Origin of the sequence: Paenibacillus humicola (assembly GCF_028826105.1) — a bacterium.
Taxonomy (GTDB): Bacteria; Bacillota; Bacilli; order Paenibacillales; family Paenibacillaceae; genus Paenibacillus_Z; species Paenibacillus_Z humicola.
The window spans coordinates 1,636,298-1,692,464 of the sequence record NZ_JAQGPL010000001.1 but is presented as its reverse complement, the minus strand read 5'-3'; the positions used below and the strand labels follow the sequence as shown (position 1 = coordinate 1,692,464).

Annotated in this window: 57 protein-coding genes (2 of these 57 cut by a window edge); 14 read left to right on the top strand and 43 right to left on the bottom strand. The window is 58.7% G+C overall.

Features of this window, described 5'->3' with window-relative positions; translation table 11 throughout:
* The 5 genes from PD282_RS07915 to PD282_RS07895 all read right to left on the bottom strand — a co-directional run.
* Nucleotides 1-845 carry the 5' end (the start) of a methyl-accepting chemotaxis protein gene (locus PD282_RS07915; RefSeq protein WP_274649881.1) on the bottom strand. 874 nt of this gene lie to the left of the window's left edge, so 845 of the gene's 1,719 nt are visible here — the first part of the coding sequence; it begins with the start codon at nt 843-845; its stop codon lies off the left edge, out of view.
* Between the two features lie 15 nt (nt 846-860).
* A complete protein-coding gene (locus tag PD282_RS07910; RefSeq protein ID WP_274649879.1) occupies nt 861-2,516 on the bottom strand; it encodes a pyridoxal phosphate-dependent decarboxylase family protein in 1,656 nt (551 codons plus the stop codon).
* Between the two features lie 437 nt (nt 2,517-2,953).
* Nucleotides 2,954-3,604 (bottom strand): RdgB/HAM1 family non-canonical purine NTP pyrophosphatase, encoded by a 651-nt coding sequence (rdgB, locus tag PD282_RS07905; RefSeq protein WP_274649877.1) that lies wholly within the window; start codon nt 3,602-3,604, stop codon nt 2,954-2,956.
* A complete protein-coding gene (rph, locus tag PD282_RS07900; protein WP_274649875.1) occupies nt 3,601-4,347 on the bottom strand; it encodes a ribonuclease PH in 747 nt (248 codons plus the stop codon). Before rph ends, rdgB begins: the two co-directional genes overlap by 4 nt.
* Before the next feature lie 225 nt (nt 4,348-4,572).
* A complete protein-coding gene (locus tag PD282_RS07895; RefSeq protein WP_274649873.1) occupies nt 4,573-5,943 on the bottom strand; it encodes a GerMN domain-containing protein in 1,371 nt (456 codons plus the stop codon).
* A gap of 145 nt (nt 5,944-6,088) precedes the next feature.
* Here PD282_RS07895 and PD282_RS07890 point away from each other — a divergent pair, with 145 nt between their 5' ends.
* Nucleotides 6,089-6,628 (top strand): phosphatidylglycerophosphatase A family protein, encoded by a 540-nt coding sequence (locus tag PD282_RS07890; RefSeq protein WP_274649871.1) that lies wholly within the window; start codon nt 6,089-6,091, stop codon nt 6,626-6,628.
* Between the two features lie 94 nt (nt 6,629-6,722).
* Here PD282_RS07890 and hemG read toward each other — a convergent pair whose 3' ends face one another.
* The 3 genes from hemG to hemE are packed head-to-tail and all read right to left on the bottom strand — an operon-like array spanning nt 6,723 to nt 10,334.
* The gene (hemG, locus tag PD282_RS07885) at nt 6,723-8,318 is read right to left on the bottom strand and encodes a protoporphyrinogen oxidase (RefSeq protein ID WP_274649869.1); all 1,596 of its coding nucleotides are present in this window, start codon (nt 8,316-8,318) and stop codon (nt 6,723-6,725) included.
* A 29-nt stretch (nt 8,319-8,347) separates the two neighbouring features.
* On the bottom strand, nt 8,348-9,271 hold the full coding sequence (gene hemH / locus PD282_RS07880; protein WP_274649867.1) for a ferrochelatase: 924 nt from the start codon (nt 9,269-9,271) through the stop codon (nt 8,348-8,350).
* Entirely contained in the window at nt 9,264-10,334 is a 1,071-nt protein-coding gene (hemE, locus tag PD282_RS07875) for a uroporphyrinogen decarboxylase (RefSeq protein WP_274649865.1), read from the bottom strand. Before hemE ends, hemH begins: the two co-directional genes overlap by 8 nt.
* 199 nt (nt 10,335-10,533) lie before the next feature.
* Here hemE and PD282_RS07870 point away from each other — a divergent pair, with 199 nt between their 5' ends.
* A complete protein-coding gene (locus tag PD282_RS07870) occupies nt 10,534-11,172 on the top strand; it encodes a histidine phosphatase family protein (RefSeq protein WP_274649863.1) in 639 nt (212 codons plus the stop codon).
* A gap of 120 nt (nt 11,173-11,292) precedes the next feature.
* Here PD282_RS07870 and PD282_RS07865 read toward each other — a convergent pair whose 3' ends face one another.
* On the bottom strand, nt 11,293-11,925 hold the full coding sequence (locus tag PD282_RS07865) for an O-methyltransferase (RefSeq protein WP_274649861.1): 633 nt from the start codon (nt 11,923-11,925) through the stop codon (nt 11,293-11,295).
* A gap of 144 nt (nt 11,926-12,069) precedes the next feature.
* Here PD282_RS07865 and PD282_RS07860 point away from each other — a divergent pair, with 144 nt between their 5' ends.
* The gene (locus PD282_RS07860; RefSeq protein ID WP_274649859.1) at nt 12,070-13,233 is read left to right on the top strand and encodes a THUMP domain-containing class I SAM-dependent RNA methyltransferase; all 1,164 of its coding nucleotides are present in this window, start codon (nt 12,070-12,072) and stop codon (nt 13,231-13,233) included.
* A 159-nt stretch (nt 13,234-13,392) separates the two neighbouring features.
* Here the strand turns inward: PD282_RS07860 and PD282_RS07855 are convergent, their stop codons facing one another.
* The 6 genes from PD282_RS07855 to melA all read right to left on the bottom strand — a co-directional run bounded on the left by PD282_RS07855 (nt 13,393) and on the right by melA (nt 18,456).
* The gene (locus PD282_RS07855; protein ID WP_274649857.1) at nt 13,393-13,614 is read right to left on the bottom strand and encodes a YuzB family protein; all 222 of its coding nucleotides are present in this window, start codon (nt 13,612-13,614) and stop codon (nt 13,393-13,395) included.
* Nucleotides 13,615-13,671: 57 nt separating this feature from the next.
* Nucleotides 13,672-13,977 (bottom strand): HesB/IscA family protein, encoded by a 306-nt coding sequence (locus tag PD282_RS07850; protein WP_274649855.1) that lies wholly within the window; start codon nt 13,975-13,977, stop codon nt 13,672-13,674.
* Between the two features lie 99 nt (nt 13,978-14,076).
* On the bottom strand, nt 14,077-14,319 hold the full coding sequence (locus tag PD282_RS07845) for a hypothetical protein (protein WP_274649853.1): 243 nt from the start codon (nt 14,317-14,319) through the stop codon (nt 14,077-14,079).
* Between the two features lie 322 nt (nt 14,320-14,641).
* On the bottom strand, nt 14,642-15,859 hold the full coding sequence (locus PD282_RS07840) for a M14 family metallopeptidase (RefSeq protein WP_274649851.1): 1,218 nt from the start codon (nt 15,857-15,859) through the stop codon (nt 14,642-14,644).
* A gap of 306 nt (nt 15,860-16,165) precedes the next feature.
* Nucleotides 16,166-16,975, bottom strand: coding sequence for a glutamate racemase (gene racE, locus PD282_RS07835; protein WP_274649849.1), 810 nt, complete (start codon nt 16,973-16,975; stop codon nt 16,166-16,168).
* A gap of 182 nt (nt 16,976-17,157) precedes the next feature.
* A complete protein-coding gene (melA, locus tag PD282_RS07830) occupies nt 17,158-18,456 on the bottom strand; it encodes an alpha-glucosidase/alpha-galactosidase (RefSeq protein ID WP_274649847.1) in 1,299 nt (432 codons plus the stop codon).
* A 187-nt stretch (nt 18,457-18,643) separates the two neighbouring features.
* Between melA and PD282_RS07825 the strand changes: the two genes are divergently transcribed.
* Nucleotides 18,644-19,510, top strand: a complete 867-nt coding sequence (locus tag PD282_RS07825) for an AraC family transcriptional regulator (protein WP_274649845.1) — start codon at nt 18,644-18,646, stop codon at nt 19,508-19,510.
* Nucleotides 19,511-19,641: 131 nt separating this feature from the next.
* Here PD282_RS07825 and PD282_RS07820 read toward each other — a convergent pair whose 3' ends face one another.
* The 5 genes from PD282_RS07820 to PD282_RS07800 form a co-directional block, all read right to left on the bottom strand.
* A complete protein-coding gene (locus tag PD282_RS07820) occupies nt 19,642-20,043 on the bottom strand; it encodes a YtxH domain-containing protein (protein WP_274649843.1) in 402 nt (133 codons plus the stop codon).
* A gap of 27 nt (nt 20,044-20,070) precedes the next feature.
* The gene (locus PD282_RS07815) at nt 20,071-20,559 is read right to left on the bottom strand and encodes a hypothetical protein (RefSeq protein ID WP_274649842.1); all 489 of its coding nucleotides are present in this window, start codon (nt 20,557-20,559) and stop codon (nt 20,071-20,073) included.
* Between the two features lie 152 nt (nt 20,560-20,711).
* Nucleotides 20,712-21,380: a helix-turn-helix transcriptional regulator gene (locus PD282_RS07810; protein ID WP_274649840.1), complete on the bottom strand. Its 669-nt coding sequence runs from the start codon at nt 21,378-21,380 to the stop codon at nt 20,712-20,714.
* A gap of 158 nt (nt 21,381-21,538) precedes the next feature.
* Nucleotides 21,539-21,967 carry a DUF86 domain-containing protein gene (locus tag PD282_RS07805; protein WP_274649838.1) on the bottom strand — a complete coding sequence of 143 codons (429 nt, stop codon included), beginning with the start codon at nt 21,965-21,967 and terminating at the stop codon, nt 21,539-21,541.
* 35 nt (nt 21,968-22,002) lie between these two features.
* Nucleotides 22,003-22,290: a Dabb family protein gene (locus tag PD282_RS07800; RefSeq protein WP_274649837.1), complete on the bottom strand. Its 288-nt coding sequence runs from the start codon at nt 22,288-22,290 to the stop codon at nt 22,003-22,005.
* A gap of 127 nt (nt 22,291-22,417) precedes the next feature.
* On the opposite strand from PD282_RS07800, the gene PD282_RS07795 reads away from it, so the two are divergent.
* Complete coding sequence (locus PD282_RS07795) at nt 22,418-22,672, top strand: hypothetical protein (RefSeq protein ID WP_274649835.1); 255 nt, start codon at nt 22,418-22,420, stop codon at nt 22,670-22,672.
* Nucleotides 22,673-22,763: 91 nt separating this feature from the next.
* Here PD282_RS07795 and PD282_RS07790 read toward each other — a convergent pair whose 3' ends face one another.
* The 4 genes from PD282_RS07790 to PD282_RS07775 form a co-directional block, all read right to left on the bottom strand.
* Complete coding sequence (locus PD282_RS07790; RefSeq protein ID WP_274649833.1) at nt 22,764-23,147, bottom strand: cupredoxin domain-containing protein; 384 nt, start codon at nt 23,145-23,147, stop codon at nt 22,764-22,766.
* A gap of 171 nt (nt 23,148-23,318) precedes the next feature.
* On the bottom strand, nt 23,319-23,696 hold the full coding sequence (locus tag PD282_RS07785; protein WP_274649831.1) for a YhjD family protein: 378 nt from the start codon (nt 23,694-23,696) through the stop codon (nt 23,319-23,321).
* Between the two features lie 287 nt (nt 23,697-23,983).
* Nucleotides 23,984-24,382, bottom strand: coding sequence for a phage holin family protein (locus tag PD282_RS07780; RefSeq protein WP_274649829.1), 399 nt, complete (start codon nt 24,380-24,382; stop codon nt 23,984-23,986).
* A gap of 122 nt (nt 24,383-24,504) precedes the next feature.
* Entirely contained in the window at nt 24,505-26,694 is a 2,190-nt protein-coding gene (locus PD282_RS07775) for an alpha-galactosidase (RefSeq protein ID WP_274649827.1), read from the bottom strand.
* 226 nt (nt 26,695-26,920) lie between these two features.
* Between PD282_RS07775 and PD282_RS07770 the strand changes: the two genes are divergently transcribed.
* The 4 genes from PD282_RS07770 to PD282_RS07755 are packed head-to-tail and all read left to right on the top strand — an operon-like array spanning nt 26,921 to nt 31,070.
* Nucleotides 26,921-28,402, top strand: a complete 1,482-nt coding sequence (locus PD282_RS07770) for a spore germination protein (protein WP_274649825.1) — start codon at nt 26,921-26,923, stop codon at nt 28,400-28,402.
* A 49-nt stretch (nt 28,403-28,451) separates the two neighbouring features.
* On the top strand, nt 28,452-29,672 hold the full coding sequence (locus tag PD282_RS07765) for a Ger(x)C family spore germination protein (protein WP_274649823.1): 1,221 nt from the start codon (nt 28,452-28,454) through the stop codon (nt 29,670-29,672).
* Nucleotides 29,673-29,679: 7 nt separating this feature from the next.
* A complete protein-coding gene (locus PD282_RS07760) occupies nt 29,680-29,934 on the top strand; it encodes a hypothetical protein (protein ID WP_274649821.1) in 255 nt (84 codons plus the stop codon).
* Nucleotides 29,931-31,070, top strand: coding sequence for a GerAB/ArcD/ProY family transporter (locus PD282_RS07755; protein WP_274649820.1), 1,140 nt, complete (start codon nt 29,931-29,933; stop codon nt 31,068-31,070). Before PD282_RS07760 ends, PD282_RS07755 begins: the two co-directional genes overlap by 4 nt.
* Before the next feature lie 28 nt (nt 31,071-31,098).
* Here PD282_RS07755 and PD282_RS07750 read toward each other — a convergent pair whose 3' ends face one another.
* Nucleotides 31,099-31,893, bottom strand: a complete 795-nt coding sequence (locus tag PD282_RS07750; protein WP_274649818.1) for an SDR family NAD(P)-dependent oxidoreductase — start codon at nt 31,891-31,893, stop codon at nt 31,099-31,101.
* Nucleotides 31,894-32,132: 239 nt separating this feature from the next.
* Here PD282_RS07750 and PD282_RS07745 point away from each other — a divergent pair, with 239 nt between their 5' ends.
* The gene (locus PD282_RS07745) at nt 32,133-33,158 is read left to right on the top strand and encodes a LacI family DNA-binding transcriptional regulator (protein ID WP_274649816.1); all 1,026 of its coding nucleotides are present in this window, start codon (nt 32,133-32,135) and stop codon (nt 33,156-33,158) included.
* A gap of 38 nt (nt 33,159-33,196) precedes the next feature.
* On the opposite strand, the gene PD282_RS07740 is transcribed toward PD282_RS07745, so the two are convergent.
* The 3 genes from PD282_RS07740 to PD282_RS07730 form a co-directional block, all read right to left on the bottom strand.
* Nucleotides 33,197-35,476, bottom strand: a complete 2,280-nt coding sequence (locus PD282_RS07740) for an alpha/beta hydrolase family protein (protein WP_274649814.1) — start codon at nt 35,474-35,476, stop codon at nt 33,197-33,199.
* Nucleotides 35,477-35,657: 181 nt separating this feature from the next.
* Nucleotides 35,658-36,827 carry a metallophosphoesterase gene (locus PD282_RS07735; RefSeq protein WP_274649812.1) on the bottom strand — a complete coding sequence of 390 codons (1,170 nt, stop codon included), beginning with the start codon at nt 36,825-36,827 and terminating at the stop codon, nt 35,658-35,660.
* Nucleotides 36,828-37,238: 411 nt separating this feature from the next.
* Entirely contained in the window at nt 37,239-37,958 is a 720-nt protein-coding gene (locus PD282_RS07730; protein WP_274649810.1) for a DsbA family oxidoreductase, read from the bottom strand.
* A gap of 328 nt (nt 37,959-38,286) precedes the next feature.
* Between PD282_RS07730 and PD282_RS07725 the strand changes: the two genes are divergently transcribed.
* Nucleotides 38,287-39,201: a DMT family transporter gene (locus PD282_RS07725; RefSeq protein ID WP_274649808.1), complete on the top strand. Its 915-nt coding sequence runs from the start codon at nt 38,287-38,289 to the stop codon at nt 39,199-39,201.
* 214 nt (nt 39,202-39,415) lie between these two features.
* Here PD282_RS07725 and PD282_RS07720 read toward each other — a convergent pair whose 3' ends face one another.
* Nucleotides 39,416-40,426: a LysR family transcriptional regulator gene (locus PD282_RS07720; protein ID WP_338045166.1), complete on the bottom strand. Its 1,011-nt coding sequence runs from the start codon at nt 40,424-40,426 to the stop codon at nt 39,416-39,418.
* A 24-nt stretch (nt 40,427-40,450) separates the two neighbouring features.
* Nucleotides 40,451-40,882 (bottom strand): MerR family transcriptional regulator, encoded by a 432-nt coding sequence (locus tag PD282_RS07715; protein ID WP_274649806.1) that lies wholly within the window; start codon nt 40,880-40,882, stop codon nt 40,451-40,453.
* Nucleotides 40,883-41,094: 212 nt separating this feature from the next.
* Between PD282_RS07715 and PD282_RS07710 the strand changes: the two genes are divergently transcribed.
* Nucleotides 41,095-42,126, top strand: coding sequence for an aldo/keto reductase (locus PD282_RS07710; protein WP_274649804.1), 1,032 nt, complete (start codon nt 41,095-41,097; stop codon nt 42,124-42,126).
* Nucleotides 42,127-42,357: 231 nt separating this feature from the next.
* Here the strand turns inward: PD282_RS07710 and PD282_RS07705 are convergent, their stop codons facing one another.
* Entirely contained in the window at nt 42,358-42,921 is a 564-nt protein-coding gene (locus PD282_RS07705) for an FAD-dependent oxidoreductase (protein ID WP_274649802.1), read from the bottom strand.
* 89 nt (nt 42,922-43,010) lie between these two features.
* Nucleotides 43,011-44,030 carry an NADH:flavin oxidoreductase/NADH oxidase gene (locus PD282_RS07700; protein ID WP_274649800.1) on the bottom strand — a complete coding sequence of 340 codons (1,020 nt, stop codon included), beginning with the start codon at nt 44,028-44,030 and terminating at the stop codon, nt 43,011-43,013.
* Nucleotides 44,031-44,206: 176 nt separating this feature from the next.
* On the opposite strand from PD282_RS07700, the gene PD282_RS07695 reads away from it, so the two are divergent.
* Nucleotides 44,207-44,593: a hypothetical protein gene (locus tag PD282_RS07695; protein WP_274649798.1), complete on the top strand. Its 387-nt coding sequence runs from the start codon at nt 44,207-44,209 to the stop codon at nt 44,591-44,593.
* Between the two features lie 179 nt (nt 44,594-44,772).
* Here the strand turns inward: PD282_RS07695 and PD282_RS07690 are convergent, their stop codons facing one another.
* From PD282_RS07690 to PD282_RS07640, 11 genes are all read right to left on the bottom strand, one after another.
* Complete coding sequence (locus PD282_RS07690; protein ID WP_274649796.1) at nt 44,773-46,239, bottom strand: MFS transporter; 1,467 nt, start codon at nt 46,237-46,239, stop codon at nt 44,773-44,775.
* Nucleotides 46,240-46,248: 9 nt separating this feature from the next.
* Entirely contained in the window at nt 46,249-46,698 is a 450-nt protein-coding gene (locus PD282_RS07685; RefSeq protein ID WP_274649794.1) for a MerR family transcriptional regulator, read from the bottom strand.
* A 196-nt stretch (nt 46,699-46,894) separates the two neighbouring features.
* Nucleotides 46,895-47,212, bottom strand: coding sequence for a hypothetical protein (locus PD282_RS07680; protein ID WP_274649792.1), 318 nt, complete (start codon nt 47,210-47,212; stop codon nt 46,895-46,897).
* A gap of 367 nt (nt 47,213-47,579) precedes the next feature.
* Nucleotides 47,580-47,888 carry a hypothetical protein gene (locus PD282_RS07675; RefSeq protein WP_274649790.1) on the bottom strand — a complete coding sequence of 103 codons (309 nt, stop codon included), beginning with the start codon at nt 47,886-47,888 and terminating at the stop codon, nt 47,580-47,582.
* A 72-nt stretch (nt 47,889-47,960) separates the two neighbouring features.
* Complete coding sequence (locus tag PD282_RS07670; protein ID WP_274649788.1) at nt 47,961-48,416, bottom strand: DUF2663 family protein; 456 nt, start codon at nt 48,414-48,416, stop codon at nt 47,961-47,963.
* Nucleotides 48,417-48,459: 43 nt separating this feature from the next.
* On the bottom strand, nt 48,460-48,663 hold the full coding sequence (locus PD282_RS07665) for a hypothetical protein (RefSeq protein WP_274649786.1): 204 nt from the start codon (nt 48,661-48,663) through the stop codon (nt 48,460-48,462).
* 171 nt (nt 48,664-48,834) lie between these two features.
* On the bottom strand, nt 48,835-50,247 hold the full coding sequence (locus PD282_RS07660; protein ID WP_274649784.1) for a HEAT repeat domain-containing protein: 1,413 nt from the start codon (nt 50,245-50,247) through the stop codon (nt 48,835-48,837).
* 118 nt (nt 50,248-50,365) lie between these two features.
* On the bottom strand, nt 50,366-51,055 hold the full coding sequence (locus tag PD282_RS07655) for a metal-dependent hydrolase (protein WP_274649782.1): 690 nt from the start codon (nt 51,053-51,055) through the stop codon (nt 50,366-50,368).
* A gap of 111 nt (nt 51,056-51,166) precedes the next feature.
* The gene (locus PD282_RS07650; protein ID WP_274649780.1) at nt 51,167-51,463 is read right to left on the bottom strand and encodes a hypothetical protein; all 297 of its coding nucleotides are present in this window, start codon (nt 51,461-51,463) and stop codon (nt 51,167-51,169) included.
* A 332-nt stretch (nt 51,464-51,795) separates the two neighbouring features.
* A complete protein-coding gene (locus tag PD282_RS07645) occupies nt 51,796-52,809 on the bottom strand; it encodes an aldo/keto reductase (RefSeq protein ID WP_274649778.1) in 1,014 nt (337 codons plus the stop codon).
* 164 nt (nt 52,810-52,973) lie between these two features.
* Nucleotides 52,974-55,511, bottom strand: coding sequence for a WG repeat-containing protein (locus PD282_RS07640; RefSeq protein WP_274649776.1), 2,538 nt, complete (start codon nt 55,509-55,511; stop codon nt 52,974-52,976).
* 167 nt (nt 55,512-55,678) lie between these two features.
* On the opposite strand from PD282_RS07640, the gene PD282_RS07635 reads away from it, so the two are divergent.
* Nucleotides 55,679-56,167, top strand: partial view of a sensor domain-containing diguanylate cyclase gene (locus PD282_RS07635; protein WP_274649774.1) — the 5' portion only. The gene runs 1,122 nt beyond the window's last position; 489 of the gene's 1,611 nt are visible here — the first part of the coding sequence; its start codon is at nt 55,679-55,681; the stop codon falls past the right edge of the window.

The following is a 56,167-nucleotide window of genomic DNA, read 5'->3' as shown; positions in this document are numbered from 1 at the left end:
TTCAGGTCGCGCGTCATGTCCGTGATATGCTCGGCCGATGACGTAATTTGCCGGATCAGCTGCCGCAGGCTGGCGCTCATTTCGCCGAAGGATGCGGCCAGCTTGCCGACCTCGTCGCGGCGCGTCATGACGGTCTGCTCCCGCAGATCGCCCTCGGCCACCTTGGCGGTTGCCGCCATCAGCTTCCGAACCGGGCGCGTAACGAGCCTGCTGATCAGCATCGCGACGGCGAAGCCGATCACCAATACGCCGGCCGTAATCGTAAAGATCGACCAGAACACCTGGGACATCGTTTTCGGCACGACCGACGCGTCCAGATCGATGCCGAGCAGCGTCGTCTTATTGCCGTCGTTCAAAGGCACAAAAATCGATTTATGGACGCCGTATTCGTCTTTGTAAATGCTGCTGGTGACCACTTTGTTCGCCGTCAGCGTTTCGTTCATATCGGACGTAAACGGATAGTCCGTGCCGAAATCGTCCTTCACGTCCGCCAAAATCACGATATGGTCGCGGCCTCCGCTTTTGGAGAGCAGATACACATTCTCCAGGTTGTTTTTCTTTTTCATTTCCTCAAGCCTGGATTTGATTTCGATATAAAGCGGTTCGCTCGCCGACTTGATCTCTTCGTCGTAGCCGGGGACGGACTTCACGATATCCGATGCGATGCCGATTTCCGATTCCAGCCTCAGGTCGAGCTGCTGCACAACCTTGTTCGACAGCTCGTGGCTGATATAATACGAAACGCCGGCAAAAGCAAAGCACGTGAACAGCTGCAGGATCAGAATACTGGCCGTCATTTTGAAGGATAACCGGGTTTTGAACGGGCTGAAAAGGTTTAGAATCACGTTTGCTTCCTCCTGTTAGTGGATCGGGGTATATTCGTTTCCGTAAACGTGAGCCGCTTGCGTTTTCAAATACCGGACGATTTCGGGCACGTGCTCGATCCGGGTATACGGCGAGATAACAAACAGCTTGCTGGCGTAAAGCGCAATCCGGTCGCCTTCCACCGTCGGCACCAACAGATGCTTCTTCGTATCGCCGAAAAACATCCGGTCACGCTGCCGTCCGAGCTGCTCAAAAAAGCGTTCGTTAAGCGCATTGGTCCGTTCAATCTGCTCGCGGCTGCAAACGCCGGCCAGCTCCTGCTCGAAGCCCGGCATCCCTTCGCCATAAAGCCGGAACAGCGTAATGATTCCCGGATTGCCGGGATTGACGATGGTCAGCTCCGGTACCTCCGCCGCCAGCTGCCTGCGGAACGCGTGATTGACGGATACGAATTGGGCGAGGAGCCGCCGGTAGCCGTCTTTGCCGAAGGCGAGCAGCGCGCTGTACATGCTGATCGAGCTGGCCATGCGCGAGCATTCGAGCGTATAGCCGGTATGGTACTGGCCGTAGCCGCGGTGTCCGACGTAAGGCGTCTCCGAGGCGTCCAAATCGAGCAGCTGCAAATCCGCAGAATCCTTGACGAGAAACAGGCTGGTGCAGTACGGCGTCTGACCGAGCTTCTGAAAATCGAAGCAGAGCGAATCGGCCAGCTGCAGCGCCTCCAACCTACCCGCGATCGATGCAAGCGCAGCGGACGTCTCGTCGTCCAGGCCAAGCGGGTTGGCATCAAAATCGTAATCGTTATAGAAAGCGAAAAATCCGCCCAGCGCGGAATCGGCGTGGATGTGCGGCCTGGGGAGCCCTGCTGCTGCGGAAGCCTCTTCCGCCGCATGCGCGATCGCCCGCAAGTCGTCGATGCCCATCGCATCCGTCGTGCCCGTCGTCGCCACGATATAGGCGGGGATGCCGCCGCCCGCAATCACATCCCCCATCCGTCTGCGCAAATCTTCCGGATCCATCGCGCTGTCGGCAAGCGTCCGGATTTTGATCAGCCGGTCGCTTCCGAGCCCGGTCGCTTCCATGGACTTGAACAGGCTGTAATGCGCCGCCTCCGAGCAAAACGCATAAAGCGGCCTGGTGACGCCGCTGCGCGGGGCATCCCGGTCAAATTTGGCGATCGCGAGCCTGAGGCCGGTAAAAATCGCGCCCTGCCCGCCCCAGGTCGTGTACCCGCCGCTGCGGGCGTGATCGTATCCGACCAGCTGCGACATCATGGAAATGACCCGCACCTCCGCCTCTGCGCCGGCCGGTCCGTAAACATCCCACAGGTTGTTGCCGTTGGCCAGCATCGCCGCCACCATGCCGATCATGCCGGGAACGGACGCCATCGGCAAAATGTTGGTCAGAAAATATTTTGTGTGGTACGGGTGGTCGTGCATCAGTTCAAGCAGCTTGTCCGTTACGTCTTCGAGCGGTACGCCGCCCTCCGGGATCCGGCTGCTCTGCGCCAGTTGGCCGTAAAAATGACCGCTGCGGTCCTTGCCGCCTTTTAAATTGACGCGGTCCGCGTCTTTCAGACGGTCAAAGCCGCTGAGCAGCTGATTCAAAAGCCCCAATAATTGCTCCCTCTGCGCCTCATTGCCGTCCTCGCTCGGAAACAAATGCACTGCTGCGTCCATTGCCCTGCTCATAATCTCCCTCTCTCCTAATCTTGTCGTCTATGTATATGAACGGCTCCGAGGGGGAAAAACTTTACAGCTGCTCCGGCCGTTCGATAAAAAAGAGCAGCGTCCCCGGTGCGGCCGTCGCCGCCGTGCCGGTGCCCCGGTCCGGCGGCGACGGCCGCAGGTCGTAAGACTAACGTTGCAGGTTAACTTCCGGTCGAATCGCGCCCTCATACACATGAACCGGGACTTATCGGACATCGACTTACAAATTAATAGCAGATTTCAAGGAATATATTACTATCATTTTCGACGATCGACAATGATTTTTGACATCATTTTCATATTTTTGACACGGATTCGACCTTTATTGCGATTTAATACGGGTCTTTAGTCCTTTATCCGTGGTCAAATAAAAAAACGGAACGCCCCATGGGACGTCCCGCCTTAGTCGTGTGTCTATATTACGCCGTTTCGCGATCGAGCCGTTCCAGCAGCGCACGAAGCGCCGCCCCCCGGTGACCGATCGACTGCTTGACGTCCTTCGTCAACTCTGCCATCGACTTGCCGAGCTCCGGCAGCCAGAAGAGCGGATCGTAGCCGAAGCCTTCCGAGCCGCGCGGGCGATCCGCAATACGTCCCGGCACCTCGCCTTCCGCCTCGGTGAACGTGCCGGTTTCAGGATCGTACAGCGCCAGCGCGCAGACGAACCGGGCGTCGCTGAGCAGCGCCGTACCGTCCGGAAGGCGCTCCGGCTCATCCTGCCGGCCTTCCGTCAGCTGCTTCAATTCGCTCAGCAGCTTCGCATTGTTCCGTTCGTCGGTGGCGTCAGGACCGGAATACCGGGCGGAATAGATGCCCGGCCGGCCGGCCAGCGCGGCTACTTCAAGCCCGGAATCGTCGGCCAGCGCCGGCAGCCCGAGCGCCTCGGCGGCGGTGCGCGCCTTTTTGCGGGCGTTCTCCATGAACGTCTCGCCGTCCTCTATAATATCCGGCACGTCCGGGTAATCGAACATGCTGACGACGTTCACGCCGAGCTTGCTCAGCGCATGGGCGAATTCGCGCACCTTGCCGGTATTTTTCGTTGCGACGACAATCGTATCGCCCGCCTTCATACGCGCGCCGTCCCGATTCGCTCCGCGATGCCGCCGAGTACCTCGCGCTGTTTGGCGACAAGCGAGCGGATGCCCTGCTCGGCCAGGCCAAGCAGCTCGTCCAGCTCCCGCCGCGAAAACGGGGATTCTTCCCCCGTCCCCTGCACCTCGACAAAGCTGCCGGCGCCGGTCATGACGACGTTCATGTCCACCTTCGCCTTCGAGTCTTCGTCGTAATTGAGATCGAGCAGCGTCTGCTGCTGGATGACGCCTACGCTGACCGATGCAAGAAAATCGGTAATCGGATATTTGCCGAATTCATTCGTCCGGGAGAGCTTGTGCACGGCAAGCGCCAGCGCGACGAAAGCGCCCGTAATCGACGTCGTGCGCGTTCCGCCGTCCGCCTGAAGGACGTCGCAGTCGAGCGTAACCGTCCGTTCGCCGAGCGCCTGGAGATTGACGACGGAGCGAAGCGCCCGGCCGATCAGACGCTGGATTTCCATCGTGCGGCCGGTCAGCTTGCCCTTAGCCGATTCACGCTGATTTCGCGTTTGGGTAGCGCGCGGAAGCATGGCGTATTCCGCCGTAATCCACCCTTTTCCCTGCCCCTTCATAAACGGCGGCACACGCTCTTCCACCGTGGCGGTGCAGATTACTTTCGTGTCGCCGAACTCGATCAACACCGAGCCCTCGGCGTACTTGTTCGGGTTTAATGTAATGGCGACCGGCCGTAGCTCGTCCCACTGTCGTCCGTCTGTTCTCATCTTGGTTTGCTATCCTCCATTTATCTGCTGCATGCTGCCAAGCCAATCGCTTCCATTTTATCAAAGTCGGGGGCGAAAATCATCTTTCGCCCGGAGTGAAGGCGGTTTTCCGGCATTCGGTCCCGAACAAAGCGAAAGAGGCCTCCCGGCGGGAAGCCTCTTTGCGGATCGCTGAGATTGGCGTATTTCGTTTCCGGCCGTGTGCTGCCAGGGCCGCCGGACCCGTTACGACTTGAAGGGATTCATATGCTCCGGACGGCTGACCGGCTGGCTGTAGGACTGGTTGTTCGTGTCGGTTACGTCCGTTTTGCCGTTGAGCACGATTTGCACCTTGTCGGCGCCCGTGTTTTCGGTCAGCGACAGCACGATCGCCTCCATCATTTCCGCGGGCTCCTGCATGCCGTCCTGATAACCGTTGTCCTGCAGGTTGACGGTAACGACATCGCTTTTTTTGGTAACGTCCTTGACGGTCACGTCCGGCGTGATGACAGGCGTAAGACGATGGGTGTCGAGCGGCCCGTCGATCAGCTGCTGCACGGCCGCCTTGGCGCGGTTGTCCGAGCGGTCGACGAGACGGGTAACCGGGACGTAATACGTTTCATCGTTTGGCGTGACGGCCGAGAAGTAGAGCGTCACCGGAGTCGAGCGCGTAATATCGACGCCGTCCGCTTCCTCCAGATTGATGCCCACCGCCCGGGTAATCGGCTCGTCGATCGGCATCCCGGCCACCGGCATTTCGGTCAGCGTCTGACCTTCGACCTGAAGCTGCACCTTGTCGACGCCATCCATGCCGGTCAGCGTCCAGGTTACCGCTTCGACCAGCTGCCGCTCATCCGCCGCGTTATAATCGGTAAACGATTTCGAGAAATCGACGACGGCCATTTTCTGGTCTTTGACGATATCGAAGCTTTTCACCTGCGTTCCCTTCGGCAGCACGGCCTGGAAGCCATCGGGCAGCTCTTTCGCGTACGGACCGCCGTCCACCATCATTTCGAGCGCCTTCTGGCCCGCCTTTTCCTGCGCTCCGAGCGCGGCGCTGATCGTGACCGGAGCGAGCAGGCCGTCGTCGTTTTTCAAATACACGGTCATTTGCGACGAGTCGGTATCTTCAGCGGCTTGTCCGCCGACCTGGGAAGCTGCGCTGCCGGACGAGGCGGAGTTGCCTGCTGCGGCTGTTCCGTTTGCCGCTTTGCCGTTATCGGCTGCGGTGCTGCTTGCCGCCGTACCGTTATCGGCTGCGGTGCCGCTTGCCGCCGTGCCGTCGTCGGCTGCGGTGCCGCTTGCCGCCGTGCCGTCGTCGGCTGCGGTGCCGCTTGCCGCCGTGCCGTCATCGGCTGCGGTACCGCTTGCCGCCGTGCCGTCGTCGGCTGCGGTGCCGCTTGCCGCCGTGCCGTCAACGGCTGCGGTGCCGCTTGCCGCCGTGCCGTCAACGGCTGCGCTGCTGCCGACCGCGGCATTGCCCGCTGCGGCGCTGTTTTGCGGCGGGTCGATTGACTGGCTTGTCTGCTGGGAAAACAATCCGCATCCGGTCGTCAAAATGGGCAGCGCCAGCGCTCCGGCGAGCGCGGCCCGGCGAAGCAGGCGATAATGAGTCATGTCGATAATTCCTCCCCGATTGGAATTCAACCGTCAGCTTCTTCATCCGGTTGGTACAAGTTCCTGTTTTGTAGTACTATGTATACGAGCTCTCGAAAAAATTAGACCAGTTTTGTCCAACAAAATGAGGCAAGAGGTGCAGTCGATGTCTAAATCGAAATTGTACAGCCTGAACAGCCGGAAGGTCGCCGATGCGACGAAGGAATGGCTTGCCAAACGGGGAGTCACGATTACCCAGATCGCCGAGCTGGTTATGTTTCTGCAAAAGGATTATTACCCCGGGTTGACGATCGAGGAATGCGAGCTTTATGTGGAGGCGGTGCTGTCGAAGCGCGAGGTGCAGAACGCGGTGCTGACGGGGATCCAGCTCGACCTGCTGGCCGAGGAAGGCAAGCTGCTGCCGCCGCTGCAGGAAATGATCGAGAACGACGAAGGGCTTTACGGCTGCGACGAAGTGCTCGCGCTGTCGATCGTGAATGTATACGGCAGCATCGGCTTCACGAATTTCGGGTACGTCGACAAGCTGAAGCCGGGCGTCCTGAAACGGCTGAACGATAAAGAGGATGACGAATGTCATACGTTCCTGGACGATATCGTCGGTGCGATCGCCGCCTCGGCGAGCAGCCGGATCGCCCATCGCAAGCAGGCGGAGCGGGAAGGCACCATCGAGCCGCCGATCGATTGATGCGGCTGCTTTCGTCTTCATGAGCAGCAAGAGCGCTGGAACCGGGCATATTAATCGCCCTAACGGTTCCAGCGCTCTTTTGTTGTTCGGCCGGTCAAGACGAGGTCTCTTGACCGAGCGTTTCGTAAATCTTCGCCGCAGCCTGCCGGCCCTGGCGGATGCAGTCCGGCAAACCGACGCCGTCGAACGCGGCCCCCGTCGCCCAGACACCCGGGAGCTTGGCGGCGAGTTCCCTGCGCAGAGCGCTTGTCTGCTGCACATGTCCGACAGGATACTGCGGCATGGACCGGGGCAGGCGCGTAACCTCGACAAACAGCGGCTCTGCGGTAATGCCCATCGTGCTGCGGATATCGCCGCGCACGGCGGCGATCAGCTGATCGTCCGGAAGGTCGACGGCCGCTTCGTCGCCCGCCCGTCCGACATAGCAGCGAATCAGCACCTTGTCGTCCGGGCTCGTATGCAGCCATTTGACCGACGTCCACGTGCACGCCGTAATCGTCGTGCCTTCCGAACGAGGGATCACGAAGCCCGAGCCGCCGAACCGTGCGGCCAGCGTTGATTGGTGGAACGCAAGCACCACGTTCGCGACCGAGACATAACGAACCGCCCGCAGCGCCGCAGCATCCGCATGCGGGGCGAGCAGCTCGGCGGCCGCATAAGCGGGCGCGGTAACGACGATACCGTCGGCGGCGATCGTCTCGCCGTTAGAGAGCTTTACCAGATATGGAGCCCCCGCTTCTGCCTCCGCTGCCGTTCCCGCGTCTGCTTCAATCACCGCCGCTTCGCTTGCCGCACCCGGCTCCGCCGATATGCCGTCCGGACGAATTTGCAGCCCTCCGCCGCTCCGTCTGCCGTCCCCGGCGGATACGCGCTCGATCGCAACCGCTTTTACGCCCAGCTTCCAGTCCGTGCCGGAGCGGTCCAGCGATCCGCGGAGCGCTTCCACCAAGGTGGACAGGCCACCCCTGAATGATAGAAACATGCTGGCGCGCAGGCTGTCGGGCAGCCCCTTCAGCACCTCCGGCACCGGAGGCGCGCTGCGCCTGCTCGCGCGCATGCCGCGGATCAGGCTGCCGTATTTACGCTCGGCCTGGGCGAACTGCGGGAAGGTCGCCTGCAGGCTCAGCTTGCTCAAATCGCCGGCGTAAATCCCGGCGAGCAGCGGCTCCGCCACCCGCTCCATCACCTCCGGCCCGAGACGGCGCGACAGAAAATCGCCGAGCGATTCGTCGCCCGTCTCCTTGCGGGCCGGCAGGACGAAATCGAGCAGCGCGCGCAGCTTGGCCCCCCAGGAAAGCAGACCGGTACGGGCGAACGGCATGATTTCCGTCGGAATGCCGAGCACAAGCCCGGGCGGCATCGGATAAAGCTTGCCCCGGTGCAAAATGAACGACTTTTTGCCCGAAGGGTTTTGGGCGACCAGCTCGTGCTCGATGCCCAGCTCCCGGGCGAGCTCGATCGTCGGCGTTTTGCGCGTCAGAAACGAATCCGGTCCCCGCTCGATGATGAAGCCGTCCCGGCGCAGGGTGTCGATTTTGCCGCCGAGCCTGGGGGATGCGTCGACGATGGTCACAATCGCCTTTCGGCCGCGCGCTTCCGCTTCGCGCAGCAAATAAAAAGCGGAGCTCAGTCCGCTGATCCCGCCGCCAATGACGACCAAACGATCAGGTTTTCCGCTTCTCCGCAGCATAGATTCATCTCCTCCGAAAATTTCCGGCGTTATTGCCATTCATCCTTGGCTTCCACCGACTCGGCCAGCGTCTGCATGTAGCGCGGATCCGTATTCAGCATGTCGGTGCGGGCGAAGCGAACGCCGAGCGCCTCCGCTTCCGCTTTCGCTTCGATATCGAGATCGTACAGCACTTCCAGGTGATCCGACACAAAGCCGATCGGCGCCGAAAGCACCTGTTTGCAGCCGCTGTCCGCCGTTTCGCGCAGCGTCTCCAAAATGTCCGGGCCGAGCCACGGCTCGCGTGTCCGCCCGGCGCTCTGCCACGTGAACGCCCAGTCGTTTACGCCGGAGCGCTCGGCGACGGCGGACGACGTCTCGAGCAGCTGCCGCTCGTACGGATCGTCCATTTCGCGGATTCGCTGCGGCAGGCTGTGGGCGCTGAACAGCACCTTGAGCGGCTCCGTACGGTCGAAGCCCTTCAGCGCATTGACGACACGCTCCGAGAGCGCTTCGATCAGCTTCGGATGCAGGTGGTAGCTTTCTACAAAGGCCGCGTCCACGCCGAGCTCCTCCGCCCGCTTTTTCGCCCGCTCGATGTAGCCGCCGACGCTCATGACGGAATAATGCGGCGCCAGCACAATGCCGATCGCTTTCGTGATGCCGTCCCGCGCGATTTCTTCCATTCCGGTTTCAATATACGGCCGGGCGTGCTTCAACCCCTGATAGCAGACGTAACGGCCCGGCGACGAAGCGTCGAGCGCCGCCTGCAGGCCGGCAACTTGACGGTTCGTGTTCTCGCGCAGCGGAAAAACGCCGCCGACGATACGCTCGTAACGCCCGGTCAGCTCGGCCAGCTGCTCCGGCGTCGGCGCATGCCCTCTTCGGATATGCGTGTAATATTCTTCGATGCCGTCCATGCTTTCCGGCGTGCCGTACGACATGACGAGCACCCCGACGCGTTCCTTAGACATGCGATGCTTCCTCCTTGCCCGTCGCGGCGATCGCTTTCGCCGAGTAAGCATGAACAAACGCGGTCAGCTCCCGCAGCTTGTCGAGCGGCGCCTCCGGGAACAGGCCGTGCCCGAGATTGAACACGAAGCCCGGCTGCTGCAGGCCCTCATCGATAATGCGGGCGGCATGCGCCTCAATAACGTTCATCGGAGCGGCCAGCACGTACGGGTCGAGGTTGCCCTGTACGCCGAACGTGCCGCCGAGGCGGCGCCGTCCTTCGGCGATCGGCACGCGCCAGTCGAGTCCGATGACGTCGGCCTTGACCTCGCCGAGCGTCGCCAGCAGCTCGCCCGAGGCAACGCCGGGATAATATATTTTCGGCTGCGGCAAATCCGCCAGCTCCGCGAAAATCCGCTCGATCGTCGGCAGGACATACTGCCTGTAATCCTCGGGAGCGAGCGCTCCCACCCAGCTGTCGAACAGCTGGAACGCTTTGCCGCCGGCATTCATATGCGCGCGCAAATAGGCGATGACCATATCGCCCAGCTTGTCCATCAGCATATGCCATACCGCAGGCTCGCCGTACATCAGCGCCTTCGTCTTGATGTAGGACTTCGACGACCGCCCTTCGATCAGATAGCTCGCAATCGTAAACGGCGCGCCGGCGAACGTGATGAGCGGCACCTCGAGCTCCCGGTCCAGAATGCGAATCGTCTCCAAAATATGGGGCAGATCGCCTTCCACGTCGATCGGCTTCAGCCGCGCCACGTCGGCCGCCGACTCGATCGGGTTATGGATGACCGGGCCGACGTTCGGCACGATATCGAAATCGATACCGATCGAAGCGACCGGGTTCATAATGTCGGAATATAAAATCGCCGCGTCGACGCCCAGCTTCCGCACGGGCATCATCGTTACCTCGGCGGCCAGCTCGGGTCTGCGGCATATTTCGAGCAGCGAATATTTCTCTTTAATTTTCCTGTAATCGGGATCGTACCGTCCCGCTTGTCGCATATACCAGACGGGTACACGATCGACAGGTTCCTTCCGGCAGGCCCGGATGAATCGGTCGTTGATGCTCATGAACGTTCCCCATTTCTATCGTTTTCCCTTCGTTTCCATTATGCCCTGTTTCCCCTGCGAAAAACAACCGCCGCCGTTTGTCTTTCATTGACAATCGTATGACAATACGCCATGCCGGGCGCCGATTTGAATAGAAAACCGAGAATTTTGCAGGATAAACATGCAAGGCATACATCCGAAAAGAAAGAGTTGAACTTTGATGATCGCAATAAAAAAACACCGCATCGTACCGCTGATTGCCGCTGCGCTGCAGCTGCTTATGCTGTGGGCGGGAGGCGCAGCGTCAAGCGAGCCTGCAATCGACAGCGCGGCTCTGATGCGCCAGCTTCAGAGCGGAGGGTATGTCTTGTACGTCCGGCACGGCCAGGCGACGATCGGACAGGATCGCCCCGGCTTGACGTTCGGCGACTGCGCTTCCCAGCGCAATTTGGACGATGCCGGCAGGGAAGAAGCGCTCCGTTTCGGCCAATCGCTGAGACAAAAAAGCATACCCGTCGCCCAGCCCGTTCTGGCCAGCCCGTATTGCCGCACGAGACAGTCGGCCGAAATCGCCTTCGGAGCGCGGCGGGTTGCGGCGGACGATTCGCTCGCGCCGCTAGCCGCGTTCTCCGCATTGACGGCCGAAGAGCGGCAGGAAACGCTCGCGCATTTGAACGAGCTGCTCGAAACGCCGCCGCCGGCCGGGGCCAACCGGGTCATCGTCGCTCACGCTCTACCGGCCGGAATTGCTGTCGGCGAAATCCCCTACATGGGAACGGTCGTCGTCAAGCCAAACGGGCCGGGACGCGGCTACGAAATCGCAGGCAGGCTGAGCCTGAACGATTTGACGGCCGATTAGAATCCGTGGCCGCCCGGGCTCCCTTCATTGAACCCGGCCTGACGGCTTGTTTGCGTCGGAGGGGCGCAGCGCCCCTCTTTTTTTCGTCTTGATGCGGCAGCTTCTATTTTGCCTTCGTTTCTACTTGACAATGGCGACGGCAAGCCCGTCGTAGGCAGGCAGCAGCGTGCCGAGCAGGCGCGGATCTCCGGTCATCCGCTCGTTGAATTCGCGCATCGCCTGCACGGAAGGCCCGCTCCGCTCCGGGTCGATCGTCCGGCCGTGCATCAGCGCATTGTCGCCGGCGATGACCGCGCCTGGCTTCGCCAGCCGGATGACCTTTTCCAAATACGCCGGATAATTGTCCTTGTCGGCGTCGATAAAGAGAAAATCGAACGATTTTCCCTGACGCGCGAGCTCGTCGAGACCGGCCTTCGCATCGCCGACGATATATTCGACGCGGTCGCCAAAGCCCGCTTCGCGCAGGTTCGACCGGGCCACCTCCGCATAGTTCGGCATCAGCTCGAGGCTCGTCAGCGTGCCGCCTTCGGCGAGTCCGCGCGCCAGACAAATCCCGCTGTAGCCGCCGAGCGCGCCGATTTCCAGCACGTGCTTCGCGCCGGACATCCGCACGAGCATCGTCAGCAGCCTGCCGTAGCCCGGGGCAATCGATATTTCCGGCATGCCATTCGCCCGGATCGATTCCATGACCCGCTGCAAATCCGAATCTTCTCCCAGCAGCTTCTCCACATAAGTTTCCGTCGTCATCGTCATTTTCGTTAGCGCCTCCCCTGTTTCGTTCGTTCAAAATGGCTGCCGTTGTCTTGTACCGCCGGTTTGTCTATACTTAATTGTATGATTTTGCAGGGGCGGATACAACCGCCGCCCGCTGCCCGAAGCGGAGTGAACGCATTCGCGATGAGCGATAGAAAGCTGCAATTGATCGCAACCGCCCCGATGGGCCTCGAAGCGGTTGTCGCGCGCGAGCTGAAGGAGCTTGGCTACGACGATGCAAGAACCGAGAACGGCCGCGTGACGTTTACCGGCGGACCGGCCGACATCTGCCGCGCCAACCTGTGGCTGCGGACAAGCGACCGCGTGCTTGTCAAAATGGCTGAATTTCCCGCCCGCACCTTCGACGAGCTGTTTGAAGGAACCAAGGCCGTCGACTGGCCGGACTGGATTCCGGCGGACGGCGAATTTCCGGTCGAAGGCCGTTCGCACAAGTCGCAGCTGTCGAGCGTCCCGGCCTGTCAAAGCATCGTCAAAAAAGCGGTCGTTGAGAAAATGAAATCGGCGCACGGCTTGGAATGGTTTCCAGAGGACGGCGCCCGTTTCGTCATCGAGGTATGGCTGCTCAACGATATCGCCATGCTGACGCTTGACACGACCGGCCCCAGCCTGCACAAGCGCGGCTATCGCCGGCTCGTGACGGAAGCGCCGCTCAAGGAAACGATGGCCGCCGCAATGGTGCTGCTCAGCCGCTGGCATCCGGAGCGCCCCTTGTACGACCCGTTTTGCGGATCGGCCACGATCCCGATCGAAGCGGCCATGATCGGCTGGAACATCGCCCCCGGTCTTCGCCGTTCGTTTAATGGCGAACGATGGCCGATCGTTCCCGAAGCGCTCTGGGAGGCGGCCCGCGAGGAAGCGTTCGACGCGGTGAAGGACGATATCCCGCTGTCGATCGCCGGGTCGGACCTCGATCCGAAAGCGATCGAGGTCGCCGAAGCCGCCGTACGGAAAGCCGGCTTCGCGAAGGAGATCAAGCTCTCCGTTCTGCCGGCCGCCAAAGCGAAGCCGGAGGACGATTATGGCTGCATCGTTACCAACCCGCCGTATGGCGAGCGCCTCGGCGACGACGCTGAAGCGGAGAAAGCCATCCGCCAGCTCGGTCTGGCCGCCCTCTACCTGCCGACCTGGTCGTTCTTTGCGCTCAGCCCCTCCAAATCGGTCGAGCATTATTTCGGCCGGCCGGCGGACAAGAAGCGCAAGCTGTTTAACGGGCGGATCGAGTGCGCCCTGTACCAGTTTTTCGGGCCGCTGCCGCCGATTCGCAGGGAGGAACAGCCGGTTCGCTAAATCGGCTAAACGCGGGCTCGCGCCGGAATCGGCGGCGGATTACCGTGTTTAGGCGCCGCAAAACCGCGCCGGGATCCTTCGCGGACGCAACGGGCAACCTTCGCTACGGCCTGCGGCGAATCCAACAACAAACCCCGCCGGTGTCCGGCGGGGTTTGATCTATTTTACATATTTGCGCGCCTTCTCGACCGCTTCCTCCTCGGTCGGCGCGGTGACGTAGCGCCCGTTCACGAAAATAAACGCGAACCGCGAGCACGGCCCGCAGTACGATTTGCAGCCGACCTTGATCTCGGCGTCAGGCGCGATTTTTTGCAGCTTGGGCAGCAGCGACTTGATGCGGGTATGCTTGCATTTGTCGCAGATGCGGATGTCGTTCGCCATGTTTCGTCCTACTTCCCGTCCGCCGCGCGCCGTATGCCGGAGACGCCGGCTTCCGTCTTAATGATCGCCATGGTTGCCTTTGGACGGATTCGTAATGACGAAGCCTTCCTGCGGCAAATACAGGTAATCGATTTTGACGCCGTCCAGCAGCTCGGCATCTTTCTCCAGCAACACGGCGATCTCCTTGTCGGTTTCCACAACCTCGTCATTCGGGCCGGCCGCATCCTCAAATTGGAGGCCGTAATGAGCGTGGTCGGCGTGAGCGTGCGTAATTAAAACGCGGAGGAGCTTGCCGGTATTCTCGGGCTTGTCCATCTCCTGCCGAATGATTTTCGCGGCGTTACGCGTAATTTTGCATTTCATCGGAATTCCCCGTCTCCTTTTTATCGGTACCCAGTCTTTCCTGTTGTTCGGTTCCCTGTCTTTCCTATTGTAATGAAACGGCTCTTCATGTTCAACCGTTTAATCGGGGAGCTTCCCCTCATATTTGCGTTCCATATACCGCGTATAGAACTCCGCTGCAAGCATCGTGACGGCGATATCGTCAACCGGCAAAAAAGGCAGCGCATCCGGCATTACCCAATACAGCAGCACGGGCACGAGATAAAGCAGCTTGTCGGCCAGCCGGACCTCTTTGGCGGCGATCAGCCGGAAAATGCGTGCAAACACATGGCGCCAATGACGAAGGGACAACAGTTTGCGCATGACGGCCTCCCGAGTTGGTAATGTAGTCTGCACGACGAAGCGGATCCGTTTCGAAGCGCCTGCTAACAGCTTATCCGTTTTCGCCCATTATACCACAGCGAGCCGCAAAACCCGGTATCGGCCGCAGGCGTGAATGCCGGACAGCATGACCGTCCGAAAGCGGCGTATCCCGGGACCGCATGCCGATACACCGCGCGGGCCGCCGCAGGCCGAGAGTCGAGGTCGGGCTCCCGGCTGTGTTGATCCCGCGGAGGCCGCCTCCCGCCGGCCGGAAGCCTCGGCGGGCGGAAGCGCTCCCCGCCCCGCATATTCGGTGCGGAGTTCAGCCCGGCCGATTGGCCGCGGCTTCGACCGCGGCGGTCAGCAGCGGCCTTACTTCGTCGTACAAGTCCGGAAACGACTCGAGCGGCAGCGGGTTGACTCCGCTGCCCACCTCGACGGTAAACCCCGGTTTGCGAAACTCGTAGATGAACCAGTCCTTGTAGCCTGCATCGCTGCCGCTCAGCTTGACCGGCATGTAGCCGCTTGCCCGCCCCAGCCTGCGGGCGATCGCCTCCGATTCCGGCGGCTCGTAGCCGCGGTAGTTCCAGTAGATTTCCCGGCCCTGCGAATGAAGTGCGACGACCAGATCGAACCGCTCCCGCCGGGTCAGCTCCGCAAGCGCCAGCGCTTCCGGCTCGGTCAGCGGCGCTGCGCCGGGAAAATCGCGCGGCCCGGGGCCATCGGCATCCCTGCGCCTTACCTCCTCCTCCCAAAAAGCCGGGAACTGGTCGTTCAGATCGACGCCCCGCGCATTCGCTTTCCACCGGCGAAACCGCTCCGACTCCCCGTTCATGCGCAGCAGCTCGGCACACAGCGGGTGATCCCGGCGCAGCCCTTCCTGCACCAGCTCGGCGCCGTCAGGATTGACGAGCGGCACGAACCACGCCGTCGTCCTGCGGGCAAGTTCCCGCATATCACTGCCGCACAGCCGATCGCCGAGCGAGACGGCGCGGGCGAAATCTTCAATGAACGACATCAGCAGCGGCGCCGTAATCCATTCGTTCGCATGCATGGCCGCATTGATATGCACCTTGCGCGGGCCTTCGCCGATCCGGATCGCGGTTATCGGCTTCCCGAGCACGCTTTTCCCGATCGTCTCAACGTGCAGAAACGGGTACTCGCTGCACAGCGCCTCGATATCCCGCAGCAGCTCGGCTTCGCCGTATTCAGCCCTTGCATCGACGATGCGGCCGCTGCCGCCGCCGGGCACGGTAAGCAGCTGTCCCGGAACGAGCGCCTTCGGATCGAGCTGCGGATTGGCGGCGGTCAACCGGTGGACGGGCAGCGCAAATCGCTCCGCCAGCGTGAGGATCGTATCTCCGGGCTGCACGCAGTATACGGCGGCCGATTGCACCGGAACGGACAGCAGAAGACCGGGCAGAAGCGGCCGGTCCGGATCGAGGCGCGGGTTGGCGGCGATAATCGATGCCGCGTTCACCTCGAACCGCCTGGCGATGCGCAGCAGCGTGTCGCCCTGCCGAACGATATAGGGAAACATGGAAGCCCTCCCTCCTTCACTTTGTCACAGTCCCATGCTATGCTCGCCCGCGGACGCCCATGCCAACCGGCCTTGTACAAATAAGCGCGGCCTTCATCATGTTCGAAGCGAACAAGCATCAGGCCGCCCTGCCAGGAAGAACCGGCTCCAGGCGTCTTTTTACGGCGAGGTCATTTCATAAGTTCCCCCCCGGGAAAATAAAAATGGCTCTGGCTGAATTTCGGCTCCGGTATCCCTGTTCAACAAAAAGACGGCCCTGCCGTCCTTCCGGGACGACGAGAGCCGCATGCTCCAAAACGTCGAGTGTTAACCGATCTTCGGCACCTGCCAAACGACCGGCGTTAAGGCGATCTGCTCGCCCAGCCACTGCTGCGCGATTTTTTTGAACATCAGCGGATCGCCGCTGCAAAAAAACTGATGAACGGGCAGCTCGTCGTTACGCGCCAGCCGGCCCCTGTCGTGCAGGATGGTGCTGATTTCGCGCGCCGTCTCATCCGCCGAATTGATCAGCGCGACGCTGCTTCCCATAATTTCCGAAATCGTTTCGGACAAAAACGGATAATGCGTACAGCCCAAAATGAGCGTATCCAGACGGGTTTCCATGAGCGGCACCAGCGATGAGCGAACCGTTTCAAGCGTTTCCTCGGAGCGGAAATTGCCCTGCTCCACAAGCGGAACGAACCGCGGGCAGGCGAGGCTGACGACTTCAATGTTCGGCGACAGCTGCTTGAGCGCCTGCTCGTAAGCTCCGCTGTGGATCGTGCCCTCGGTGCCGATCACGCCGACGATGCCGGATTGCGTCCTGCCGTTGGCCGCACGCGCCCCCGGATGAATGACGCCGACAACCGGAACCGCCACGCGGGAACGGATATCGTCCAGCGCGACCGCCGTCGACGTATTGCAGGCGGCAACGATCATTTTCGGCCGGAATTGAATCAAATAATCGACCATTTCTCTTGTAAAACGAACGACCTCTTCCGCCGGCCGGGGGCCGTACGGAGTCCTCGCCGTATCCCCGAAATAGATGACTTTTTCACGCGGAAGCTGGCGCATGACTTCTTTGACGACGGTCAAACCGCCGACGCCGGAATCGAAGATTGCAATCGGTTGCTGCACATACACACCGCTTTCCTGGACGTTTTCGCTTAAGCTAAAATACATTATGTAAGGGGCATCTAAAACGTACCTCATCATCTTAGCGCAAAAAAGGACAAGGTTCAACAAACGGCCGACCGGTACCCACGCCTCAAAGCGAAAAAGACCCGGCCGCTATGGGCCGGGTCCTCCGTTTCATCCGTTTAGTTGTATTTCGGCAGCCAGTCGCCATGCGCCTCGATCAAGTCGTCGCACATCGCGACGATGTCGTCCATCGACAGCTCGGCGGCCGTATGCGGATCAAGCATCGCCGCGTGATAAATATGCTCGCGCTTCTTCGTGATTGCGGCTTCGATCGTCAGCAGCTGCGTGTTGATGTTCGTCCGGTTCAGCGCGGCGCACTGCGGCGGCAAATCGCCTACGTAAGTCGGCGTTACGCCGCTGCGGTCGACAAGGCAGGGCACCTCGACGCACGCCTCGCGCGGCAGGTTCGTGATGAGGCCGGTGTTCATCACGTTGCCGCCGATTTTGAACGGCACATTCGTCTCGATCGCCTCGAAAATGTACGATGCGTATTCGTGCGTCCGGTTGTGCTGCAGCTCGGGATTGTGCACGAGCTCGTCGCGGCGCTTGTTCCAGTTCTCGATTTGATTCACGCAGCGGCGCGGATATTCGTCGAGCGGGATGTTGAACCGATCGATCAGCTCTGGGTAATTCCGCTTGATGAAATACGGATGGTACTCGGCGTTATGCTCGGACGATTCGGTAATGTAATAGCCGAATTTCAGCATCATTTCCAGGCGCACCATATCGTGGTGCTTCTCCTGCTGCTTCTCGCGGGCGCGGCGCTTGATTTCCGGATAGAGATCGACGCCGTCCTTGGAAACCTCCAGCAGCCAGGCCATATGGTTGATGCCGGCGATCTTCGACTTGACCCCTTCGGTGTCCATGCCGAGATTTTTGAACAAATCCCTCACGCACACCTGTACGCTGTGGCAAAGGCCGACCGTCTGAATGCCGCCGTGCGTGTTCATGACGTTCGTCAGCACCGCCATCGGGTTCGTGTAATTGAGGAACAGCGCGTCCGGACACACCTCCTGCATATCCTTCGCGAAGTCCAGCATGACCGGAATCGTACGCAGGTTGCGGAAAATGCCGCCGATGCCGACCGTATCCGCGATCGTCTGGCGCAGGCCGTATTTCTTCGGAACCTCGAAGTCCGTGATCGTACACGGATCGTAGCCCCCGACCTGGATGGCGTTCACGACGTATTTCGCCCCGCGCAGCGCTTCCTTGCGGTCGGCATACGATTTGATGACGCACGAGCTGCCGCTCGTATTTTTAATGTGGTTCAGCATCGTCTCCGATTCCGAGAGCCGGACAGGGTCAATATCGAACAGCGCCAGCTCGAAGCCCTGCAGCGCGGGCGTCATCATACAGTCGCCAAGCACATTTTTGGCGAAAACGGAACTGCCGGCTCCGATAAACGTAATTTTGGACATGGTGCTCCTCCTCGTTTTTTTCAATTGGCTGGAAGCGGTAATCATGTATCCTGCTGCTTTAACTATAGGCGATTGCCGCCGCGCATGAGTAGGAGTTTTTGAATGATAGATATGGACAAATGTAGTTTTTTTAGCTAGTCTAAAACGGTAAGGATCCCGGCATGGCGAAAGAAGGCTGACCGTCAGCATGGACCACTATCAGATTTCGATCGGTTCGAACCCGCTCCCCGCCCGCGGAGAGCTGTCGGTGCTGTTCAGCGGCGAAGGCAAGCCTTATCCGCTGCACCGGATCGGGCCGGTCGTCCATAACTACTACCTGGTGCATACCGTCTTATCCGGCCGCGGCACGTTCGAAATCGACGGCAAAACGTATGAATGCGGGAGGGGGGACACCTTCTTCATCTTTCCGGACATTCTGTTTACGTACACCGCGGACAGCGACGAGCCCTGGCAGTACCGCTGGATCGCTTTTCAGGGGGAAACGGCCGAGGGGCTGCTGGCCGGAATGGGCATCACGCCGCGCCATCCCGTCATTCATGCGGCCGATACGCGCAGGCTGGCAAGGCTGTACCGCAGCGTCAAGCTGGCGCTGGAGCGGACGGAATATCCCGAGCTTGCCGACCTGGAAGCCGGCGGCCTGCTGCGGGTCATGCTGAAGGAATACGGCATGATCAACGCCGGCCGCATGACGCCGCAAGCCCAGATGCCGGTTCCCGATATCGAGCGCCAAATCAATCAGGCGATTCGGATGCTGTCCTACCAGTACAGCGACCGTTTCTCGATTGAGGATTTGGCGCGCAAGCTCGGGTATCACCGGACGCACCTGTCCAAAATGTTCAAGCAGGCGACGGGGCTGTCGCCGATGCAGTTTTTGCTGAAGGTGCGGATGGTCCGCGCCCGCGAGCTGCTAAGCGGCAGCAAATATTTGTCGATCGACCAGGTCGCTTCATCGGTCGGGTATCCGGATGCGCTTTACTTCTCCAAGCAATTCCGCAAAACGCACGGCATCTCGCCGACGGAATACCGGTCGCGAAACCGGCCGAATTCATTGTAAAACGAAAAAAACCTCCGGCGGCCTGGCTGCGACTCTGCCGGAGGCTCCGGTTTGCCAAAAATGCGAAGGGCGGGAGCCCCGGATCAATCCGGAGCGTCCCGCCCTGTTTGCGTTCGCCTGAATGCCTGCGGTCAGCGGACCGTTTGCAGCTCTTCGCTCTTTGCGGCTTTCGGCTCTTCCGCCCGTTCGCCGGCCAGCTCTTCTTCCGTGCCGGCTTCGGCTTGGAAGGCCGACGCCCCGTCGACCCGGCCGACACGCCAGCTGCGAACGCTGCCGACCATACTTTCGGCGGTGTCCTTCGTTTTGGCGGCAATGGTCGTGACGCCGCTGCCGACCTGCTTCGCAATCCGAGTCGTCGTGTCTCCGACCTGGCCGGCGATTTTCACCGTACGATCCCCGACCTGGCGGCTGCCGTCCGCAATATCTTTGCGAAGCTCGCGTCCCGATTTCGGCGCCAGCATCAGTGCCGCCACCGACCCGATAATGCTGCCTGCCAGCGCGCCGTACCAAAACCCTTTTCGATTGCCCATCATTGCGTATTGCTCCCTTCAATCTGATTGTTACTGCGCCTTATTGTTATCGTGCCCTTCGCCATAGCCGGAGCATGCAGAGGCATGCGGCTCTTTCCGTTTGGCCTGCCAAAATTGCCAGGCGGCGTAACCGGCCTCAGCCAGTCCCAGCGCTTCCTCAATCTGCTTGCGATATTTGCCCCCGTCGGCCAGATGCCGTTCGGCCGTCGCCGAAATCGCGCCGGACAGCCGGCTGACCGTCCGCGAGACGCCGGTCGTGGCATCGCCGAGCCGTTCGGCTGCCTCCAGCAATCGGGCTGCGCCTGCCATCTGGTCCTGAACGGTCCGCATCGTCTGGGCGGCGGGCTTTGCCACTGCGGCCAGTTCGGCCGCGGTCAGCTTCACCTGCTCCTCCATGGCCGCAACGCTGTCCACCAGCCTTGCCAGCTTCCGGTCCGCAGCCCGAAGCCATAGCAGCAGGCCGGCGGTAAGCGCGGCAAATACGGCGACAAACGCAGCTCCGAGCCAAATCGCTGCCATCCGGAATCGCTCCTCCTTTGCGCATCTCCACCCGGGCGAATGCCCAATTGGTAATGTCAGTATAAGCAGCATGGGCTTGACTTGACACTGTGGCGGCAAAAAATCCCCGAAAAAACAAAAAGCACGGAGCGGCTGCTCCGTGCTTGCGTGGATTATGATTTGGCGATGCGGTACGTGCAGCGGCCCCCGCCTTTGGCCAGGCATTCCGTCCGCTCGACACCCGTATCGAGCAGCTGCTCGAACAGCTCCAGCTCGCAGGTGCACGCCTGCTGATAGCGGCCGGCCACCTGGGCGATCGGGCAGTTGTATTCATGGATCGTAAAGCCTTCCGCATCCGTATCGAGCTGAACCATATATCCGCCGTCGTTTTGGATGGCGGCCAGCTCGGCCACCTTCTCATCGAGCGTCTTGCCTTCCATACGGGCGGCATAGCGGCTCTGCAGCTTACGTTTCCGGCCCTCAAACAGGCGGTCGATCAGCGCTTCGGTATCCGGATCGCCGGCCAGCTCCTCCAGAAGATCGAGTGCCAGCGCGTTATAATTTTTCGGGAACAGCCGCTCGGCCTGTTCCGTCAGCGTATACATGTGCGTCGGCCTTCCCATCGGCTGCCGGACGATGGCGAGCTCGATGTAGCCGTCCCGTTCAAGCGAGCTTAAGTGGCGGCGAACCGCCATCTCGGTAATCCCCAGCTGCTTGGCGAGCTCGCCGGCCTTCATGCGTCCCCGCGTTTTCAGGAGCATCAGCACGGCCTGCCTCGTAGAGCCTTCAGCCATCCCGAAAGGAGGCTGCTGCGCGTACGGTCCGCCTATTGTCGAGTCCATTGTTCGTCACCACCCCGATTGAAGGCACGGCCAGGCTCTGGAACTTCTGCGAGTCCTGCCCGCTGTTAGCGTCATTGTAACTTATTTTACCCGTCCCGTAAATCGACAAAACAAAAAGCGGCACGGACCGGATGATCCTGCCGCTTCTGCCGCAGCCGTCAGTTCGGGCCCAGCTCTCGTGCAAGGTACGCTTCGACGGCCGCTTTAAACCGGAGCAGTACGTCAGGGACAGAGCCGGTCAGCGCATGCAGCACGCTGCGCGGCCACTTGTAATAGTCCTGAACGAGCGGCCGGCGCAGACGGACGAGCGAGGCCAGCGGCTCCCGCAGCTCCTGCGGGAAGACGCCTTCGCCCGCGATAATATCCACGATATCCTCGTAGCTGCTCGCATCGCGCATAATAAAGCCGTCAATGATGCAGCTGCCGACATCCGTAACGGTTTCGACCGCCAGGTGAAGCGCGCGCTCCTGGGCAAGCCCCTGCAGCAGGCTTCCGTTCCATTCGGCGGCCAAGCCGCGCAAAGCTTCGGCCAGCTCGGGGATGGCGTTTAATCTGGCGTCGATCTGTTCGCGATTCACATAATACATAGTATCGGACCGTCCTTCGCTTTCACGCCCTGCAATCAGGATTCGTAGTCGACGCTGACCGACGATTCGCGAACCTCGCTCATATGGGCGATCACTTTTTTATGCTCGGGATGCACTTGATATTCGCCGAGCGCTTCCATCGAGTCGAAGCGGGTGACCAAGGCGATGTCGTACGAGCGTTCCGAGTGCAGTACGTCGGTGCCGACCTCGATTGAACGAAGCACCTCGATTTTGCCTTCCATATTTCTCAGCACCTGAACCGTTTGGGCCACGCTCTCCGGCGAGCGGTCCTTCAATTTGAACAGCACGATATGGGTAATCACGGCGGTCAAGTCACTCCTTATTTGGGTTTCGGCGGCCTTCGTCCTTCGCATGAGGGGCGCCGGTTTGTCGCATAATAAGGCAAGCTGCCGGCTAACGGCATACTGCCTGCAAAGGGGATGAACTTTCATGCGCTACAGGGTTACGGCGGCCGCCACGCTGATCGGTCTTGCCATCTGCCTTTATAACGCGACGGGGTACGATCCGCACAACATGGTGTTTTTCATGTTCAGCGTTCCCGGCTGGATCGCGGATCTGTTCGTCGATTTTCATGATTTGAACGTCCTGCTGATGTATGTGCTGACCGTGGCCAGCTGGGCGCTGATCGGCTATGCGTGCGACTGGCTGATCGAACGGGACCGGCGGCGGCGCGCGGCGCGCTGAATGACGGACGTCTCCACCCGGCTAGCTGCCTGCCGCCGGCAGGGAGTTATTGATTTCAAAAAAGGAGCCGCGTAGGCTCCTTTTGCATGCATTATTCCACGATCAGAACGGACTTCATATTCGGATGGCCGACGCCGCACATGACCGAGCAGTGCATCTGGAACGTCCCGGCCTTGTCGAATGTCACTTCCTGCGACATCTTGTCTTCGTTAAGATCGATATTGAAATCGGGAATGGCAAGGCCGTGGAGACCGCTTTTGTTCACGAGCTCGAGCTTGTATTTCTGGCCCTTCTTGACGTGGTATTCCTTCTGATCGTAAGTAAAGTCGGCGTTCGCTTCCACTTTCAGCAGCTCTTCGCCCGGCGGCAGCGTCGACGCTTCGTCCACTGGCTTCGCCGGCATTTGGGTTGTCAGCAAAACGACGGCCAAGACCGATGCCGCCGCAAATACGATGAACATAATCCACTTATGCATTGCTACTTGCTCCCCTTTGCCATCAAAATGTCTACTCCCTATATTACCTAAGATCGTCCCGCAATCTCAACCTTAAACAAAGGGAAGCGGCAAACTTTTTTGGTTTTTTGACAAAATAATGAACATTCTGAAACAGGTTCTGCGCCGCGTTTGCGATGCGTTTGCATTGCGTTATTGCTCCGCTGCATAGGCTTTGAGCAGCCGCTCCGACTCCGCCCGCACGAACGGCCAGAGCAGCGAAAACGAATGTTCGTAGCCGCGGCAGACGTATCGCGCCGTCATATGATCGGGCGTCTGGCGCTCCTCGAGAATGCGGATGCCGCTTTCGCGGAACTGCCTCCGAAGCGCGGCGAGCTCCAGCAGCACGCGGTCCTGCAAAGCCCGCAAAATCGACTCGTAGAGGCGCGGCAGCTTCGCCTTCGAAGCGCCGATGACGCGGATATCGTGATTTAGAATGCGCATCGTGACGCCAAGCAATACAAATCGTTTGACAATCTCAAGCTCCTTGCCGATCTGAACGGAAGGCTGCAGTTTGCTGTCCACGGCCATCGACGAACCCTCCATATACGAACATTTGTTCCTGTTTGTTTGTTCCAATTATAACGGAAAAGTTCGGCGAATGCAACCAGGTCCGGCAGGCAAATGATGCCGCTCAAGCAGAAAACGGATGACGCCGCCTTTTTGCAACGGATCGAGCTTCTTCCCCTCGATCGGTATAGAAAGGAAAACAGCCATTTAACCTTTCTAAAAATTAAAACAGCCGTCCTGAGCGCAGGTCGCGCCACCGGAACGGCTTGTTGCAGTTGCTTTGCTGATCTGAACCGCCCGATTGCGGTTCATTTTTTGTTTTTGAGCTGCTCGATCAGCCCGCGGAGCCTGTCCGGCAGCGGCACGCCGATTTGCCCGAGATTTTCGGTAATCGAGATGAGCTCGTTTGCCAGATAGAAATAAACGGCGGCTCCCATCGCCAAGTCGTTCTGCAGGCCGAGCAGCAGATCGATCCGGTGGGCGAGCAGAATGACCAGAAGCATGATGCCTTTCTTGGCCAGACCCATTGCGCCGACGATACTGCTTAAGCCTTCCTTTTGGCTTATCGCGGCCGTGACGCCCGTAATATAATCGATCGCCATCGCCACCAGAAGCACGGTCAGCGATTCGGACCATCCTCCGAACGCGAAGGTCACCGCCGCTCCAACAACGGCCGACAGGGAGCTTACGGCGGTTTGCGACAACATCCTCACCTCTCCCCAAGCATGTGGATGCTACATCCTATGCCGGAGAGCGACAGGCTGTCCCTGTGCTTTGTACCGTATTCGCCCCTATGAACCGGATGCCGTTATACTCGTCCGGGCCTGTTTTATTCCACGCGGCGGAACCGGTAAACGGCGCTTGCAAAATCGGAATGCGGCCGCTGCTTCGGGATGCCGGCGTTCATCAGCTCGTCGCCGTAAACGGCACGTCCCGTACCGAGCAGCTCATATCGGCCATTCGGGTCGAGCCCTTTCAGTCGAAGACGGCCGAGCGGCTGGTTCGGCTCGTTCAGCGTCTGAACGTGCACCGCAAGCGCCTCGCTGCGGTCCGGAGCGACGAACATCCAGGCGGTCTCGTTTCCTTCGAACGGGCTGAGCAAACGGTAGAAAAGGCCGTACTGCACCAGCTCGCGCACTTCCTTCACCAGGGCGACCTGACGCTTCACTTCGTCCTTCTCTTCCTCCGTAAACAGCGTCAAATCGAGCTCGTAGCCAAAATTGCCCGACATCGCGACGTCGCCCCGCGTCTTCAGCGGCGTCATGCGGCCGACCTGATGATTCGGAACCGCGGAGACGTGCGCCCCCATCGTGCTGACCGGATAAACGATGCTTGTGCCGTACTGGATTTTAAGCCGGGATATGGCATCCGAATTATCGCTCGTCCACGTTTGCGGCATGTAATACAGCATGCCCGGATCGAAACGCCCGCCGCCGCCGGAGCAGCTTTCGAAGAGGATATGCGGGAATTTCGACGTGATCCGCTCCAGCACGCTGTACAAGCCGAGCATATAGCGGTGCGCCGTCTCGCGCTGGCGCTCGGGCGGCAGCAGAGCCGAGCCGATCTCCGACATGTTGCGGTTCATGTCCCATTTGACGTAGGTGATCGGCGCGCTCTCGAGAATGGCCCCGACCGCGTCCGTGATGTAATCCTGCACGTCCGGACGGGAAAGGTCGAGAATCAGCTGCCGGCGCCCTTCCGACCGGCGGCGCCCCGGCACATGCAGGCACCAGTCCGGATGCGCCCGGTACAGGTCACTGTCGGGCGAAACCATTTCCGGCTCGAACCACAGCCCGAACTGCAGGCCTTGGCTGCGCACGCGGTCGGCCAAATCCTTGAGCCCGCCGGGCAGCTTGTTTTTGTCGACGACCCAGTCGCCAAGCGAGCAGTTGTCGCTGTCGCGGCGGCCGAACCAGCCGTCGTCCAGCACGAGCAATTCGATCCCGAGCTCGCTGCCCGCCTTGGCGATCGCTTCGATTTTATCGGCGTTAAAATTGAAATAGGTCGCTTCCCAGTTGTTGACCAGAATCGGCCGGGCGGCATCGCGGAAAGCGCCGCGGCACAGCCTCGTCCGGTACAGCTCGTGATACGCGCGCGACATGCCGCCCAGTCCTTCCGCAGAGAAGACCATCACCGCTTCCGGCGTCTGGAACGATTCTCCCGGCTCCAGACGCCAGGAGAAATCGAACGGGTTGATGCCGATGTACGCCCGCGCGGTATGGAACTGGTCCACCTCGACGCCGCCGGCGAAGCTGCCGCTGTATACGAGGCTGAAGCCGTACACTTCGCCGGTATCCTCCGTCGACCCTTCGGACAGCAGCGCGAAGAACGGATTTTGCATATGGCTGCTCGCTCCCCGTCGGCTCTCGACCGACTGCGTGCCGGGCACAAGCGCTCTGCGGTGGATATAACGCTCGCGCCCCCAGGCGCCGGACAGCTGCAGCATTTCGAAGCGGTCGTGCGGCAGATCGACGCTTGCGCTGAGCGCGCGCTGCATGGACATGACGGAATCGCTCCCGTTAACGATCCGCGCGGAGCGTATAATGGCGTCGAACGCCGGGAACACCGTGTAGGAAAGCTCGACCCGAAGGCCGGATGCCGCATCTTCCAGCTCGACGATCAGCGTCTCGGCCCCGTCCCCGCTCTCCGCGTAAACGGCCGGCAGCCCTTCCAGCTGCGACTTGCCGGATACGATCCGGTGGCCTCTCAGCAGCAGCTCCGTCACCGTCGTGCCGTTCGCCAGCTGCACCGCATAGGCCGGGTTCCGGAAATCGGACGAGCCGTAGCCCGGATATTCCTGCGGCAGCGTATCGAGCGAAATCGAGCGGTCCTCGGGCACCGGATTCGGGCTGAAGGACGCGCGCTCCTGCCGCTCGAGCAGCCGGTCCGGGTCCGCTTCTTTTATTTTCCGCCCCCAGTACAGATGGGCCGGGAACCCTCGCAGGGCACAAAACGCATAGCTCATGTTTTTCGTCTGCAGGTGAAATACCTGTTTATGCTCGTCATACAAAACCGCCATATTGTATGCAGCCTCCTTAAGGACAATGTCAGTCTTGGCGCAGCCTCAACGTTACTAGTATAGGCCGGCGCGGGGGTTGTGAACATGGACGCATATAGCACTCATATGGAGAAATGTAGGATTGCAGCCGCTTTTCCCAGCCTGCCGCATCCTATTCCATGAATGAATAAATACAGTCAGAAATTGGAACCCTTTAAAAAAGCATCACGCAAGGAGGCCGTCCGCCATGCCGACCGCCCTTTCCGGCCGGATCGAACACAATATCGCGCTCATTCAAAAGGTGTTCGACGGCTGCGACGACCTGACCGTAATTCCGTGGCAGTACGGTCCCGAAATGGCCAGCGTCGCGGTATCGGTCTATTTCGATACGCTTGTGCTCGACAAAAGCCGGAACCACTTCAAGCAGCTGATGCAGGATCTGGTCGCGCATGAAATCGGGCCGGGAACCGAAGTGACGGCCGGCATGATCCGCGATCATTTGACCCGCCACGCCGCCACGCGGGATTCCGCCTTCTTGATCGAGCAGGCCGAGGATCTCGTCCGGAACCTGATGGAGGGCTGCCTCGTCGTCCTCGTCGACGGCTGGAACCGCGCCGTCGGCTTCCACGCCGGCCGGATCGAAACGCGGCAGGTGAGCGAGCCGCTGACCGAACCGGTCGTGCAGGGTCCTCGCGAATCGACGGTCGAAAATCTGCGCAAAAATATCGGCATGATCCGGAAACGGCTGCAGCATCCGAATTTCAAGCTGGCCTATCGAAAAACCGGCGGCTACTCGAAAACGATGATGGCCTACGGTTATTTGGACGGCGTCGTCGATCCAAACGTGCTGGCGGAATTCAAGAAGCGTCTCTCGCTGCTGCCCGAAGGCGATATTCTCGAGACGTCATATATCGAGGATTGCCTGGAGGACAGCGGGATGTCGCCTTTCCCGCAGTTTCGTTACACCGAACGGACCGATGTGGCCGCAGCCGCTTTGCTGAACGGGAAAATCATCGTGCTCGTCGAAGGAACGGGCAGCATCCTGATTTGTCCCGGGCTGTTCTTCGAGCTGCTGCAGTCGAGCGAGGACTACTATCAGCGGACGCTGTTTGCCAATGCAATCCGCTGGATGCGCATCGCCGCATTCCTGATCGCGCTGATGCTGCCGAGCCTCTACATCGCCGTCTCGACGTTCCATCCCGAGCTGATTCCGACGGTGCTGCTTCTCGCCATCATCGATACGAGGGAAGGGATTCCGTTCCCCGCTTTCGCCGAGGCCGTTCTGATGACCTTCACGTTCGAGCTGCTGCGGGAAGCCGGTATCCGGCTGCCGCGGCCCGTCGGCTCCGCCGTCAGCATCGTCGGCGCGCTCGTGGTCGGGGAAGCGGCGATCAACGCGGGCATCGCATCCCCGATTATGGTCGTGGTTACCGCCCTGACCGGCATCGCTTCCTTCTCGCTGCCGCAGTATAATTTTGCGATCGCCCTGCGGCTCGTTCAGCTTCCTTTGATGATTCTCGCGGCGCTGCTCGGCGGCTTCGGCCTGATGATCGGCTACCTGCTGCTGTGGATCCATCTGGTCAACCTCAAATCGCTTGGCGTTCCTTATATGATGCCGCTGGCACCGTGGGTACCCGGACAAATCCGCGATACGTTTTACCGAAAGCCGCTGAAGTCGCTGGCGGAGAAGCGAAAAATGCCATCCGGGCCGAAACCGCAGCCGAAATAACCGCTTATCGGCAATGCTTCAGCACGACGAAAGAGAGGAGCTGCAGGTGATGCATACAGACGCCGACCGGCTTGCAGCGTCCCGGTCATTGTTCATTCGTCTGCCTCTGATTCTTGCGATATCCGCACTTGCGCTGACCGGCTGCGGCGACCGTGCCGAGCTGCCCGAGCGGGCGTTTGTCATGGGTGCCGCGCTCGATGAATCGAAGAACGGAAAAGTACTCGTTACCCTGCAGGTGTACAAACCGTCGCAAACGATTCAGGCCAAAGGAAAATCCGTCAACCCGTACATCAATATCAAGGCGATGGACGATACGGTCGCCGAGGCGATTCATGACATTACGACTCATCTCGGACGGAAAGCGCAGTTCAGCCATATGAGGGTCCTGCTCATCAGCGAGCGGCTCGTCCGCAAAATAAAGCTCGCCTCGCTGCTCGATTTTTTTTACCGCGACCGCGAGCCCCGGATGACGAGCATTACCATCGTCACGCGCGGCGCCGCTTCCCCCTATTTCGATACCAAGCCGTTTATCGAGAGCACGTCGAGCCAGCAGTATTTTCTAAGCGAACGGTTCGCGAGCCGCTTCGCCGGCAAATCGTTCGAATCGTCCCTGCTCAAGCTGGCCATATCGCTGCGAAGCCAGACCCGTTCCGCAGGACTGCCGTATATGAGCCTGAGCCCGGAAGAAGCCGGGCGCGAACCGAAGGTTTCGGGCGTTGCGGTCATCCAGGACGGGCTGATGAAGGACCGGCTGACCGGCACGGAGAACGAAGGGCTGCTGATGCTGATGAACAAGTACAAAGGCGGCGTCATCGAAGTCCCGTGCGCGGAAATAAAGGCGGGCCGGCCGCCGCAGGCGCATGAAGCGGTCGAAGTGCTCAATCTGAAGGCGGACAGGAGCGTCGGCATAACCGCGGAAGGCGTGAACGTTGCCTATAAGGTTCGCGCCACGGTGTCCGCCGTCGAGCTCCCCTGTTCGAACATTGACGACATCGCCGGGGAAAGGGAATTCGAGGCCAGAGTTTCGGACGAGATCAACCGTGAAATGAAGCTTGCGCTCCGGCATTTGCAGCGGGACAAGACCGACCTCCTCGATATCGGCAACGATGTTTACAGGGCGCGCCCGGGGCTATGGAAGAAATGGAAATCGGACTGGCCGGAACGTTTTGCTTCCATTAAAGTCCGCTTCGACACGGATACGCTGCTTCTCACGCAAGGCAGAATTTCGGGCAAACCGATACTGGAAGAGAAACGTAACGAGCGGCGGTGACCGAAAAATGGTTCTGTTTCTGATTGCAATCTCGATCGCCTCGATGATGTTCAGCGATTGGAGGGCGGGTAAAAAGGAAGGCCCGCGGCCGACGAGAGTGAAGCTCGTCTACGGCTGCCTGCTGCTCCTCGTCGTGTATCAAACCGCCGCTCTCACGAATTGGATCCGTCTGCCCGACTATTACGAGCTGTTCAGGGCGCTTTTCAAACCGGCGGCAAGCGGGCTGCACAACTGGTTTACATCGGGAGGCGGCGCAGCGTGAACCGCGACAAAACGTTGATTTCGGCCAATCAGGCGGCGATCCTGCTGTTTGTTTTTCTCACTTGCTCATCCATTACGAATATTCCCAGCCCGCTCATCGGACTTGCGGGAAATGCGGCCTGGATCAGCCTGCTGGTCTCCGCCTCGCTCGGATTGCTGCTGCTCGTTCCGGTGGCCTGGCTGGCGCGCGCGTATCCCGGCCAAAGCCTCATCGAATGCAGCCGGGCCGTCATTGGAACGCCGGTCACGCTGCTGCTCGGCTGCATGTTTCTGTCTTTTCTGTTCGATATGGGACCGTCGATCGTGCTTGACATCGCGATGTTTCTGAAAAGCTCCATGCTGCGGGAAACGCCGGCTTACTGGTTTATTTTCCCGACCTTCCTGGTTGTCGGGCTGTCGGTGCGGACCGGCATCGACAAGCTCGCGGGACTTTTTCCCGTCCTGATGGGCAACGTCATGTTTTTCGTGTTTCTGATCGCGGCGCTTTCGGCCAACAATTTCGATCCCCGTCAGCTGCTCCCGATCATGCCGGAGGGAGTGAGGCCGATGCTTCACGGCACCTACTTTTCGTTCGGCTTTCCGTTCGGCGAGGCGGTCATCTTCACAATGATTCTCCAGCATGCGAAAAAAGGCGGAAAGCTCGGGCCGAAGCTGGCGCTGGGACTGGCCGCCTCGCTGCTGTCGCTGGCGGCGGCGACTGTCGTCACGATCATGGTGTTCGGTCCGATCGCCGGCGAACGCAAATATTCCCTGTTCGAGCTGGCCAGAACCGTCAGCATTATCGATGTCTTTCAGCGCATCGAGGCGCTGATCGGCTATTCGCTTATCGTGGCGTCCTTCATGAAAGCAACGCTGGTTTTATTCGCCGCGCATGAAACGCTGATCCATATGATCGGGCTGAAGAAGGACAAAATGCTCGTGATGCCGATGGCGCTGCTCATGAGCTGCATCGCGATGTCCGGAATCGACATGGGCGATGCGAGCTGGATTTTCCAGGTTAACGAGGTGCATCCGATTTGGAACGCGGCGTTCTTTATCCTGCCGGTCCTGATCGTCTTCTTCGCCGCGCTGCTGCGCGGCAAAAAGCCGGCCCCCGCGGCGGCTCAAAAGACGGGCCCGGGAGGCCGGCTGCCATAAGCGGCTGCCGAGATTCGGAAGCGAACGTCTACCGTTCCATATGATCGTCCGGCTGCGCGGCTTTCACCGTCAGACCGCCGTCGACCATCAGCAGATGGCCGTTCACCTGCATCGCTTCGTCGGAGGCGAGGAAAACGACCGCATCGCCGATTTGTCTGGCCGTGCCGAGCCGTTTCATCGGGTTGGCCTCGATTTCCTTGCGCCGGATTTCGTCGTCCGCCAAATAGTCGGTGCACATGTCGGTATCGACGGTGCTCGGCCCGACGGCGTTGACGTTGATGTTGAATTTGCCGAGCTCGATCGCCATGCCTTTCGTCAGCATGTTGGCCGCCGCCTTGGACGACTGGTAATGCGGAATGACCGGGCTCGTGACGACGAGGCTGGCCGTCGAAAGCACGTTGACGATTTTGCCGTAACGCTTCTCGATCATCGAGGCCGCCGCGCGCTGCGAGCACATGAAAATCGATTTGACGTTCGTGTTGTAGGTCCGGTCCCACGTTTCGTCCGTCACCTTCATGAACGGCTCGAACGGCGCGATCCCCGCATTGTTGACGAGAATTTCAACCTGGCCGAGCTCTTTCTCGACCGTCTCGAACATGCGCATGACCTGCTCGCGGCTCCCGACGTCGGCTTGAACGACGATCGAACGGCCGCCGAGGCGCCGCACCTCGGCGGCGACGGCCTCCGCCTTCGGCCGGCTGGAGTCGGACGTGTAATTGACCGCCACATCGGCGCCCTCCTCGGCAAGCCGAATGACGATCGCTTCGCCGATGCCGCGGCTGCCGCCCGTCACAAGCGCGATTTTACCCGCTAATCTTCCCATTTGCCGCATCCTTCCTTTTTTTCACCTGATATGATGGCTCGAAGCGACGCCCGCCTGCTCAGAGGCTCGGGCCGATCCGGTTGATGCTGAACTCCTGATAGGTCCTGCCATTACGATCACCTCATGTTGGAGTTACCGGTAACTCTACGCTAACAGCAACACGCATTGCTGTCAATAGCCGAGATGCGCTATAGTGGTACGTACCGAATACTATCTTTTACAGGGGTTTGGACGAACGAATGGTTACCATTTACGATATCGCCAAAAAAGCGGGCTGCTCCGCGATGACCGTTTCGAGGGTGATCAATAACACCGGCCGGATCAGCGATAAGACAAGGCAGCGGGTGCTCGCCATCATGAAGGAAATGAATTACGTGCCCAATTCGATCGCCCGCAGTCTTGTCGTGCAGGAAACTCGGCTGCTGTCGCTGCTGATCACCGACATTACGAATCCGTTCTACACGTCGCTCGCCCGCGGCGCCGAGGACGCCGCCCGCCGGCTCGGCTACCGGCTGCTGCTCGCCAACAGCGACGAGAACGTGGAGAAGGAGAAGGAATATATCGACGCCGTTCTGTCCGCCCGGGTCGACGGCGTCCTGTTCGCGCCGGCCGGCGACGATTCCCTGGCCGGGCTGGACAAGCTGCGGAGGCAGAACATCAAGGTCGTTCTGCTGGACCGGGAGGTGCCCGGCATGTCGTGCGACATCGTGCTGGGGGACAGCAAGGAGGGCGCCCGGCAGCTGACCGGGCACCTGATCGGGCTCGGCCACCGCCGGATCGCGCTGCTGAACGGCTCGCGCGCCGTATCGACCGCACGGCTGCGGCAGAGCGGCTACGAGGAGGCGCTGGCACTGGCCGGGATTCCGCTTGATCCGGAGCTTGTCGCCGAGGCCGATTACAAGCATGCCGATCACGACGAATGGGCCGATCGGCTGATGCAGGCTGGCGGACGGCCGACGGCGCTATTCGCCGCGAACAATTTCCTTGCGCTCGGCGCGATCCGGGCGCTGCAGGCAAGGGGCCTTCGGGTGCCGGCGGACGTCTCGGTCGTCTGCTTCGACGAGCTGGAGGCCGGTTTCGTCGTCGATCCGTTCATGACGGTGGTCGCTCAGCCAGCCTACGATTTCGGCTATATGGGCGTACAGCTGCTGGTCGATCGGATCCGGAACCAGGCCCCGGCAGAGCCCAGGCGCGTGATTTTGCCGCCGGTGCTTCGCGTCCGAAAATCAAGCGCCCCGCCGCCGGAGAGCCGGCAGCCGGAGTAAAGACCGGAATCCGGGACTCTGGCGGCTGCCGGCGCGCTTCAGGTTTCGAACCCGATATCGTCGAACATCAGCTTGCCCGGTTCGCCCGAGAAGCGGAACGTAATGCGGGTGATCCGCCCGGGATCGAACCGCGGATTCGCCTCCCGGAACCGTTCGAGCGGCAGCAAATACGTCTGAAGCACAGGCTCGGAAGCTTCCTTGTATTTGCCGTCCTTGATCCGTTTTTCCAGCCACGGCGATATCGTAAAGGTCGTCTGCGGCGGTCGGACGACCGGCATAAATTCGGCAAGCGGCAGGCTGGCCGACGCGCCGCCCGCGCTTTCGAGCTCGATCTCGACATCCGGCAGCGGCAGCTCGAAATCGCCGTCCTCGCCGGCGATCTTCTCTCCCTCGAGATTCGTCATCGAGAAGGCGAGGCTGGGGGCGCGCCGGTCCGCAGGCGCAGCCGGCAGCGGGCGGGTCAAGGCCAGCGACCACGTGCCGCCCGCCGCGTAGCTCCACTGCAGCACGGCGCCGCGCGAGCCTTTGCTTTTGCCGTCGCGGTCCACCACATTTTGCTCCGACCACCGGATGCCGGGCGATGCGCTCGCCTCGACGCCGGGGCCGAGCACGGTCCCGCCGGAGCCGTTCTCGAATCGCGCAACCGGCCGAAACCGGCCGTCCTCGTACCGGCTGATGTAGCTCGCATCGGGCAGCCAGGCCGCTCCGGAGCGGTAATCCCGGAACAAACCGGTATAACGCGGCGAGCCGTGCAGTGCCGTCTCCAGGAAAGCGGAAATATACACCTTCGCGACCTGCCGCTGGTCCCCGGCCGGCATCAGCCCCGCTCCGTTCAGCAGCAGTCCGCCCGGCAGGCTGTCGTCCTTCACGCCCCAGCCGGTATTGAAGCGGCTGTGATTCGCCTCGCCGATATAAACCGCCGCCTTGAACCGGTCCCCCGCGGCTCTATCGAATGTCGTCCGGATATACTGCCGTTCGCCGTTAAACGTATCGACGTCGCCGTCGCCTGCACCCTGCAGGGTAAGGTAATACGTGTCTTTCAGCTCGGCCGACTCGTCCTCGACGACGTTGTCCGTCGGGGCAATCGCCGCAACGGCTTGGATGCGGACCCGGTCCGCCAATCCTTCCAGCGTCTTGTCCGAGGCGAACCATTTGCCGCTGTCGGCGGCCATCGCCACGGCCTGCCCGCCTCTGGAATGGCCGATAAGCGCGACGTTATGCATGTCGACGCGGCCGTAAAACGGATTGCCCGGCCTGGCCGCCAGCGCCGCGATTTGCTTCAGGTGCTGCAGCAGCAGCCACGCCCTCGCCCTCATATCGTGATCCGGGATGTCCGTCCAAACCGAATAATTCAAAAAATTTTCGTCCACGGACACGACGGCGAAGCCCCGGCTGGCGAGCAGCTCGCCTAAATAAGCGTACCCTTCGTCGGACGGCTGCTCCATCAAATGGTTCCCGTGCAAAATCAGCACGAGCGGAAACGGGCCGTCCCCCTGCGGCATCCAGACACGCCCGTTCAGGGGCAGCGCCTTCGGCCCAAAGCCCCAATACAGCGTGCGCAGCCAGGGCCAGCGCTTGATATAGGCGGAGGCGTCGACCGTTTCCGTCCGCACGTCCGCGCCGGAGCCGAATTGGCTCCGGCGCTTGTCTTCGCCGCTCCCGTACGTAAAGACATCATACCGGTAAGCGCCCGGCAGCGACGGATCCGCCGCCGTGAGCGGCCGCACCGATTTCGCCGCTTCGGCGGCCGCCGCTTTCTCGCCGGCGGCGAATGCGGATACAGCCGCCGCCCTGTCCCGGACCTGGTTCTGCCGCACCGCCGCCGCTCCGGTGACGAGCAGGAGCACGGCAGCCAGCTTGACCGCCGCATGCACGCTCCGGCTTGCCAGCAGGAAGGCAAACATCCCGGCAAGCGCGCCGCCGGTCGCCAAAACGGCGGCGATCGCCGCCGAGACGGCCATTCCCGCATCCGAATAATAAAAGCTGGTGTAGACGACAAATCCGGTGCACAGAACGGCGCCCGCAAACGTTCCGGACACCGGGGCAAACATAAGCGCCAGCAGAAACGCGGCCGTATAAACCGACACCGCCAGCGCGGCGGCGCCGAGCAGCAGCATCATCAGGCTGTCGAACATCGGGCCGAAGCCGGTCGGGACGCCGAAGCCGTCGACCGCCAGCATGGCGGCGCAAACGATACAATCGCCCGCCGCCGCCGCGCGCCAGAACGGGGTATCGCGCTCGAACATGACGCGCAAACGTTCCCGCAGCCAGGACAGGAAAGACGGCCGGCTGCGAAGAGGTAAGCCGTTAATTTCCACGTGCGGCATTCACTCCAAACGTTCACTTGATCTTTTCATTATAACCCCGCCGCCGCCGGCACGAGCGGCAAAAGCTGCCGGTTACGGCTGCCAATCCATGCGGCTGCCGCTCGTCTGAGCGGAGGACGGGAGCCGCAGCGCAAGACGAATCCGAACGGTCCGTGAAATACGCGTCCGGGCGTCAAGTCGCGGAATGCGGCGCCTCCGGGGAGCCGTCCTCCGGGGCGAACGTCACGTCGATCAGCACAATTTCCGAGCGGCTGCCGAGCCGGATCGGCGGCCCCCAGGTGCCGTAGCCGGAGGAAACGACCGCATGGAGCGGACCGATCCGCTTGTAGCCCCAGTCCAGCTCGAACAGCCGGCGGGTGATCAGATGGTTCGGCGCCATCTGTCCGCGGTGCGTATGGCCGGAGAGCGAGAGATCGATGCCGCTTGCAGCCGCTTCCTTCAGCGCCGACGGCTGATGGTCGAGCAGAAAGAGCGGCAGCGAGCGGTCGGCGCCGTCCAGCAGCGCTTCGATCGTTTTCCGGCCCCCTCTGCCTTCCGCGGTTTTATCCTTCCGCCCGATCAAATAAAAGCTGTCCGCAACAAGCAGGGTCTCGTCTGTCAGAACGGGAATGCCGGCCTTCGCCATCAGGGCGGTGTATTCTTCGATCGAGCCGCCGTAATATTCATGATTGCCGAGTACGGCATACGTGCCTAGCTCGGCGCGGAAACCGCCGATGATGTCATCCATCCGCGCGCGCTTGAACGGCCCGATGTCGTCGTCCAGCACATCGCCGGGGAGCAGCACGATATCCGGCTTCAGCTCGTTCACGCGGTCCACCAGCGTCTGCAGGTATCCCCGGCCGACCACGCCGCCCAGATGAAGATCGGAAGCAGCGGCGATGCGAAGCCGCTCCCGGCCGCCGGCTTTTTTCGCGACCGTTACGCAGTAGGTTCTGACGACCGGCGTCCAGGCGTTCCAGGAGCCGCGCGCGAAAATGACGGCGATTGCCGCCGCGGTCCCGAAGCCCGCATACCGGATGGAGGCGTCGTATGGCACGGAGGCGGTATACAGCGCATAGACGGCAAGATTCGAGAATGGCAGCAGAAGCAGCCCGTACTGCAGGACGATAAACCAGTAGGAGCCGATCCGCTTCATCAGCCGCGAGACGAATCCGGGGACGTAACGGGCGCTTAGCCGGGCGATGAGATAAGACATGGAAACGAGAGCGAACAACGTCCAATAAACGGCTCCGGGGACGCGGCCGGTGAGGGCGGACAGCCAGGCATACACATTCCAGCCGATATAAAATTGTACGGCAAGCAGGATTCCTAGCATGGAGCTTAGTCGAAGCGCCGAGGGCATATAAAGTCGCGTTCTCCTTTTAACGTTGATGCCGGTTAACCGGTTATGGTTCTATTATAACGGCTTGCCCCGAAGGCCGCATCTTTGCCGGGTTGGCGGCTTCACCGCTACCATGGTTCAAGCAGCAAATTTATTCTCGTTTACTGCAGCACAATTTGCTCCAATCATTAACCCGGTATACACAAGGGAGCTGACCCAATAAGCCACTCAAATAAAAAAAGTTGGGGAAACGTAAAGTTTCCGCTCCAACTTTTTTGCGGCGACTGCTTTTTGTAGGAATGCAGCGAGGCGGATGCCAGTTGCTTTCAATAAAACGGGGTGCCCGGCATTCAGTCTTTTTCACGGACTTTTTGGACAGCCCCTTCTTTGCATCGATCTGCTTCGCAATCGAGACGTCTATATGTCAAACCCTTAATCCCTGCTCACTTGACAAGCCCCATCGGCACAATCATTGTCTTCTGAATGATCGGTCGAGCCGTTTAGAACAGTGAGCGTTCTCTCTTCTTCCGAAACTTTGTGGAGCGCTCGAAGAAACATTTCAGAAGGTACTGCACCGGCAATTCCATACTTTCCATTTATAACAAAGTAAGGAACACCCTGTATACCAAGCCGCTCCCCTTGACGCTCATCGGCTCGAACTTCATCCGCATAATCATCTCCCGCAAGAACCTTAGCTGTTTCATCCCTGTCGAGACCAATCGTTGCTGCCAGGTCAATTAAGGTTTGGTGATCCCCTAGATGCTTCGAATCCGTAAAATACGCTTTAAATAATACCTCGATCATTTCCTTCTTTTTACCAAAGCGGGCAGCAAAATGCGTTAACCGGAGCGCATCGAAAGTATTGGTCAAAATCAACGTATCATAATTTAACTCAATCCCGACAGATTGGCTTCGCTCTGTCAACCCGGCCTGCTTCGCGATGGCTTGCTCGCGCGTCAATCCGTATTTGGCTGCGCGATAATCATAAACATCATAATCCACATCGCGTTTCGCATCAGGATCTAATTCAAAGCTGTGGTAAATGACTTCTACCTCGTCTTTGCTGGCAAACAGCTCAAGCGCATTCTCAAATTTGCGTTTTCCGATATAGCAATACGGACAAGCAATATCCGACCAAATTTCAACCTTCATGTTTAAATCCCTCCTCGGAGTGTTCTTCTCCCAAAGCCGAATGGATTTGCCGGGTCTGACGTCGTATGTTACGTCTCAATAGTACAATACCCATGAACATAAGTGAAATGAGTATTTTTAATGATGATCATATCAAAACGGATATGAAAAACGCCGATTCTCTTTAAGGTCCGAATCCCCTTCTTCCATTCCTCGATATATAACAAATATGGTATGTAGATAATAAAAAACAGTCATTTTATTTATGAAAAAGATTGTTCTATCATAGGTTTGGGGTTCGCGAAGACAATCAACGCCAATTCAGCTTAAACGAGGAGGAGAATGAATCTTGAGATATAGAGCTTGGATTTTACTACTATTAGCGAATCTGTTTTGGGCGGGGAATATGATTTTTGGAAAATTGAGCACATCCGAATTCCCGGCAATATGGATCGCTTTTCTAAGATGGGCCGTTGCCGTTTTGTTTCTTATCCCGATCGCCCAATTGCTGGAAAGACCTTCATGGCTTCAAATATGGAAAAAACATTGGGCGTTTATCGCCCTGTCGGCTGTTTTAAATATCGTCATCTATTGTTATCTCTCGTATGCTTCTTTACAGCTCACATCCGCAACGAACGGCGCGCTCATTAATACGCTCACGCCGGCTTTGATCATGCTGTTCTCGTTCGTGCTTCTGAAGGAAAAAGGAAGTATCTTTCAAGTGATCGGATTGATCACTTCATTCATAGGCGTCCTCATTGTATTGACCAAAGGAAGCTTACTGCAATTGATTCATACCCCGTACAACAAGGGCGATTTGCTGATGTTTCTGGGCGTGTTCTGCTTCGCGGCTTACTCACTGCTTGTAAAAAAAGTGAAAAGCATTCCGGCTTTTACGTTCGTGGCGATGATGGCGTCGGTTGGTACGGTCGTGATGATACCATTTTTATTTATGCAGCCCTTTCCGGGTGACAAGGTTACTTCATTCGGTATTTTAGGGATTCTCTATTTGGGGATATTCCCGTCCGTCGGATCGCAAATGTTTTGGAATTACGGCATTAAGGTATTAGGCGCGAGTAAAACGGGTATCACCATGAATCTGGTTCCCGTCTTTACCGCGATTATTTCGGTCATCCTGGGTCAAAGCTTGGTAATTTCACAGATCATCGGGGGTCTCCTTACGATAGCCGGGATGTTGTTAACTTCAATAAGACGCCGACAAAGATCTCCGGAAAACGATATTGCGCCCCGGTTGGATCAATAACTCTGAACAAAAGCAGGCGCTCGAGCGCCTGCTTTTCCTTCTCTTGTTTCGATTTTCAACCAAAAAGTTCACTTGATTTCGCCGGAGCGGGACGTATCGATGGCCAAGAGAATGAAGAAGGAGCCTTTGAATTACTTGAAGATACCGCCGATTTCTTCAATCTCTGCTTCCGGATTGGAGATGTACGGCAGCCTTGAGAAGACATAGAAAGTACTCAAGGCTCGGTGTCCGGGGATTGACGGAAAAGCTGCAGCGCGGTTTCGATAAACATTTTGACGGCGATCGAACAATCTTCGAAAGACGGTACAGCCAAAAATATATCCCGATATCCGGGAGGATTAAGTTTACGCGTCACGACGTTGTCGGGCAAGCTCAGCAGTGACAGCTCGGCCATGACAGAAATCCCCATTCCCTCTTTAACGAATTGAAGCGCGGTCATGTTGTTATACAGACTGTATTTCGCGTCCTGCATTTCTCCTGATTGGCCGAACCATTCAAAAACCGGCGACTCATATCCGGCTTTACAAACAATTAGCGATTGATCTAACAAGTCGGCAGCCTGAATGACGGGCTTGGCAGACAAAGGATGATCGTCTCTTAGCACGGCATAGAGTTCCTCACGGTTCAAATGGAACGTTTCAAACGGCTCAAGCGGCGGAATAATAAATCCGACGTCGATTCGGCGTAATTCGATCCATTCTTTAATTTCCGCAATCGTTCCTTCAAGAATATCGAATCTGATATTGGGATATTTATGCATGATACGGCTCATTATTTTAGGGACAAAATAGGTGGATGCGACGGGGAACACCCCGATTCGGACGATCCCTGTCTCAAGCCCCTTTTCACGAGCGACTTCCTGGTCCACTTTTTCGTATCCGTCCAGAATCCCTCTGAAAATACGAACAATTCGTTCCCCGATATCCGTCAGCATCACACCCTGGCGTCGATTGCGGATTAATATGGTCACGCCAAGCTCGGTTTCCAGCGTGTTGACCGCACGGCTAACAGCCGGCTGGGTCATATTGAGCTCTTGACCGGCTTTTGTGAAACTGCCCAGATCGGCAATTTTAACGATAAGCTGCAGCATGGACTTATTCATAACGGTTATGTTATCCCCCATTAAGAATCCGATCATTTTTGTTATATTTGGATTGTCACCTAGTATAGCATTTTCAAGCGCAGATTGTACGATTGTTTCTCGCTGTGCCTTTATGATTGCCATTTCGATCGTACAGCCTGGAATACATTATCGTTCAGGAGGTAATTTCCCCTCCTTCAACCACGTTTTCATTGCTTGATCAAATTGTACATTTCTTTTCTTTAACCGGGGATACCACTCCATTTGAAGATTGAGCAGGTCGATGTGAGACTTTAATGTATTCATTTGTTCTTCGATCTTTTCTTTTTGTTTCTTCAAAATTTCCAAACGTTTTTCACCGCTTTGGTCGCCATATAAAGTGAGATTCGCGTAGTCTTTAAGCTGCGTAATCGGCATACCGGTACTGCGAAGACAGTTAATAAGATTGATCCACTGTATATCTTCGTATTCAAAGATACGTCTTCCGCTTTCGTTTCTTTTGATGATCGGCAGAATACCTTCTTTTTCATAATATCGGATGGTATGGATGGACAACCCCGTCTTTTCTGCAACCTGACCGATTGTAAATTCCTCGTTCATTCCGATTACGATCCACCTTCGCTAAGGATTGAATAGCAAGCCTGTTGATCATTACGATTTAGAATATACTCGATTGGAAACGATAAACCAAGATTCCTCCATGGAAACATCGAAGCGGGAAACCAAAAATTAACCGCTTGATCTAAAGTGAACTCTAGGGTGTAGCATTTGCGTTGTACGAAACAAATTTTAAAAAAGGAGCGAGAAGTCAATTGAAAACCAAATTACTTGGCAAAAGTGGTTTGAGAGTATCGGACGTCGCTTTGGGGACGATGACCTTCGGGGAACGCTGGGGATGGGGAGCGGACAAAACAGAAAGCCGTAAAATTTTTGACGCCTATGTGGAGGCAGGCGGAAACCTGATTGATACCGCCAACCAATACACGAGTGGAGAAAGCGAAGCATTCATCGGGGAATTTATCGCATCGGAACGAGAGAAATTCGTCATCGCCACGAAATATTCACTGACCATGAATCCGAATGACCCGAACGCCGGGGGGAATCACCGCAAAAACCTGGTTCAGTCCCTGGATGCAAGCTTGAAAAGATTAAAAACCGATTATACCGATCTGTATTGGCTTCATGCATGGGACTTTATGACTCCGATCGAAGAGGTTATGCGGGCTTTGGACGACCAGGTTCGAGCCGGAAAAATTTTGTACATCGGCATTTCCGACACGCCGGCGTGGATTGTCGCAAAAGCCAATACAATGGCGGAGCTGCGGGGATGGACTCCTTTTACCGGCTTGCAGGTGTCATACAGCTTGGTCCAAAGGGAGGCGGAACGCGACTTAATCCCAATGGCAAAAGCGTTGGACATCGGGGTAACCGCATGGGCTCCGTTGGGCGGCGGCGTGTTGACCGGCAAATACAAAGGAGGCCGGCCGGAGGACTCGAAACGGGCTGATTTTGTCGGGGAAGGCATATCCGAGAGGAATCGTGCCATCCTAGAAACGGTTGAAGGCATTGCGCAAGACATCGGCAAAACGCCTGGACAAGTAGCCCTCAACTGGATCCGGCAGCAGGAAGGGACAACGATCCCGCTTATCGGAGCAAGAACGGAAAAGCAGATCAAAGATAATTTAAACTGCCTGACCTTCGAGCTGACACCTGAACAAATGGATTTGTTGACCAAAGCCAGCGACATCCCTCTGGGGTTCCCTCATGATTTTCTGGGAGCGGAACCGTTACAGCAAGCTCTTCATGGTCAATTCGCCGGCAAAATCGCAGCTCGCAACCATTAACGAGTGAGTATATCCGGATAAGAATCAGAAATTATACCAGACAAGTCCGAATCCGTTTAACCTGTAACACTACCCGCTGAATGACCTCATTCAGCGGGTAGTGTTATTGCTTTGATTTAACTGTAAATCAGAACCTAGAATAATTTAATTTCGGGGTCACTGAAACAAGGCTTAAGCCGGTCGGGCTTCTTCCGCCTGTCTTCCGTATCCGCGAATGGTCGCTTTAAACCCTCAGGACTTCAGCACGTCGTGATCGACGTAGCGCTCGCCATTCAGCTCGCTGATTACGTTGATCGCCACTTTGGCTCCGTCGCCCGCGGTGATGATCGTATGCACGCTGACGCCCGCGCAGGTGCCGGCGGCCCAGACGCCTTCAACGTTCGTTTTGCCGGCGGCGTCGACATCCAGAATCGTCTTTACTCTCGGCTCGGTACCCGGCTTCGTCTTCAGCCCGGCGCCTTCCGCCAGATCGGTGAAAAAGCCCGTCGCCAGGATGACATGCTTCGCTTCGTACGTGCCGCTTTCCGCCTCGATGCGGATGCCGCCGTCCGTGCGCTGAAGACCCGTCACCTTCGAGGAGACGAGCTCGGCGCCGAATTTCTGCGCCTGCTTCTTGCCGATTTCCACCATGTCGGGGCCGGAAATTTCCGCCACGCCGTAATGGTTCTCCAGCCATGCCCGCTTCGTTACGCTCTGGTCGCTGTCGAAAAAGACCGTTTTCTTGCCGGCCTTCGCCGCGAACAGCGCCGCGCTGCCGCCTGCCGGTCCTGCTCCAATGATCGCAATTTCGTACATCGCCTTTTTCCTCCTCCGGAAATGGATTCCAAATTTCTCCTACCCTCATCATACAAGGTCGGACAGGCAAACACAATTGCCCGGACGAATTAATACGCCCGCTCGTACTGCCGCGGGGGCCGGTTCTCGCCGCCGGTCTCGCGAACCGCATGGATCGCCCAGTACGGATCCCGCAGCATCCCGCGCGCCACCGCAACCAAATCGGCGTCGCCGTTCGCGATCGTCGCATCCGCCAGCTTCGCATCGTCCAGCATGCCGACGGCGATGACCGGGACGCCGAGCGCCTGCTTCACCGCGCGGGCGAACGGGACCTGATAACCGGGATAATTGCCCGGCTTCCGCTGCCCGGCCGGCCCTTCCCCGCCGCTGGAGATATGGAACAGATCGACGCCAGCTTCAAGGTAACGGCGGCAGATGCCGATGCTGTGCTCGAGATCGTAGCCGCCGTCCATATATTCGACCGCCGATACGCGCATGATCAGGGGCATGCCGTCCGGCATGACGCTTTTCACCGCACGCACGACCTCCGAGCCGAATTTCGCCAAGTCGCGCCCGTATTCGTCGCTGCGGTTGTTGATGCCCGGCGAGTGGAACTGGTGGACAAGATAGCCGTGCGCACCGTGTATTTCAAGCGTATCGACACCGGCCTCAACGGCTCTGCGCGCCGCGTCTCGGAACCTGCCGACAAGCGCTTCGATTTCCGGCACGGTGAGCGGCCGGGGACGCTTGGCGCCAGGCTGGAACGGAATGTCGGACGGGCCGACCGGCACAGCCGCATCCTCCGCTTTGCGACCGGCGTGGGCGATCTGGATGCCGATTTTCGCTCCGTAGGTATGTACCTCGTCGATGATGCGGCGGAAAGCCGGAATATGCTCGTCCGACCATAAGCCCAAATCGTAGTCGGTGATGCGCCCGTCCGGCTCGACGTCGGTCATCTCCATCAGAATGAGCCCGGTGCCGCCGACCGCGCGGGATACATAATGTACGAAATGCCAATCGTTCGGTTTTCCGTCCTTGGCTTCGACGGAATATTGGCACATCGGCGCCATCACGATTCGGTTTTTTAGCTCCAGCCGCTTCAGCTGGAACGGAGAGTGCAAATGAGGCATACAATCACTCGCTTTCGTTCGTTTTTCGTTTCTATTGTATCGTTGGTTAATATCTTTTGGGAAGTACAGAATGTGGTTTCCGCGCCATTGAAACTCAATCCCGGTTCAGGTAAAATGTACCATAATTCCAAGCCGGCAGCTTTGAAAGCCGCCAGCGGAACGAAAGAGGGTGAAAGATGAACAAAAAAACAGCTCAAGCACTTTACAATGTGGGCTGGCTGGCCGGATTGCTCGTTCTCATCCGATACGCAGACATCTGGATCGACGACATTAACCGTTACACTTCCGCGACGTATCAAACGACTTACACGTTTCTCCTGCCGATTCTGTTTTGGCTGATCGGCGTTTATGTTTCCCTCATCGTCGTCAACATAACAAAATTCCGCTTTCATACCGTCTATTTGCTCAGCACATTCGTTCCGATCCTGATTCTGACCGTTGTCTCCGAGAAGGACCCTTGGTTATTTTCATGGCTTACTCCGCATCCGATGAACCTGGAGCTGCTCTCGATCGGGCTCGGAATCGCGACGATGATCAGCTGTTTTCCGTTTCGTCAAAAATAAACGGCTTCCGCCGCCCTTGTGGCGGCGAAGCCGGCTGTTTCTCTCCGATATCGATGCCCAAAGCAGATTTGGACTTTGACCATTGTTCGATCTCCAAAATACCCGCATTGGCGCGGGCGGCCTCTCGAGGGCATATGCCAAAAACCGGCCTTCTCCGCCCGGGGAGAAGGCCGGCTTCTTTACAGGTTAACTTGCCGCCGATCCGGATGCGTTCCCTGTACGCTTGTTCGTCCTGCGCGCATGACGGAAAGCAGACAAGCGACGACCATCAGTCCCGCCATCACCCAGAAGACGGTGTGCAGCCCTTGGATAAAGCCGGCCAGCGACTTCTCCGGATTGGCCAAGCCGACCTGCGTGCCTGAGAAAATCGCCAGCATTGCATCCTTCGGAATGCTGCGGGTGACGAGCGGAATCGTAAACGCCACGCTCAGCATCATGCCGAGATTGGCGGTCAGCGATCGGATGCCGGACGCCTCGCCGCGGAACCGCGGCCCGGCGGCGTTCATGATGCTCGAGGAGTTCGGCGAGTTGAACAACCCGCCGCCGATGCTCATGAGCGTCATCCAAAACGCCAGCTGCCAGTACGGCGTGTGCAGCCCCGTGTCGAGCGCGAGTCCGACCAGCCCGGCGAGGCCGAATAAGATGCCGACCGTGGCCGGCATCGTTTCGCCGAATTTATCGCCGAGCCAGCCCGCAATCGGCGATACGATCAGCATGCCTGCCGCGAGCGGAATGGTCAAAATGCCGGCTTCAAGGGCGTCGTACGACAGCGCGCCCTGGAAATAAAAGATCAGCATGAACATCACCGCCATCCGGGCAAGCCCGTTAAGCGTCGCGGTCACGATGCCGAGCGTGAACACGACGTTTTTGAACAGCGGCAGATGAAGCAGCGCCGCGGGATGGCGTTTCTCCGCGCGGATGAACAGCGGGAAGCAGATGACGAAGACGAGGAACGACACGTAAACAACCGGCGAGTTCCAGGTCTGGATCGGTCCCCACGTCAAGCCGAGCAGCAGCCCCGTCATGAACAGCACGTAATAAATCGTTCCGCCCAAATCGAACTTTTTCGCCGCTCCCGTCGGCTTCGCATCCTTCATACCCATCGCCCACATGCCCCACACGATGGCGATCACGCCGAAAGGCACGTTAAACCAGAAGGTCCATTCCCAGCCGTAAGCGGTCGTCAGCCATCCGCCGAGCACCGGCCCGATAATTTGGCCGACGGCCACGACCATGATATTAATGCCGAGCGCCCGCCCGAGCTCCTGCCGCGGAAACGCGTCGGCGACAATCGCCGTGCTGTTGGCCATGACCATGGCGCCGCCGATCCCCTGTAAAATCCGGCATATAATGAGCAGCACCGCATTGCCGGAAAAACCGGACAGCAGCGACACGGCCGTAAACAGAATCATGCCCCACATATACAGCCGCTTGCGGCCGAAACGGTCGGCCAGGCTGCCCGCCATGAGCACTGCCACCGTCTGGGAAACCATATAAGCCAGCATAACCCACATCGCCTGAAGCAGCGACGCGTGCAGCCCTTTGATCAGGTCCGGCAGCGCGATAATGAGCGTGCTGAAATTCAGCGCCGACAGCAGCGCTCCCAGGCTGGTTACCGATAAAATCCACCATTTTCGATCGTGCATCGTTTCTCTTCACTCCCCGTTTGACTTGCTTGACCCGCCGCCGCGGATCTCGTTGACGCGGCTGAGCCGCCTCTCGAACCTCTCTTTCATCTCCAGCATGCCCCGCACTTTATCGTCGATCAGGCGGATCTGCTGGCCGAGCAGCTCGGACGCCCGGCTCAGCAGCTCGCCCCGCCCCTCCTCCGACGTCTCCGCGAGCTGGTAAAAATGGCGGATTTCGGTCAGCTGCCGCTCCGCTTCCAATATCGAACGGATCTCCTGAAGCGAGCAGCCGAGCACATTTTTCAAGCGCAAAATATGTTCCAGCTCGAGTACGATTTCCTCGGAGTAAAGCCGGTGGCCGCCGGCCGTCCTCTCCACGCCCGCCAGCAGCCCGATCTCCTCGTAGTAATGAAGCGTGCGCGCGGTAACGCCGAGCCGTTCCGTCACTTCTTCCATGGCAAACCGTTTGCTTTCCAACCGTTTGCCCCCTTTCGCTCGGATTTCGCAGACCTTATTATACACCTAACGTTAACGTAAGGATATGATATATTTTTGAAAAATGAACCCGCTTGTGCCCTTTTTGGCACGAAGCGGGTACCAAATCGCTTACAATGGTTCATCCATCGAGTTAAATGGAACCGCTCTGGGAATGCTCCTCCCAGAGAGGTTTCTTTTATTTCGTATCCATTTTCTCAATGCGATCAATAAGTCTATTCAATGCTTTATATTTGTTCTCTGGATCAAGTTTAAAGAAGATTCCAGAGCTGACGTTTTTAAAAAATCTGCCGTGCCCTCCGAATTCCAGAGACATTTCGGTTCCATTCATTTTTGTAACTGTCACCAGTCGGTAATAATCTGCCGTTTCATTTCCTGTAAGATGAGGTGCATTGTTCAAGATTCCAGTCAGTTCCTTTATATCCTCAGCGGTATCAATAACGCCGGTAATTTCTTCACCTGGACCTTGCGAAAATGGACCCATGGAAATCGTCACTTTTGAAATATCCTCACTCGACATTTGAAAATTTTCAACCTTGGATGAAGGGTTTGAACCCTCACTTGACGTTTGAAGATTTTCAATTTTCGATGAAGGGTTTGAACCCTCATCCGAATGAGAGCTTTTCCACAGGATATCAATATAACGGATAACATGATAATGGTCCCCATTCCAATCGATGTTTTACAAACTGTCACAATATCTCTCCTTTGGCGTCCGATCGCCGGCTGTAATGACAGGTAATCCGGTTCACCGGTTCATGCACAGTGATGAACGAATAATTCGATGTTCAAAAAAAACAGTCCGGAACGCGCATGCGGTCCGAACTGCCTTTGTCCGATCGTATCGTTCCGGAGCGGCCGTTTCAATCGGTGCCGTCCTTAAAATTTCGGTCCCAACGCTTGTCGCCCTTGTGCAAAATATCGTCAACCGTCTTCTCGAACGTTGCGAACAGCTGCTGCTTTACGGTCAGGATCGTTTCGTTAAACACCTGCTCGTTGTCGCCGCTCACTTTGTAGCCCTGATAGGCGTAAGCCGCGACCAGCCTCAGGTGCTCCTCCTCCAGGCTGTCCAGCGAGTCGAGCACGTGCTCGAGATAATGGCCGATCTCCTGGTGTTCTTTGGGCAGGCGACTTTTCAAATCCTCCACGCGTTGTCGGAATGCGGATTTCATCTGCTTTTCGCTCCTTCATCTGGAAATCGCCCCCCCTATACCAAAATTATAGCACACGATCCGAGCCCGTTTCTATTTGCTGTGGCGGATATTGATTTTCCGGTATTCGTCGAGCATCCGGGATATTTTGTCCTTCAGCCTGGATTCCTCCGAAATGTCCCATTTCGTATCCATCCGCACGATTGTTTCCTCGCGCAGGTCGTCGTATTTCTGCTTCTGCTTCTTATATTCGCGGGCGACGGCGCCGGAAATGAAAAAGGCCGTGATGGCAGTCACGATGAAAAAGACGGCGGCCGGGCTTTCCCCGAGATAGCCGATCGTATCCAGCGTCACCCGGCTGGAAATCGCGCTCAGCCGGTTCAGCCAGGCGAGGATGAGGAGCGCGATGACGCCGTTCAGAACGGCCAATACGATGCGCAGCATGTACAGCCGGTCCACTTTGATTTTTCGTTTGATCAGCTCGTAGAGCACCTTTTTCGTATCTTCCGCGATGGGGAGATTATCGATCTGATCGTGAATCGCCGGCATGGACAACACCTCCAGTAGAAGTGTATGCCGTCCCCCATCCGGCTTAGAAGAGGGTTTCGCCCGTGCGGTCCGCTTCGATGCTGAAAATGATCGAGGTCCGGCTCGCCTTCCCGTCGGCGATCGCCCGCTCGAGCGCGGCTGCGTTCATGACGTCGTACTGATGATGGTCGAGTTCAATGACGAAATACGATTCGTTCGTTTCGCGGAAAAAAATTTTAGCCTTGTCGATTGCATATTGCTTGGTCATGAGACCCCTCCTTTAGCGCCGGATGATGAGTCCAGGCATCGAACATATATTCGCCGCGCGAAGCGGTAAATCCTTCCTTTTATTTCTAAAAAAATATAGCTGCATCCGAGTCGCCCTGCAAAAAAAAGAGACCGGCTTCGAAAAGCCGATCTCCGCGCAAAAACGGTCGGATCAGGGGTAGAACGTACTTGCCGGCGTTGTCGTCGGACACCACCGAGAGCCGAGCAGGAAACGGATCAGTGTGTCTTTCGCCGCTTCCGTATTGATGTATCGCAGCGCCTCCGCAGCATGGGCGCGGACGTAACGGTTCTCGTCTTCCAGCGCCAGCTCCAACTGCGGGACGGCCGCGGCCGCTTTCGGGCCCAGTCGCGAGAGCGACAGGCCGGCCATGAAACGGACCTGGACGTCCTCGTCCTGCAGGCACCGGATCAGTCCGGACACCGCGTCGGCGGCCGGCTCGCCGATCGTGCCGAGCGCTTCAACAACGGCGCGGCGAATGTTCACGGAGCCGGTCTCCAGCAAGCGGTTCAGCGCCGGCACGGCGGAGGACGCCAGCTCCCGCAGCTCGCCAAGCGCAAAAATCGCGTGCAGATCAACTTCCTCGCGGCTGCTGCCGAGCGCTTCGGTCAGCCCGGCCGCCGCTTCACCGCCTGCCGCGGACAGTCCGTAGGCCGCCGCGCGGGATACAGGCGTCTCCCCGCTTTGCAGCGCATTCAGCAGTTCGCGGGTGCCTTCGCGGCCCATCCGGGCCAGCCTGTACGCCGCAGCGATCCGTTCGGGCTCGAACGGATCCGCCAGCCGCTCCGCAAGCCCGGCCAGCGTTTCGTCGTCAGGCGCCACCGTACTCGCAATGCCGCCGATTTCGCCCCGCAGCCATCGCCACGTCTCCTCCCACATGTCGGGCTGGGGAATGACCGGCCCGCTGAACGACTGCGGCGTCTGCCATTCCGCGGCCTTGTTGTCCCAGGTCGCCGCTTTCGGCGCTTCCGTCCGCATGAATTCGAACTTCAGCATATACCGGTGCTGGCCGAGCATGTTGCCCGTCGCCCGATGCCAGATATCGTAATGGATCAGCGCGAATGTTCCGGCTTCGCCGCTGGCGAGCGCCTCGCCTTCCGCTTCGTCCGATTCGAAAATGCGGCTTTCGTAATTTTGCGTTCCGGGCATGACGCCGGTAGGGCCGAGCTGTACGGGCGTGTCCTGCGGGAAATACATGACCATCGCCCACCAGGGGTGATGATTCCGCATCCGGCTGTAGCCCCAGTAGCTGTCCTTATGCCAGCCGCCCGGCTTTGGCGTGTTGTTATAGTGACCGTGCCGGTGGGCGTGCAGCATATAATTCGGCCCGAGCACGCTGGTCAGCGCCCCCTGAACGACCGGATGGTCGAACACCTTCTGCAGCTCGCGAATGCGCGGCAGCAGATTGTTGCCGGGGTTGCCTTCTTTTTCGTACACTTCCGTCAGCTGCTGCAGCAGATTTTGATGAAATGCGGCGGGAAAATCCGTTTTCAGTATCAGATAACCTTCAGTAATGAATTGACGCATTTGGTCGTCCGTCAGCAGCAATGGTTCAAAGCTCGGCATGGAATCGTCCTCCTCACGGGATTCGTTTTCCTCTTCATTGTAAGAAGCGCCGCGCCAAATAAGAATGAACGATATTCACCCTCATTTATACAAAACTAAGAGCCCGCGGGCAGATCCATCAGAGACCGGAGACCGATTCGCCCGGCTTCAGCGCCTGCCCCTTCAACCCTTTCTCCGTAAGTCTGCGCACGAAAACGTCCGCTTCCTGGCGGATAACCGGGAACGTGTCGTAATGCACCGGCACCGTCAGCTTCGCGCCGAACCATTCCGCCGCCTGCAGCGCGTCCTCGGGTCCCATCGTATATCGGTCGCCGATCGGGAGGAATGCGACGTCGATCGCGTGGCGCTCCCCGATCAGCTTCATATCCCCGAACAGGCCGGTATCGCCCGCATGCAGGATCGTGAGCCCGCCCGTCTTCACGATAAATCCGCCCGGCATGCCGCCGTAAACGATGCGCTGGTCCTCAAGCATGATGCCCGAGCTGTGAAACGCCTGGATCATCGTCACCTGGGCGAAGCCGAGGTCGACGGTGCCGCCGATGTTGATATCGATCGTTTTCAGCCCTTTCCAGGACATATAGTTCGCGAGCTCGAACGTCGCCACGATCGGCGCATCGTTGCCGCGTGCGATCGGCTCGGCATCCAAAATATGGTCCGTATGCGCATGGGTCAGCAGCACGGCGTCGGTTTTGATCTCCTCCGGCTTCACGACTGCCAGCCCGTTGCCGCTCAGAAACGGATCGATGATAAGCGATTTGCCGTTCGTTTCGATTTGAATACAGGAATGACCGTGGTAAGTAATGTTCATTATCCGTAACCTCCTGAAATTGTATGATATCGATACTTCCCGGGCGCTTGCGTTGCGGGTAATCCCGCTTCGAAAGCCGCCTCGGGAAGCTTCAGCGCCGCTGCCGCCCGGTTAGCCGCCCTTGCCTTGCCCGGCGTCTTTTCCGTCCGTCAGGGAACCGTCTCCGGCGCGCTTCATGTACTTGTCGTAACGGTCGTCGATCTCGCCGGCCAGCTGCCGGTACCGCTTTGTCTCCGCGACGACCGGGTCGTGCACGGTTTGAATGCGAATTTCGTATTTCGGCTTCAGCTTCGCCAGCGTTTCCCGTTCCTTGTCCGCGTTGTCCATCGGACCGGATTCCAGCCGCTCCGCCAGCGCCTCTTCCATCGAGCCGGGCGTGCTTTCCGCTTCTTTCTCCCGACGTTCCATCCCGCAGCCTCCTTTCTCCCTCACAAGGGCGCAGATCGTATCGCAAGGCCTGTCCCGACTTCCCCACTACTATAATAACCAATCCGCCGCCGGCAGCAAAATGGGGTTCGCCGGGCGGGCGCCAGCATCGCTTCCTCGAACGTTGAAAGTGGTATGCCGCTCCGCAAGAAGAACCGGATACTTACGGCGAAGCAAGTCGATAACCGGGTAAAGAAAAAGCCTTCCCTGCAAACGACGGCAGGAAAGGCAGGAAATGCAAGCCCGATGCGAAGGACGGACACAGCCTGTACGACACGATACAGGCGGCGAAGGCGTTTCTCGGATCGAACGAATTATCGGCGGCGCAGACGCTTGTCCGCAATCGCCGGCGAATCGGCCGCATAATTGTCCGCCGGATTGAGATCCGTGCCCGGCGGCACGATTTCGTCTATCCGGTCGAGAATATCGCCGCTTAACTCAACATCCGCTCCGCCCAGCAGTCCTTCGAGCTGTTCCATCGTGCGGGGACCGATAATGACCGAAGTGACCGCCGGATGAGACCGGACAAAGGCCAGGGCGAGGTGAGGCAGCGGAATCCCCGATTCTTTCGCAAGCGCGTCCAGTTTTCGCAGCGCTTCCGCTTTGGCCTGGTTGCTCGGGATCGTCGGATCGTACCGCTCCGGTCTTCCCGCCGCGCGATGGCTTCCCATCTGGTCAGCGCGCCCGGAGAGCCACCCGCCGTTCAGCGGGCTGTAGGTAATGACGCCCATATTGTAGCGCTGCGCTGCCGGCAGCACGGCTGCCTCCAGCTTTCTCGTGAAAATCGAATACATCGGCTGCTCCGCAAGAAAGCGGTGATGGCCGCCCCGCTCCGCCGCCCACTGCGCTTCGACGATCCGTTCGGCGGGGAACGTCGACGAGCCGATCGCCCGCACTTTGTCCGCCCGGATCAGGTCCGAGAGCGCCGCCAGCGTCTCGCCGAGATCGGTATTGTAATCCGGCCGGTGCATCTGGTAAAGATCGATATAATCCGTGCCCAGCCGCTTCAGGCTTTCTTCGACTTCGTGCTTGATCCAGCGCGCCGAGCCGCCGCTCCGATTGGCGTCCGCTCCCATGGGCAAGCCGAACTTCGTCGCAATGATCACGTCGTGCCGGCGTCCTTTAACCGCTTGCCCGACGATCTCTTCCGACTCGCCGTTTGAATAGACGTCGGCCGTATCGATAAAATTAATGCCGGCGTCCAGCGCCCGGTGGATGATGCGCACCGAATCGCCGCGGTCGGTGTTGCCCATGGCGCCGAACATCATCGCCCCAAGCGTCATTTCACTGACCGACATGCCGGTCGCGCCGAGAATTCTTCTTTTCATTTTTCTTCCTCCGTTTCTCCGCGGCGGAATCTGCGGGCGGCCGCCCGCATCGATTCCCATTTTGCCGTGCGCGATATCTGCAATCAACTGCATCTTATCCGATGGAGTATACTCCATGTCAAACGATGCCCGCGTTTTTTTGGGAGGTATTTTTTGAATCGGAGTTACCGGTTGGATTCATCGTGAAACGACCGCCAAAACGCGCCTTCCGTATCGATCAGGTCCATGATTTCCGCGAACGGGATCGTAAAGGTCGGAAAGCCTGCGGCATACGGCGCGATTTCGTAAGGCTCGAAATACAAGTGAAGGGCGTCTTCGGTCACGTAAAACGGCTGGTCCGCCCGGATTCCCTTGTAGCTGTCCGGGAACACATACGAATATTGCGGATCCTCGCGAATTTGCCGGCCCACGATGGCGCTCAGCACTTCGACGTAGCTGCTGCCGGGTTTGAACAGGTCGCGGAGCTCATAGATCGTCCCGGATATCAGATCGATGGGGACGTACGTTCTCGTCGGCATGCCGTGGGCGGCTCCGAAAGGGAAATGATAGCCCTCCAGCTCAAGCTCCAGCAGCCGTTCCTTGTAAAACGCGACCTCGAAATCGCCGTCGTAGCTATAATCGAGCTGCCCGCCGGGGACCGGCTTCACCTGCGACAGCTCCCTCAGCCTGGCGTTCACCGTCCGCTGCGCGCCGGCATCCGGCATTCCTTCAAGCTGCGGATAATAGACGAGGTAATCCGGATTCGGCTTATACTTCTCCTCGATCACCGCATAAGGCGGCGTGAGCGGAATCGTCGTGTTTTGCCGCCATACGACGTTGCCCGCGCGGGTCAAATAGGACAGCCGCCGGTCGACGTCCGCCCGGATCAGGCCGTCCGCAAGCGCAAGGGTGCCGCTGCCGTTCACCCGCGGGTAACCCGGCGCCGGCTTCCCGCTGCGGTCGATGAAATACGTCTCGGACGTATCCGATACCGACGCCAGCCCGTCCTTGAAATCGGAAACGTCCTTATAGTCGAAGCCGCTCAGCAGCTTGCCGCTGTCATCCGCGATCGCGTACAGGGAACCGATGTACGGCCGCTCGGAATCAATCGCCCGGCCGAGCGCGAGCCGCCGCTCGCCGAGCTGCCGGATATCGTTGTATTCCGGCCGGACGACGCAGCGGCCGCGCTTATCGATGACGCCGTAGTTCCACTTGAAATCCTCACCCATATAGACGACGGCGCGGCCGTCCCGGAACGGGAACGCCCCGGTGTAGACCGGGGAGATGACGACGTTCCCGCGCTCGTCGATATACCCGTATTTGCCGTCCTCCTCCTGCCGGAACGGGAGCAAACCGTCGCCGGGCGAGCCGACAAAAGCATACGGATACGACGCCAATTTCCGCCCGTTTGGGTCGATAAGCGCGTACTCGCGCTCCTTCACCTTGACGACCGCCTTCCCGCCGCTGAAGTCCTCCGCGCTTTCGTACTGCGCCGGGATGACCTCGTTCCCCTGCAGGTCCAAATAGCCGTACCGAATTTCTCCGGCGCCGGCTCCGCCTTCCCCGCCGCCGCTCCCTTCTCCGTTCATAACGTAAAATACCGCTCTTCCGCCGCTCATATCCGCAATAAACGGATAGGCCCGCTTCGTAATAACCGTGCCCGCCTCGTCGATCACCTTGAATCCCTCGTCGTCGATCACGACCGCCCGGCCTTCGGAGAACGGGCTGATCGATCCGTAAATCGGCTGCACGACGAACCGCCCGGAACGGTCGATCAGACCATAGCGCCCGTTCTTCCCGACAACCGCAAGACCGTTCGGCTGAAATTCGCGGGCGTCGTCGTATTGCGGGCGGATCGCCATCCGCCCGCTCTCGTCGATGTAGCCCCATTTCGTGCCGCCTGCGGTTTTCACCGATGCGGGGAGCAGGACCGCCGCCCGCGTCAGGACGCCCGGCTGCGGCATCCAGCCCCCGATGCTGCGTTCCAGCTCAAGCAGCGCGCCGCGTGAAGGATACGGCTGCGAAAAGCCGAGTGCGCGGCGGACGGAAGCCCGCGCCGCGGTCGCCATCCCCGCGCGGTACTGGGCATCGGCCAGGTAATACCAGTAGAACGAATCATCCGGATGAGTCCGTGTCAGTCGTTCATAATGACGCACGACGCCGGGAAAATAATGCGGGTACGCATCCGGCGCCGGAACGAAAGCGCCGTTCGTCCAGCGAAGCACTTCGACGCGGAACGCATCGTCCGTATCGTGAATCCAAAGCGCTAGCTCCGCCCTGCCGTCCCGGCCCGCCCGGCCCGGCATATCCGCAATATGGATATCGCTGTAAACCAGATCGCGCGGCGCCGCATCGCGAAGACCTTCCCGCGTCCATTCGTACACCGACAGCTTCGACCGGAACGAACCGGTTTGCCAGCCGACGATCAGCTGGTTCCGGCCGGTTCCCAGAACGGGCGCCGCCGCCAGCAGCGTGACCCCGCTGCCCGGCCCTTTCGCCCAAGCGGCGGGTTCCCATGCGCCGCCCCGGTACCGCAGCACAACTATGTGCGGCTCGCCGTTCAGCCGGTAAGCCGCCGCAACCTCCGGCGTCCGGTCTCCGTCAAAATCCGCCGAATAAACGGCCGTACGCGGCGCATTGGGCTCGTCAGCGGTTATCAGCTCCGCCCCGTCCGGCAAAAACGCCTTGGCGAGCCGGTTCAGCTTCGTTTCAACATCGTTCATGCCTGCATTCCCCCTTGTTCCCCCGTTCTTCGCCTAATCGTATGCCGGGAATCGGCAGATATACCGGAAAGAACAGCTTCCTTTTGCAGGAAAAATGAAACGGATGTCGAATAAAAAAAGATTTGACAACTTTAAATTCATTTTCCACATAAAGGGTGTAAAACCGCATGATGCTCACGATTACCGTTCACCGGCCGAAGCTGACTTTAATGAAGCTGCTTGCCGGTCTGGTGGCGGGTTCCGCGCTCCTCATCACGCTGATTCTGCTCGTCTCGTCCTATCAGTCGGAGAAAAAGTCGCTCGTCGATACGACCCTTTCTCTTAATTATTCCAGCGCACAAAAAATAAGCGTCACCATCGATTCGCTGTTTGAGTCAATGCAGCGCAGCCTGCACGATACCGCTCTCTTCCTGTCGAAAAACGGCACGCTCTCCGACCGCGAAATTCAGGAGCAGCTGGAGCTTGTGCTGAATACGAGCGGTTACTTCAACTCGCTCTTCATCAGCGACCGTGCGGGCGTCATTCGCGAGGTCGCCCCGAACGCGCTCGGCCTCAAAGGGAGCCGGTTGACGACGAAAGCCGCATCCGAGGCGCGGAGGTCCGGCAAGCCGTATATTTCCCCCCCTTATATCGCCATAACGGGGAGAATGATCGTC

What these genes read in the sequence shown, in the direction of transcription:
- PD282_RS07700 (WP_274649800.1), bottom strand. Translation starts at nt 44,030, where the DNA reads ATGCCTCATTTGCACTCTCCGTTCCAGCTGAAGCGGCTGGAGCTAAAA.
- PD282_RS07645 (WP_274649778.1), bottom strand. Translation starts at nt 52,809, where the DNA reads ATGAAAAGAAGAATTCTCGGCGCGACCGGCATGTCGGTCAGTGAAATG.
- PD282_RS07760 (WP_274649821.1), top strand. Translation starts at nt 29,680, where the DNA reads ATGGTTCTGTTTCTGATTGCAATCTCGATCGCCTCGATGATGTTCAGC.
- PD282_RS07825 (WP_274649845.1), top strand. Translation starts at nt 18,644, where the DNA reads ATGGACCACTATCAGATTTCGATCGGTTCGAACCCGCTCCCCGCCCGC.
- PD282_RS07805 (WP_274649838.1), bottom strand. Translation starts at nt 21,967, where the DNA reads ATGTATTATGTGAATCGCGAACAGATCGACGCCAGATTAAACGCCATC.
- PD282_RS07765 (WP_274649823.1), top strand. Translation starts at nt 28,452, where the DNA reads ATGCATACAGACGCCGACCGGCTTGCAGCGTCCCGGTCATTGTTCATT.
- PD282_RS07775 (WP_274649827.1), bottom strand. Translation starts at nt 26,694, where the DNA reads ATGGCGGTTTTGTATGACGAGCATAAACAGGTATTTCACCTGCAGACG.
- PD282_RS07730 (WP_274649810.1), bottom strand. Translation starts at nt 37,958, where the DNA reads ATGAAGGTTGAAATTTGGTCGGATATTGCTTGTCCGTATTGCTATATC.
- PD282_RS07890 (WP_274649871.1), top strand. Translation starts at nt 6,089, where the DNA reads ATGTCTAAATCGAAATTGTACAGCCTGAACAGCCGGAAGGTCGCCGAT.
- PD282_RS07790 (WP_274649833.1), bottom strand. Translation starts at nt 23,147, where the DNA reads ATGCATAAGTGGATTATGTTCATCGTATTTGCGGCGGCATCGGTCTTG.
- PD282_RS07895 (WP_274649873.1), bottom strand. Translation starts at nt 5,943, where the DNA reads ATGACTCATTATCGCCTGCTTCGCCGGGCCGCGCTCGCCGGAGCGCTG.
- PD282_RS07855 (WP_274649857.1), bottom strand. Translation starts at nt 13,614, where the DNA reads ATGGCGAACGACATCCGCATCTGCGACAAATGCAAGCATACCCGCATC.
- PD282_RS07785 (WP_274649831.1), bottom strand. Translation starts at nt 23,696, where the DNA reads ATGGCCGTGGACAGCAAACTGCAGCCTTCCGTTCAGATCGGCAAGGAG.
- PD282_RS07795 (WP_274649835.1), top strand. Translation starts at nt 22,418, where the DNA reads ATGCGCTACAGGGTTACGGCGGCCGCCACGCTGATCGGTCTTGCCATC.
- PD282_RS07720 (WP_338045166.1), bottom strand. Translation starts at nt 40,426, where the DNA reads ATGGCAATCATAAAGGCACAGCGAGAAACAATCGTACAATCTGCGCTT.
- PD282_RS07850 (WP_274649855.1), bottom strand. Translation starts at nt 13,977, where the DNA reads ATGAAATGCAAAATTACGCGTAACGCCGCGAAAATCATTCGGCAGGAG.
- PD282_RS07840 (WP_274649851.1), bottom strand. Translation starts at nt 15,859, where the DNA reads ATGTTTCCCTATATCGTTCGGCAGGGCGACACGCTGCTGCGCATCGCC.
- rph (WP_274649875.1), bottom strand. Translation starts at nt 4,347, where the DNA reads ATGAGAACAGACGGACGACAGTGGGACGAGCTACGGCCGGTCGCCATT.
- PD282_RS07860 (WP_274649859.1), top strand. Translation starts at nt 12,070, where the DNA reads ATGAGCGATAGAAAGCTGCAATTGATCGCAACCGCCCCGATGGGCCTC.
- PD282_RS07910 (WP_274649879.1), bottom strand. Translation starts at nt 2,516, where the DNA reads ATGAGCAGGGCAATGGACGCAGCAGTGCATTTGTTTCCGAGCGAGGAC.
- PD282_RS07650 (WP_274649780.1), bottom strand. Translation starts at nt 51,463, where the DNA reads ATGGAACGTCGGGAGAAAGAAGCGGAAAGCACGCCCGGCTCGATGGAA.
- PD282_RS07655 (WP_274649782.1), bottom strand. Translation starts at nt 51,055, where the DNA reads ATGAACATTACTTACCACGGTCATTCCTGTATTCAAATCGAAACGAAC.
- PD282_RS07660 (WP_274649784.1), bottom strand. Translation starts at nt 50,247, where the DNA reads ATGCCGAGCTTTGAACCATTGCTGCTGACGGACGACCAAATGCGTCAA.
- PD282_RS07815 (WP_274649842.1), bottom strand. Translation starts at nt 20,559, where the DNA reads ATGGCAGCGATTTGGCTCGGAGCTGCGTTTGTCGCCGTATTTGCCGCG.
- PD282_RS07665 (WP_274649786.1), bottom strand. Translation starts at nt 48,663, where the DNA reads ATGACCAAGCAATATGCAATCGACAAGGCTAAAATTTTTTTCCGCGAA.
- PD282_RS07865 (WP_274649861.1), bottom strand. Translation starts at nt 11,925, where the DNA reads ATGACGATGACGACGGAAACTTATGTGGAGAAGCTGCTGGGAGAAGAT.
- PD282_RS07690 (WP_274649796.1), bottom strand. Translation starts at nt 46,239, where the DNA reads ATGCACGATCGAAAATGGTGGATTTTATCGGTAACCAGCCTGGGAGCG.
- PD282_RS07770 (WP_274649825.1), top strand. Translation starts at nt 26,921, where the DNA reads ATGCCGACCGCCCTTTCCGGCCGGATCGAACACAATATCGCGCTCATT.
- hemG (WP_274649869.1), bottom strand. Translation starts at nt 8,318, where the DNA reads ATGCTGCGGAGAAGCGGAAAACCTGATCGTTTGGTCGTCATTGGCGGC.
- PD282_RS07675 (WP_274649790.1), bottom strand. Translation starts at nt 47,888, where the DNA reads ATGAAATCCGCATTCCGACAACGCGTGGAGGATTTGAAAAGTCGCCTG.
- PD282_RS07810 (WP_274649840.1), bottom strand. Translation starts at nt 21,380, where the DNA reads ATGGACTCGACAATAGGCGGACCGTACGCGCAGCAGCCTCCTTTCGGG.
- PD282_RS07735 (WP_274649812.1), bottom strand. Translation starts at nt 36,827, where the DNA reads ATGCCCTCGGCGCTTCGACTAAGCTCCATGCTAGGAATCCTGCTTGCC.
- PD282_RS07750 (WP_274649818.1), bottom strand. Translation starts at nt 31,893, where the DNA reads ATGGGAAGATTAGCGGGTAAAATCGCGCTTGTGACGGGCGGCAGCCGC.
- PD282_RS07695 (WP_274649798.1), top strand. Translation starts at nt 44,207, where the DNA reads ATGAACAAAAAAACAGCTCAAGCACTTTACAATGTGGGCTGGCTGGCC.
- PD282_RS07780 (WP_274649829.1), bottom strand. Translation starts at nt 24,382, where the DNA reads ATGTTGTCGCAAACCGCCGTAAGCTCCCTGTCGGCCGTTGTTGGAGCG.
- PD282_RS07845 (WP_274649853.1), bottom strand. Translation starts at nt 14,319, where the DNA reads ATGCGCAAACTGTTGTCCCTTCGTCATTGGCGCCATGTGTTTGCACGC.
- PD282_RS07820 (WP_274649843.1), bottom strand. Translation starts at nt 20,043, where the DNA reads ATGATGGGCAATCGAAAAGGGTTTTGGTACGGCGCGCTGGCAGGCAGC.
- hemE (WP_274649865.1), bottom strand. Translation starts at nt 10,334, where the DNA reads ATGAGCATCAACGACCGATTCATCCGGGCCTGCCGGAAGGAACCTGTC.
- PD282_RS07870 (WP_274649863.1), top strand. Translation starts at nt 10,534, where the DNA reads ATGATCGCAATAAAAAAACACCGCATCGTACCGCTGATTGCCGCTGCG.
- PD282_RS07705 (WP_274649802.1), bottom strand. Translation starts at nt 42,921, where the DNA reads ATGTACGAAATTGCGATCATTGGAGCAGGACCGGCAGGCGGCAGCGCG.
- melA (WP_274649847.1), bottom strand. Translation starts at nt 18,456, where the DNA reads ATGTCCAAAATTACGTTTATCGGAGCCGGCAGTTCCGTTTTCGCCAAA.
- PD282_RS07745 (WP_274649816.1), top strand. Translation starts at nt 32,133, where the DNA reads ATGGTTACCATTTACGATATCGCCAAAAAAGCGGGCTGCTCCGCGATG.
- hemH (WP_274649867.1), bottom strand. Translation starts at nt 9,271, where the DNA reads ATGTCTAAGGAACGCGTCGGGGTGCTCGTCATGTCGTACGGCACGCCG.
- PD282_RS07670 (WP_274649788.1), bottom strand. Translation starts at nt 48,416, where the DNA reads ATGCCGGCGATTCACGATCAGATCGATAATCTCCCCATCGCGGAAGAT.
- PD282_RS07715 (WP_274649806.1), bottom strand. Translation starts at nt 40,882, where the DNA reads ATGAACGAGGAATTTACAATCGGTCAGGTTGCAGAAAAGACGGGGTTG.
- rdgB (WP_274649877.1), bottom strand. Translation starts at nt 3,604, where the DNA reads ATGAAGGCGGGCGATACGATTGTCGTCGCAACGAAAAATACCGGCAAG.
- PD282_RS07640 (WP_274649776.1), bottom strand. Translation starts at nt 55,511, where the DNA reads ATGAACGATGTTGAAACGAAGCTGAACCGGCTCGCCAAGGCGTTTTTG.